The organism is Arthrobacter sorbitolis, assembly GCF_054510995.1.
The window spans coordinates 56,177-109,989 of record NZ_JBTNDM010000002.1; the positions used below are offsets into that span (position 1 = coordinate 56,177).

At 71.0% G+C, this 53,813-nt stretch carries 59 protein-coding genes and 1 tRNA gene (2 of these 60 running past the window's edge); 23 read left to right on the forward strand and 37 right to left on the reverse strand.

The window, feature by feature from the left end; translation table 11 throughout:
* On the reverse strand, positions 1-328 hold the 5' end (the start) of the coding sequence (locus ACX80K_RS04820) for a glycosyltransferase (protein ID WP_459270739.1). Its footprint begins 863 nt before the window's first position; 328 of the gene's 1,191 nt are visible here — the first part of the coding sequence; its start codon is at positions 326-328; the stop codon falls past the left edge of the window.
* A gap of 191 nt (positions 329-519) precedes the next feature.
* On the opposite strand from ACX80K_RS04820, the gene ACX80K_RS04825 reads away from it, so the two are divergent.
* On the forward strand, positions 520-1,206 hold the full coding sequence (locus tag ACX80K_RS04825; protein ID WP_459270740.1) for an LmeA family phospholipid-binding protein: 687 nt from the start codon (positions 520-522) through the stop codon (positions 1,204-1,206).
* Positions 1,207-1,260: 54 nt separating this feature from the next.
* Here the strand turns inward: ACX80K_RS04825 and ACX80K_RS04830 are convergent, their stop codons facing one another.
* Entirely contained in the window at positions 1,261-1,728 is a 468-nt protein-coding gene (locus tag ACX80K_RS04830) for a VOC family protein (RefSeq protein ID WP_459270741.1), read from the reverse strand.
* Between the two features lie 103 nt (positions 1,729-1,831).
* Between ACX80K_RS04830 and ACX80K_RS04835 the strand changes: the two genes are divergently transcribed.
* Complete coding sequence (locus tag ACX80K_RS04835; protein ID WP_459270742.1) at positions 1,832-2,773, forward strand: helix-turn-helix transcriptional regulator; 942 nt, start codon at positions 1,832-1,834, stop codon at positions 2,771-2,773.
* A gap of 71 nt (positions 2,774-2,844) precedes the next feature.
* Here ACX80K_RS04835 and ACX80K_RS04840 read toward each other — a convergent pair whose 3' ends face one another.
* The 4 genes from ACX80K_RS04840 to ACX80K_RS04855 form a co-directional block, all read right to left on the reverse strand.
* Positions 2,845-4,164 carry an alpha/beta hydrolase gene (locus tag ACX80K_RS04840; protein WP_459270743.1) on the reverse strand — a complete coding sequence of 440 codons (1,320 nt, stop codon included), beginning with the start codon at positions 4,162-4,164 and terminating at the stop codon, positions 2,845-2,847.
* 157 nt (positions 4,165-4,321) lie between these two features.
* Entirely contained in the window at positions 4,322-5,425 is a 1,104-nt protein-coding gene (locus tag ACX80K_RS04845; RefSeq protein ID WP_459270744.1) for an SDR family oxidoreductase, read from the reverse strand.
* Positions 5,426-5,579: 154 nt separating this feature from the next.
* On the reverse strand, positions 5,580-7,226 hold the full coding sequence (locus ACX80K_RS04850; protein WP_459270745.1) for a thiamine pyrophosphate-binding protein: 1,647 nt from the start codon (positions 7,224-7,226) through the stop codon (positions 5,580-5,582).
* A gap of 316 nt (positions 7,227-7,542) precedes the next feature.
* Positions 7,543-8,907 carry an MFS transporter gene (locus ACX80K_RS04855; RefSeq protein ID WP_459270746.1) on the reverse strand — a complete coding sequence of 455 codons (1,365 nt, stop codon included), beginning with the start codon at positions 8,905-8,907 and terminating at the stop codon, positions 7,543-7,545.
* Positions 8,908-9,127: 220 nt separating this feature from the next.
* On the opposite strand from ACX80K_RS04855, the gene ACX80K_RS04860 reads away from it, so the two are divergent.
* Positions 9,128-9,976: an HpcH/HpaI aldolase/citrate lyase family protein gene (locus ACX80K_RS04860; protein WP_459270747.1), complete on the forward strand. Its 849-nt coding sequence runs from the start codon at positions 9,128-9,130 to the stop codon at positions 9,974-9,976.
* Positions 9,977-9,991: 15 nt separating this feature from the next.
* Here the strand turns inward: ACX80K_RS04860 and ACX80K_RS04865 are convergent, their stop codons facing one another.
* A complete protein-coding gene (locus ACX80K_RS04865; protein WP_104181254.1) occupies positions 9,992-10,222 on the reverse strand; it encodes a zinc-ribbon domain-containing protein in 231 nt (76 codons plus the stop codon).
* 215 nt (positions 10,223-10,437) lie between these two features.
* Here ACX80K_RS04865 and ACX80K_RS04870 point away from each other — a divergent pair, with 215 nt between their 5' ends.
* The 4 genes from ACX80K_RS04870 to ACX80K_RS04885 all read left to right on the forward strand — a co-directional run bounded on the left by ACX80K_RS04870 (position 10,438) and on the right by ACX80K_RS04885 (position 13,607).
* Entirely contained in the window at positions 10,438-11,256 is an 819-nt protein-coding gene (locus ACX80K_RS04870; protein WP_459270748.1) for a DUF4397 domain-containing protein, read from the forward strand.
* 92 nt (positions 11,257-11,348) lie between these two features.
* A complete protein-coding gene (locus tag ACX80K_RS04875; RefSeq protein WP_459270749.1) occupies positions 11,349-12,065 on the forward strand; it encodes a class F sortase in 717 nt (238 codons plus the stop codon).
* Positions 12,066-12,199: 134 nt separating this feature from the next.
* A complete protein-coding gene (locus tag ACX80K_RS04880; RefSeq protein WP_459270750.1) occupies positions 12,200-12,769 on the forward strand; it encodes an RNA polymerase sigma factor in 570 nt (189 codons plus the stop codon).
* Positions 12,756-13,607 (forward strand): anti-sigma factor, encoded by an 852-nt coding sequence (locus ACX80K_RS04885; RefSeq protein ID WP_459270751.1) that lies wholly within the window; start codon positions 12,756-12,758, stop codon positions 13,605-13,607. The genes ACX80K_RS04880 and ACX80K_RS04885 overlap by 14 nt, the downstream gene beginning before the upstream one ends.
* Before the next feature lie 6 nt (positions 13,608-13,613).
* On the opposite strand, the gene ACX80K_RS04890 is transcribed toward ACX80K_RS04885, so the two are convergent.
* The 3 genes from ACX80K_RS04890 to ACX80K_RS04900 form a co-directional block, all read right to left on the reverse strand.
* Positions 13,614-14,696: a fatty acid desaturase family protein gene (locus ACX80K_RS04890; protein ID WP_459270752.1), complete on the reverse strand. Its 1,083-nt coding sequence runs from the start codon at positions 14,694-14,696 to the stop codon at positions 13,614-13,616.
* A 115-nt stretch (positions 14,697-14,811) separates the two neighbouring features.
* A complete protein-coding gene (locus ACX80K_RS04895) occupies positions 14,812-15,441 on the reverse strand; it encodes a flavin reductase family protein (RefSeq protein ID WP_459270753.1) in 630 nt (209 codons plus the stop codon).
* Entirely contained in the window at positions 15,434-16,306 is an 873-nt protein-coding gene (locus ACX80K_RS04900; RefSeq protein ID WP_459270754.1) for an SDR family oxidoreductase, read from the reverse strand. The genes ACX80K_RS04895 and ACX80K_RS04900 overlap by 8 nt, the downstream gene beginning before the upstream one ends.
* 99 nt (positions 16,307-16,405) lie before the next feature.
* Between ACX80K_RS04900 and ACX80K_RS04905 the strand changes: the two genes are divergently transcribed.
* Together ACX80K_RS04905 and ACX80K_RS04910 are read left to right on the forward strand one after the other, a co-directional pair.
* Entirely contained in the window at positions 16,406-17,209 is an 804-nt protein-coding gene (locus ACX80K_RS04905; RefSeq protein WP_459270755.1) for an SGNH/GDSL hydrolase family protein, read from the forward strand.
* 334 nt (positions 17,210-17,543) lie between these two features.
* Positions 17,544-18,461, forward strand: a complete 918-nt coding sequence (locus ACX80K_RS04910) for an SDR family oxidoreductase (RefSeq protein WP_459270756.1) — start codon at positions 17,544-17,546, stop codon at positions 18,459-18,461.
* Between the two features lie 87 nt (positions 18,462-18,548).
* On the opposite strand, the gene ACX80K_RS04915 is transcribed toward ACX80K_RS04910, so the two are convergent.
* Complete coding sequence (locus ACX80K_RS04915) at positions 18,549-19,235, reverse strand: hypothetical protein (RefSeq protein WP_459271368.1); 687 nt, start codon at positions 19,233-19,235, stop codon at positions 18,549-18,551.
* A 509-nt stretch (positions 19,236-19,744) separates the two neighbouring features.
* On the opposite strand from ACX80K_RS04915, the gene ACX80K_RS04920 reads away from it, so the two are divergent.
* Positions 19,745-20,245, forward strand: coding sequence for a DUF456 domain-containing protein (locus ACX80K_RS04920; protein WP_459270757.1), 501 nt, complete (start codon positions 19,745-19,747; stop codon positions 20,243-20,245).
* Positions 20,246-20,249: 4 nt separating this feature from the next.
* Here the strand turns inward: ACX80K_RS04920 and ACX80K_RS04925 are convergent, their stop codons facing one another.
* From ACX80K_RS04925 to ACX80K_RS04940, 4 genes are all read right to left on the reverse strand, one after another.
* Positions 20,250-22,025: a glycoside hydrolase family 15 protein gene (locus ACX80K_RS04925; protein WP_459270758.1), complete on the reverse strand. Its 1,776-nt coding sequence runs from the start codon at positions 22,023-22,025 to the stop codon at positions 20,250-20,252.
* A gap of 27 nt (positions 22,026-22,052) precedes the next feature.
* A complete protein-coding gene (locus ACX80K_RS04930; protein WP_459270759.1) occupies positions 22,053-22,175 on the reverse strand; it encodes a hypothetical protein in 123 nt (40 codons plus the stop codon).
* Between the two features lie 64 nt (positions 22,176-22,239).
* Positions 22,240-23,736, reverse strand: a complete 1,497-nt coding sequence (locus ACX80K_RS04935; RefSeq protein WP_459270760.1) for a S10 family peptidase — start codon at positions 23,734-23,736, stop codon at positions 22,240-22,242.
* A gap of 36 nt (positions 23,737-23,772) precedes the next feature.
* Complete coding sequence (locus tag ACX80K_RS04940; RefSeq protein ID WP_459270761.1) at positions 23,773-25,323, reverse strand: DHA2 family efflux MFS transporter permease subunit; 1,551 nt, start codon at positions 25,321-25,323, stop codon at positions 23,773-23,775.
* A gap of 112 nt (positions 25,324-25,435) precedes the next feature.
* Between ACX80K_RS04940 and ACX80K_RS04945 the strand changes: the two genes are divergently transcribed.
* Positions 25,436-25,508, forward strand: a tRNA-Ala gene (locus tag ACX80K_RS04945).
* 123 nt (positions 25,509-25,631) lie between these two features.
* On the opposite strand, the gene ACX80K_RS04950 is transcribed toward ACX80K_RS04945, so the two are convergent.
* From ACX80K_RS04950 to ACX80K_RS04975, 6 genes are all read right to left on the reverse strand, one after another.
* Positions 25,632-25,892, reverse strand: a complete 261-nt coding sequence (locus ACX80K_RS04950) for a hypothetical protein (RefSeq protein WP_459270762.1) — start codon at positions 25,890-25,892, stop codon at positions 25,632-25,634.
* Between the two features lie 86 nt (positions 25,893-25,978).
* A complete protein-coding gene (locus ACX80K_RS04955; RefSeq protein ID WP_459270763.1) occupies positions 25,979-27,310 on the reverse strand; it encodes an alpha-amylase family protein in 1,332 nt (443 codons plus the stop codon).
* A 73-nt stretch (positions 27,311-27,383) separates the two neighbouring features.
* Positions 27,384-27,818 (reverse strand): type 2 periplasmic-binding domain-containing protein, encoded by a 435-nt coding sequence (locus tag ACX80K_RS04960; RefSeq protein ID WP_459270764.1) that lies wholly within the window; start codon positions 27,816-27,818, stop codon positions 27,384-27,386.
* Positions 27,819-27,935: 117 nt separating this feature from the next.
* Positions 27,936-28,718 carry a hypothetical protein gene (locus ACX80K_RS04965; RefSeq protein ID WP_459270765.1) on the reverse strand — a complete coding sequence of 261 codons (783 nt, stop codon included), beginning with the start codon at positions 28,716-28,718 and terminating at the stop codon, positions 27,936-27,938.
* A gap of 45 nt (positions 28,719-28,763) precedes the next feature.
* The gene (locus ACX80K_RS04970; protein ID WP_459270766.1) at positions 28,764-29,606 is read right to left on the reverse strand and encodes a cytochrome c oxidase assembly protein; all 843 of its coding nucleotides are present in this window, start codon (positions 29,604-29,606) and stop codon (positions 28,764-28,766) included.
* 2 nt (positions 29,607-29,608) lie between these two features.
* Complete coding sequence (locus ACX80K_RS04975; RefSeq protein ID WP_459270767.1) at positions 29,609-30,067, reverse strand: DUF2243 domain-containing protein; 459 nt, start codon at positions 30,065-30,067, stop codon at positions 29,609-29,611.
* 312 nt (positions 30,068-30,379) lie between these two features.
* Between ACX80K_RS04975 and ACX80K_RS04980 the strand changes: the two genes are divergently transcribed.
* A complete protein-coding gene (locus tag ACX80K_RS04980; protein ID WP_459270768.1) occupies positions 30,380-30,682 on the forward strand; it encodes a DUF4193 domain-containing protein in 303 nt (100 codons plus the stop codon).
* A 73-nt stretch (positions 30,683-30,755) separates the two neighbouring features.
* Here the strand turns inward: ACX80K_RS04980 and ACX80K_RS04985 are convergent, their stop codons facing one another.
* Both ACX80K_RS04985 and ACX80K_RS04990 read right to left on the reverse strand, forming a co-directional pair.
* Positions 30,756-31,055 (reverse strand): hypothetical protein, encoded by a 300-nt coding sequence (locus ACX80K_RS04985; protein WP_459270769.1) that lies wholly within the window; start codon positions 31,053-31,055, stop codon positions 30,756-30,758.
* Positions 31,056-31,301: 246 nt separating this feature from the next.
* Positions 31,302-32,615, reverse strand: coding sequence for an alpha-hydroxy acid oxidase (locus tag ACX80K_RS04990; protein WP_459270770.1), 1,314 nt, complete (start codon positions 32,613-32,615; stop codon positions 31,302-31,304).
* Positions 32,616-32,886: 271 nt separating this feature from the next.
* On the opposite strand from ACX80K_RS04990, the gene ACX80K_RS04995 reads away from it, so the two are divergent.
* Entirely contained in the window at positions 32,887-33,522 is a 636-nt protein-coding gene (locus ACX80K_RS04995; protein WP_459270771.1) for a GNAT family N-acetyltransferase, read from the forward strand.
* A complete protein-coding gene (locus ACX80K_RS05000) occupies positions 33,519-34,025 on the forward strand; it encodes a mycothiol transferase (protein WP_459270772.1) in 507 nt (168 codons plus the stop codon). The genes ACX80K_RS04995 and ACX80K_RS05000 overlap by 4 nt, the downstream gene beginning before the upstream one ends.
* Here the strand turns inward: ACX80K_RS05000 and ACX80K_RS05005 are convergent.
* A complete protein-coding gene (locus tag ACX80K_RS05005; RefSeq protein WP_459270774.1) occupies positions 34,022-34,684 on the reverse strand; it encodes an alpha-ketoglutarate-dependent dioxygenase AlkB family protein in 663 nt (220 codons plus the stop codon). The genes ACX80K_RS05000 and ACX80K_RS05005 overlap by 4 nt on opposite strands.
* Before the next feature lie 39 nt (positions 34,685-34,723).
* On the reverse strand, positions 34,724-35,542 hold the full coding sequence (locus ACX80K_RS05010) for a DUF1684 domain-containing protein (RefSeq protein WP_459270775.1): 819 nt from the start codon (positions 35,540-35,542) through the stop codon (positions 34,724-34,726).
* Between the two features lie 353 nt (positions 35,543-35,895).
* Here ACX80K_RS05010 and ppk2 point away from each other — a divergent pair, with 353 nt between their 5' ends.
* Positions 35,896-36,909: a polyphosphate kinase 2 gene (gene ppk2, locus ACX80K_RS05015; protein WP_459270776.1), complete on the forward strand. Its 1,014-nt coding sequence runs from the start codon at positions 35,896-35,898 to the stop codon at positions 36,907-36,909.
* Between the two features lie 34 nt (positions 36,910-36,943).
* Here ppk2 and ACX80K_RS05020 read toward each other — a convergent pair whose 3' ends face one another.
* From ACX80K_RS05020 to ACX80K_RS05040, 5 genes are all read right to left on the reverse strand, one after another.
* Positions 36,944-37,417: a hypothetical protein gene (locus ACX80K_RS05020; RefSeq protein WP_459270777.1), complete on the reverse strand. Its 474-nt coding sequence runs from the start codon at positions 37,415-37,417 to the stop codon at positions 36,944-36,946.
* Between the two features lie 102 nt (positions 37,418-37,519).
* Entirely contained in the window at positions 37,520-39,001 is a 1,482-nt protein-coding gene (locus ACX80K_RS05025; protein ID WP_459270778.1) for an APC family permease, read from the reverse strand.
* Positions 39,002-39,159: 158 nt separating this feature from the next.
* Positions 39,160-40,620 carry an amino acid permease gene (locus ACX80K_RS05030; protein WP_459270779.1) on the reverse strand — a complete coding sequence of 487 codons (1,461 nt, stop codon included), beginning with the start codon at positions 40,618-40,620 and terminating at the stop codon, positions 39,160-39,162.
* A 105-nt stretch (positions 40,621-40,725) separates the two neighbouring features.
* Positions 40,726-41,334, reverse strand: coding sequence for a TetR/AcrR family transcriptional regulator (locus tag ACX80K_RS05035; protein ID WP_459270780.1), 609 nt, complete (start codon positions 41,332-41,334; stop codon positions 40,726-40,728).
* Complete coding sequence (locus ACX80K_RS05040) at positions 41,318-42,115, reverse strand: phosphatase PAP2 family protein (protein WP_459270781.1); 798 nt, start codon at positions 42,113-42,115, stop codon at positions 41,318-41,320. Before ACX80K_RS05040 ends, ACX80K_RS05035 begins: the two co-directional genes overlap by 17 nt.
* 109 nt (positions 42,116-42,224) lie before the next feature.
* Here ACX80K_RS05040 and ACX80K_RS05045 point away from each other — a divergent pair, with 109 nt between their 5' ends.
* A complete protein-coding gene (locus ACX80K_RS05045) occupies positions 42,225-42,887 on the forward strand; it encodes a pyridoxine/pyridoxamine 5'-phosphate oxidase (protein ID WP_459270782.1) in 663 nt (220 codons plus the stop codon).
* Positions 42,888-42,920: 33 nt separating this feature from the next.
* Here ACX80K_RS05045 and ACX80K_RS05050 read toward each other — a convergent pair whose 3' ends face one another.
* The 4 genes from ACX80K_RS05050 to ACX80K_RS05065 form a co-directional block, all read right to left on the reverse strand.
* Positions 42,921-43,940, reverse strand: a complete 1,020-nt coding sequence (locus ACX80K_RS05050; RefSeq protein ID WP_459270783.1) for a zinc-binding metallopeptidase family protein — start codon at positions 43,938-43,940, stop codon at positions 42,921-42,923.
* Between the two features lie 28 nt (positions 43,941-43,968).
* Entirely contained in the window at positions 43,969-44,745 is a 777-nt protein-coding gene (locus ACX80K_RS05055; protein ID WP_459270785.1) for a sulfite exporter TauE/SafE family protein, read from the reverse strand.
* Positions 44,746-44,863: 118 nt separating this feature from the next.
* Entirely contained in the window at positions 44,864-45,691 is an 828-nt protein-coding gene (locus tag ACX80K_RS05060; protein ID WP_459270786.1) for an aldo/keto reductase, read from the reverse strand.
* Between the two features lie 133 nt (positions 45,692-45,824).
* Positions 45,825-46,121 carry a hypothetical protein gene (locus ACX80K_RS05065; RefSeq protein ID WP_459270788.1) on the reverse strand — a complete coding sequence of 99 codons (297 nt, stop codon included), beginning with the start codon at positions 46,119-46,121 and terminating at the stop codon, positions 45,825-45,827.
* Between the two features lie 241 nt (positions 46,122-46,362).
* On the opposite strand from ACX80K_RS05065, the gene ACX80K_RS05070 reads away from it, so the two are divergent.
* Complete coding sequence (locus tag ACX80K_RS05070) at positions 46,363-46,995, forward strand: GNAT family N-acetyltransferase (protein WP_459270789.1); 633 nt, start codon at positions 46,363-46,365, stop codon at positions 46,993-46,995.
* Here ACX80K_RS05070 and ACX80K_RS05075 read toward each other — a convergent pair.
* Both ACX80K_RS05075 and ACX80K_RS05080 read right to left on the reverse strand, forming a co-directional pair.
* On the reverse strand, positions 46,992-47,447 hold the full coding sequence (locus ACX80K_RS05075) for an SRPBCC family protein (RefSeq protein ID WP_459270790.1): 456 nt from the start codon (positions 47,445-47,447) through the stop codon (positions 46,992-46,994). The two genes, ACX80K_RS05070 and ACX80K_RS05075, sit on opposite strands and share 4 nt — an antisense overlap.
* A 56-nt stretch (positions 47,448-47,503) precedes the next feature.
* A complete protein-coding gene (locus ACX80K_RS05080; RefSeq protein WP_459270791.1) occupies positions 47,504-48,505 on the reverse strand; it encodes an NADP-dependent oxidoreductase in 1,002 nt (333 codons plus the stop codon).
* Between the two features lie 126 nt (positions 48,506-48,631).
* Here ACX80K_RS05080 and ACX80K_RS05085 point away from each other — a divergent pair, with 126 nt between their 5' ends.
* Both ACX80K_RS05085 and ACX80K_RS05090 read left to right on the forward strand, forming a co-directional pair.
* Positions 48,632-49,174, forward strand: coding sequence for an acyl-CoA thioesterase (locus tag ACX80K_RS05085; protein ID WP_459270792.1), 543 nt, complete (start codon positions 48,632-48,634; stop codon positions 49,172-49,174).
* A gap of 52 nt (positions 49,175-49,226) precedes the next feature.
* Positions 49,227-49,442 carry an AsnC family protein gene (locus ACX80K_RS05090; RefSeq protein WP_459270793.1) on the forward strand — a complete coding sequence of 72 codons (216 nt, stop codon included), beginning with the start codon at positions 49,227-49,229 and terminating at the stop codon, positions 49,440-49,442.
* Between the two features lie 91 nt (positions 49,443-49,533).
* On the opposite strand, the gene ACX80K_RS05095 is transcribed toward ACX80K_RS05090, so the two are convergent.
* Entirely contained in the window at positions 49,534-50,862 is a 1,329-nt protein-coding gene (locus ACX80K_RS05095) for an APC family permease (protein WP_459270795.1), read from the reverse strand.
* Between the two features lie 179 nt (positions 50,863-51,041).
* Here ACX80K_RS05095 and ACX80K_RS05100 point away from each other — a divergent pair, with 179 nt between their 5' ends.
* The 4 genes from ACX80K_RS05100 to ACX80K_RS05115 form a co-directional block, all read left to right on the forward strand.
* Positions 51,042-52,430: an OFA family MFS transporter gene (locus ACX80K_RS05100; protein WP_459270796.1), complete on the forward strand. Its 1,389-nt coding sequence runs from the start codon at positions 51,042-51,044 to the stop codon at positions 52,428-52,430.
* 1 nt (position 52,431) lies between these two features.
* Complete coding sequence (locus tag ACX80K_RS05105) at positions 52,432-52,536, forward strand: MFS transporter small subunit (protein ID WP_456151280.1); 105 nt, start codon at positions 52,432-52,434, stop codon at positions 52,534-52,536.
* A 163-nt stretch (positions 52,537-52,699) separates the two neighbouring features.
* Positions 52,700-53,713: an MBL fold metallo-hydrolase gene (locus ACX80K_RS05110; RefSeq protein ID WP_459270797.1), complete on the forward strand. Its 1,014-nt coding sequence runs from the start codon at positions 52,700-52,702 to the stop codon at positions 53,711-53,713.
* A 69-nt stretch (positions 53,714-53,782) separates the two neighbouring features.
* On the forward strand, positions 53,783-53,813 hold the 5' end (the start) of the coding sequence (locus tag ACX80K_RS05115; protein WP_459270798.1) for a MarR family winged helix-turn-helix transcriptional regulator. The gene runs 443 nt beyond the window's last position; only the first 31 of its 474 coding nucleotides appear in the window; the start codon lies at positions 53,783-53,785; its stop codon lies beyond the right edge, outside the window.

Sequence of the window (53,813 nt, forward strand, 5' to 3'; positions counted from 1 at the left end):
GCGCCGACAGGATCTTCGGGTGGGCGACCAGCACGTCCGGGACGTACTCGAGCGCCGCCCTCGCAGACCGGACGAGGACCTCGCGCATCGCCGGACGCACGACCGAGCGGTAGGAGCGGAGGATCGCGGCCAGGGAGACGCCCTGCTGCCCGATGAACCTCGAGTAGTCGACCGCGAGACTGACCACGTCGAGATCGTCGACGTCGACGCCCGAGTTGTCCGGGAGGACCAGGCGCACCGAATGCCCCGCACCCTGCGCCCGCCGCGCGAGGACCGCGAACGGCTCGACGTCCCCCCGGGACCCCGCAGTCACCAGCAGTATCCTCATGGCGCTCCCTCACGAACGGCCGCACCCGCGGGCTGCGGCCCGGGACGAACGACGATAGCCGCTGCGGCGACCGGTGGCCAGAGCCGCCGGGTGCCTGCCGCGTCCGGTCCGGTAGGACCATCGGTCCTGCCCGGACGGTGGAACCGGTGTCGGAGCGTCCCCCCGGGGCGGCAAGCCATCAGACTGTCCTGATGAGGTGGACGCGCGCGAAGGACTGGCTGATCGGTGCACTCGGGATGGTCCTCCTCCTGGTGCTCACGGCGGGGATCCTCTGGTGGGTGGTCAGCGACCCGGCCGGTCAGGCGGCGCCATCGCCGTCGCCCACGGCGGGTGCCGGGCGGACGCCGGACGCCGAGGCTCCCGCCGGCCTGCGCGACGACGAGGTGTGGCTGGGCGACCTGGCGCTGGACGCCGGGACGGTGGTGTCCGCGGGGTCGACGCTCCGCGACGTCCGGGCCGTCGGACAGGACGTGGTCACGGGCCCGGACGGCACGGTCGCCGCCCGGCTCTCCGTGGACGCGACCGTGCCGTTCGACGTCGTGGCCGGTGAGCTCGGCGGCGGGACGGAGGTCCGGCCCGCCGACGACGGTCAGGCCACCGTGGTCCGTACCGTGGAGACGCTGGGCCGCGCAGTGCGCGTGACCGCGACGGGGACGGTCGAGGTCCAGGCGGGCCGGCTCGTGATGGAGCCGCAGTCGATCGACCTCGGCGGACCTGACTTCCTCTCCGGAGCCACCGCCGCCGTCGTGCGGAACCTCGTGACCATCGAGCACGAGGTCGAGGGGCTGCCCGAAGGCCTCGTGCTCGAGGACGTCACCGTGCAGGACGACGGCTTCCGCGTGAACCTCCGCGGCGAGGACGTCCGACTGGTGCCCTGACCGCGCCCCGACGTGCCGCCCCGCTGTTCCGGGTCCGCCGCTGCCCGGGAGGCCTCACGTGGCGTGGACGGGCTCCACGTCGAGGACCCACGTCACGCCGAAGCGGTCGGTGAGCATGCCGAACCCGGCGGTCCAGGCGGAGGCGGCGAGGGGCTCGACGATGGTGGCGCCGTCGGCGAGGCCGTTCCAGTAGCGGGTGATCTCCTCGAAACCCTCGGCACGCACGGACTGGAAGAAGGCGCTGTCCGTCATGGTGGTTCCGTTCTCGCGGCGGGTCGTGCCAGCGGTCGCCGCCGGACCGCCGTCGTCCTGCCCCGGCACGTCGTAGGCCATGACGCGGAAGCCGTCCTCGTTCTCGACCTGGCCGAAGACGATCCTGTCGTGCCCGGGGTCATCCTGGGGCATCCCGAAGTCCCCGTAGGTCGCCAGCGTGAGCCGGCCGCCGAAGACGCCCTGGTAGAAGTCGAGGGCCTGGCGTGCGGTGCCGCGGAAGTTCAGGTGCGTGGTGGTCCTGATGCTCATGGTGTCTGCTCTTTCCTAGTAATCGATCGGCAGGAGTGCCATCCACCACGATGGCGGGAGTAGCGGTCAGCGACGGTCCTCCACTTCGCGCATACTGACTGGCATGACGGGTTCCGCACGGCTGCTGGCGCTGCTCTCGATCCTGCAGGCGCAACGGGACTGGCCCGGGATCGTCCTGGCCGAGCGCCTGGGCGTGACGCCCCGGACGGTCCGCCGGGACGTCGACCGGCTCCGGGACCTCGGGTACCGGATCCGCGCGGCCAAGGGCCCGGACGGCGGGTACCGGATGGCAGCCGGCGCGGACCTGCCGCCCCTGCTGTTCGACGACGATCAGGCCGTCGCGATCGCCGTCGCCCTGCAGAACGCACCGTCCTCCGGCATCGACCTCGACGAGGCGGCGGAGCGCGCGCTCGCGACCGTCCGGCAGGTCCTGCCCTCCCGCCTCCGGCACCGCATCGACGGGATCCGCTCCACCGGAGCGGGGACCACGACCACCCGCGTCGATCCGGCCGTCCTCGCAGCGGTCAGCGCCGCCGTCCGGAACCGGACGACCCTGAGGTTCGACTACCTCCAGGACGGGCTCCCACGCCGGGCCCAGCCGCACGCGATCGTGGCACGGGACGGACGCTGGTACCTGATCGGCTGGGACCTCGACCGCGACGACTGGCGTATCTACCGCCTCGACCGGTTGTCCCCCCGGACCCCGGCAGGCTCGGTCTTCCCACCACGCCGGCTCCCGGCCCCCGATGCCCGCACCTACCTGTCCGCCCGGCTCAAGGGCTTGGACGCCGTCGACCGGTGGCCGTGCACGGGTGAGGTCGTCATCGACCTGCCGGTGGGGGAGATCGCCCCCTTCGTCGGGGACGGCGGCGTCGAGGAACTCACCGCGACCTCCTGCCGAGTGAGCATCGGCTCCTGGTCGTGGGCCGGGGTCCTCGCATCCGTCGCCCGGTTCGACGCTCCCTTCGCCATCCTGGGCCCGGAGCCGCTCCGCGCCGCGGCGAGGGATCACGCCCTCCGCCTGGAGGCGGCAGCCCGGGCGTAGCGTCTTGAGGGCGGGCTGCTCCCCGCGGCGTCACCGGAGCGCCGCCTTCCGGACTTCGCCCGCACCCTGCCCTACGGCGACAGCGGCTCCCCGGTCCGTACCGCCAAGACGGCGTCGAGGATCCCCCGGGCCGTCTCGGCCGCGTCCTGGTCGTCGCCGATCAGCGACCCGTGGGTCGCCCCGTCGACCACGCGGTGCAGCGTGTCGGTCGACAGGGTGGCGAGTGCGTCCTGCGACTCGGTCCAGCCGGGGCGGGTGCCGCTGCCGGCGGTCAGGACGACCAGGGGCTTGTCGGTGAAGGTCCTCAGCGCGGCGGCCTGCTGCACCGAGGATCCGGCGACGAGGTATTCGTCGGCCGCGCTCCTCAGGTGGTCGGCCGATCCGACCCCGAGGAGCGGGCCGATGCCGAGCCGCCCTGCGGCGCCGACCAGCGCGGACAGGCGGCTCGTCGTGTCGTCCGGAGGCGTGGGCTCCTCCAGGTGGGGCGCCGGCTCCGCCGCCGGGGCGGTCGAGTCCACCAGCACCAGCCCGGCCACCTCGCCGGGGTAGCGGGCCGCGAACGTGAGGGCGTACAGGCCTCCGAAGGAATGACCGGCCAGCACGTACGGTCCCGGCTCGTTCCCGCGCTGCAGCAGCGTGTGCAGATCGGTGGCGATCCGCGCGCCGTCCTGCGGTGTGTCCGCCGGATCGCTCCACCCGCGCCCCGCCCGGTCGTAGATGCACACCCGCGTGTCCCGGGCGACCCTCGGGGCGATCAGGGCGAGGTCCGACGACATCAGGCCGGCTCCCGGTTCGATGACCACTGTCGGGCTTCCCGAGCCGGTGCAGTCCAGGTACAGGCGGTGGCCGCCCACGTCGATCAGCCTCCCCTGCCCCGGGGGGCTCCCCGCCCTGACGGCTCCGCGCACGGTCTCGTATCCGCCCGCCAGGGAGGCGAGGACCAGCAGCGCGATCACGGGATAGAGCAGTATCCGCGCGCCCCGACCGGCAGCCGACCGGATCCTCGCGACCATCCACACCACCAGCAGCAGCAGGGCGGGGGGCCATACCCAGGCGAGGGCGTCCTGCATCGGGGAGCCGAACCCCAGCAGGAGCAGGCCCCCCAGGCCCAGGAACAGCGCGGGAGCCACGGCCCATCGCTGCGGCTGGTCCGTGAACCCCGACAGCACCGCCAGGAGGGCCCAGCCCAGGGCGAACCCCAGCAGGACGGCCCCGGTCACGCCGCTCTCCGTCGCCGGGGTGAAGGGTGCGGCCGCCAGCAGGAGCGCGGCGAGGGCCCCGGCCACCAGCGAGCCGGCCACCAGCAGGCCGACACGCCCGCTCCGCCCGGGGCCGGGAGCGCGGGAGGCGTCGAGGCCGTCGGGAGGAGGGCTCGCGGGAAGGGTGGTCACCGGGGCTCGCTTCCGTGGTCGGCAAGGGCAGTCCCAGCAGTGAACCATCCGGGACGCAGGTTGACCAGTGGGCTCGGCGCCTGTCCCGGCGACCGGGGGACCACGGCGCGCCCGTCCGTGCGCTCCCCGTCCTGACGTCGGCGGAGACACGGGCGGCTCAGTCCAGCGGCGGGATGATCCTCTCCGCTGCCAGCTGACCGAAGAGCTCCGTGAACCGCTCCTCGGTGTCCAGGCAGTCGGTGAAGCCGTGGCGCCGGGCCTTGATGGTGGAGGTGACGTTGTCGAAGCCCGAGCGGAAGAGGAAGTCGCCGAAGGACCAGCCCGCGAGGTCCTCGAAGGGAGTGGGCACGAGGTCGTACTTCGCCACCATGCCCTTCCAGAGCTCCTCGTGGTGAGGCATCGCCTCGGCCAGCGGGACCGGCTGGGGTTCGGCGTGGTCCATCCCGAAAAGGCGGGCGAAGACGGGCCACAGGTGGCGCCAGCGGATCTGGTCCCCGTTGGTGATGTTGTAGACCTCGCCGGCGGCCCGTGGTTCCGCGCCGGCCCAGACCGTGGCGCGGGCCAGGAGTGAGGCGTCGGTCACCTGGTACAGGGCGTCGTAGGCGGCATGGGTGCCGGGGAACCGCAGCGGCTGGCCGAGCTCCCGGCAGATGCTCGCGTAGACGGCGATGACCATGAGGATGTTCATGGGATTGCCGACGGCGTACCCGACGACGCCCTCGGGGCGCAGCATGGTGGCGTGGAAGCCACGCCCGGCCGCGGCGGCCCGGAGGATGTCCTCCTGGTCGTAGTAGAAGTTCGGCTGGATCAGCCGCGCGTCACTCTCCTTGGCCGGGGTGTTGAAGTAGCCGAGGTGCGCGCCGTACGCCTTCCCGCCCTGGTAGAGGGTGACGTGCCGCAGGGGCGCCCCTGCGGCCTCGAGGCCGTCCAGGGTGTTCGTCAGCAGGGCCGAGTTGACCCCGATCTGCTCCGCGGTGGTGTCCCGTTCGAGATAGGCGCCGAACACCAGGTGCGTGGTGTCCGCGGCGGCCTCCAGCCCGGCACGTGTTGCTTCCCGGTCGAGCAGGTCCACGGGCAGGTGGTCCCACCGGGCGCCGGTGACGGGACGCCGGCTGAGCCCCCGGACCCGCACGCCGCGGCGGGTGTACTCGTCCGCCGCGTGCCGGCCGATGACCCCTCCGGCCCCGGCGACCAGGACGGTCTTCGCCTCGACGTCGGCCGCTGCCTGTACGTCGGTCCTTCGGGTGTTCTCGGGGGTCACGGGGGCTCCTGGGTAGCGGTTCGTCGGCGCCGTCCGGCATCACTGTCGGCTTCTCGACCGGCCTCTTCCGACTATAACTTTCGGCACAGGTCGCCGGGCGGCCGGCGACCTGTGCCGAAGGAGCCGGGAGCCCTTGACGGACACGGCTCCCGCCTCAGCGTGTGCCGGTCGCCACCGCCACGATCTCCTGCATGTAGGGTGCCACGACCTGCTGCGAGATCCTGCAGTCGAGCAGCAGGACGCCGTCGTCGTCGGACGCCAGCCAGCCCTCCACGGGGGCGAGGTCCTCGAGCGAGCCGATCGTCGCGGACCGGGCGCCGAACGCGGCGGCGACGGCCGCGAAGTCCACCTCCTCGATCATCATGGGCCCCGGGTCGATGCCGCGGACGGCGTACTGGTGGATCTCGGCCCCGTAGGCGGCGTCGTTGAAGACCACGATGACGGCCCTGCGCGCGGTGCGGATGAACGTGACCAGGTCGGCGAGCGCCATGAGGGCGCCGCCGTCGCCCGTGCACAGGACGACGGTGGAGCCCGGCAGGGCGCGGGCGGCACCGACGGCGCTGGGGAAGCCGAGGCCGATGGTCTGGTACGCGGTCCCCACCATGATCAGGCGGTTGGGCGCCTGGACGTGGAGGTAGCCCGGCGCCCACCCGATGAAGTGGCCGCCGTCCTGCACGACGGTCCGGTCCGCGGGCAGCATCCGGTCCAGTGTCCGGCACAGGCTCCGCGGGTCGAGCCGGCCGTCGGGTGCCGCCACCTCGCCGTCGTCGCGTGCGTCATGGGCGCCGAGGGCGTCGTCGGCGGCGGTGGTGCTCCACCTCCGGGCCCCTTCCCGGGGTTCGACGGCGGCGAGGAGCGCCTCGGCGGCCAGCCGTGCGTCGGCGTGGAGGAAATCGGTGACGGCCGGCGAGGTGGGACCGGCCGTGATGTCGGCCTGGATGACGCGGGCGCCCGGGCCGAAGGAGTGCCCGAAGCGCATCGTGAACTGGTTGAGCCGTGCACCGAGCACGAGGACGACGTCGGCCTGCCCGACGAGGCGGGCCGTGCGTTCGGAGGCCCAGCCGCCCGCGATGCCGAGGGCGGCCGGGCTGTCCCCGAAGAGTCCCGCCCCGAGACCCGAGGTGGCGGTGAGGGCGCCGAGGCGGTCGGCGAGGCGTGCCGCTGCCTCGCCGGCGCCGCTCACCCAGGCGCCACGCCCGGCCAGGACGAGGGGCCGCTCGGCAGCGGAGAGCAGCGCCGCGGCGCGGTGGATGTCGCCCGCGGACGGCTCCTCGCGGGGCGCCCGAGCGGAGGGCGCGGCCGGTTCCTCGGGCGCGGCCTCGGCGGCGGCGAGGTCGTAGGGGATCGCGAGGACCACGGGTTCCCGGTAGCGGAGTGCGTGCTCGACCGCGGCCGTCGTCGTCGCCAGGGGGCGCGCCGCCGACACTGTGAACGTGGTGGCGCCGAGCCCCTTGGCCATCAGGACCTGATCGACGTCCCACGCGCGCATCCCGGTCGTCGGGGCGTCGCCGACCACGAGGACCAGGGGGATGTCCGCCTGCACGGCCTCGGCCAGGGGCGTCAGGGCGTTCGTGAACCCGGCGCCGTACGTGGTGGTGGCGACGGCGACGCGGCCGCAGGCGCGGTGGTAGGCGTCGGCGGCGGCGACCGCGCCCGCCTCGTGGCGGACGGCGGTGAAGTGCAGCGACGGTGCCGCCATGACGGCGTCGAGGAAGTGCGCGTTGCCGTTGCCCATGACCCCGAAGACCTCGGTGGTGACGGGCAGCAGGGCTGAGACGATGCGGGCGGAGACGGTGGCCATCGTGGAATCCTTCAGGGCGGAGTCCTCCGGTGGCGGTGGCGGTGGTGGCACACGGTCGACCCGGCGGACCTGGTGGGTGAGTTCCGTATGTGCCTCGGGCGGCGATGCCCTTATTGCCTCTTTTTCAGGCACGGCGCCCTGAGCGCCCGACGGATGTCACTATAGCGGCCGCCGTACCGCTGGGTGCCCTGCCGGCGCGACGACGTCGGCGGAACCGGTTCGACGTCCCTGCCGTCCTGCCCGCCCGCAGGGCCCACGGATGCCCACCGACTCGTCGGAGTCGGTGGGCATCCGGGAGCGCGCTGACGGCGATCCGCTAGGAGTGGCGCCCGACCCCGGCGTCCGCGCCATCCTTCTCCGCCTCCAGCGGTGCCCCCTTGGTCTCCTTGACCAGGGTGACACCGATGAAGGAGATGACGCAGAGGCCCATGATGTAGAGGCCGATGGACCCGGACCAGCCCGTGCCCCTCAGCAGGGCCTCGGCGATCAGCGGGGCGAACGCGCCACCGAGGATCGCTCCGAGGGCGTAGCCGATGCCGATGCCGGAGTAGCGGACGTTGGCGGGGAACATCTCGGCGTACATGGCGGACATGGGGCCGTAGGACAGCCCCAGTCCGATGGTGAGGATGAAGATGGCGATCCCGTAGGCCCAGATGCTGCGGGTGTCGATCAGCATGAACATCGGGATCATCCAGACGAAGATGAGGCCGTAGCCGATCTGGAACGTCCGGACGCGGCCGATCCGGTCGGACAGGATGCCGCCGTAGAGCGTGAAGATGAGCCAGCCGAAGGATGCCAGCAGCGTCGCCAGGAGCACGGGTGCGGCCGGCATCCCGAGGGTCCGCTGCGCATAGGAGGAGAGGAACGCGATGACGAGGTAGCCGGCGGCGTTGTTGCCGATGAAGATGACGGCGGCGAGGACGACCTGCTTCTTGTTGGTCTTCAGGAGGCTGCGCAGGGGAGTGGCGGTGTCCCGCTTCCGCTCGATCATGCGCTTGAAGACCGGGCTCTCGGCGACGGCGGCACGGATGAAGTAGCCCACGACGATGAGGACGACGGAGAGCAGGAACGGGATGCGCCAGCCCCAGGCGAGGAAGGCCTCCGGGGACATGGACGTGCGCAGGAGGAACAGCACGAGCGTCGCGAGGATCATGCCGACGGGCACGCCGATCTGCGGGTAGGCGCCCCAGAAACCGCGCTTGCCCACGGGGGCGTGCTCGACGGCCATGAGTGCGGCACCGCCCCACTCGCCACCGGCGGAGAACCCCTGCAGGATGCGCAGGAGCATGAGGAGGATGGGCGCCCAGATGCCGATCTGCGCGTACGTGGGCAGCAGGCCGATCAGGGCGGTGGCGGAGCCCATCATCACGAGGGTGAAGACGAGCATGGCCTTCCGGCCGATCCTGTCGCCGAGGCGTCCGGCGATGACCGCGCCGAGGGGCCGAAAGAAGAAGCTGATGCCGATCGTGGCCCAGGCGACGAGCTGGGCGAGGCCCGGGCTCTCACCCTCGAGCGGCCCGAAGTAGAGCGTCGCGAAGACGATGCCGGCGGCCTGGGCGAAGATGAAGAAGTCGTACCACTCGATCGTGGTGCCCACCATCGTGCCGGCGAGGACCTTCCGGTCCGCCGCGCTCATGCCGCTCCGGGACTGCGCGTCCGGACGCTCTGACGCTAGTGCCATGAAAAACTCCCTTGTTTTGTGCGTGGCTACTGGTATGCCCTGATCCGGACGGGGACGCCGTAGTCCCCATCGAGCAGAAATCGTATACGAATGCTAGGCCGCGTCCCGGTGGAGGGTCAAGGGTTCCGGAGGGGGCATCAGGCCCTTTTGGTCGTAGTGTTCACGCGATGCCTCCGGTGTCCGTTGGATAACCCGGAGCGATCCTCAGTACTGTTTGACCATGGCCTCCTTCCTGAGAAACAGCCGCGCCGCCGCGCTTCCCGCCAAGCTCTCACGATCCTGGCTGCTGGCCTCCGCTGCCACCGGCGACGCGTTCATCCCCGCCCTCACGTCGGAGGCCGATTCCGTGGTGTTCGACATGGAGGACGCCGTCCCCGCCCCGGGCAAGGCCGAGGCACGCGAGCGCGTCGTCGAGGCGCTGTCCACCGGCATGACGGCCTGGGTGCGCGTCAACGGCATCGAGACCGAGTACTGGGCCGACGACTTGGCCGCACTGTCCAGGGCACCCGGCCTGCGCGGCGTCATGCTCGCCATGACGGAGAAGCCCGAGCAGGTGACGCACACGGCGATGCGCCTGCAGGCCGGGACGCCCGTCCTCGCGCTGATCGAGTCGGCGCTCGGCATCGAAAACGCGACGGCGATCGCCAGCGCGCCGGGGACGTTCCGCCTGGCGTTCGGCGTGGGCGACTTCCGGCGCGACACGGGTGCCTCGGACGACCCGATGGCGCTCGCCTACGCGCGCTCGAAGCTCGTCGTCGCCTCGCGCGTCGGGCAGCTCCCCGGCCCGATCGACGGTCCGACCGTCGGTGCCCTCGGGGACGAACTGCTCGAGGCCTGCAAGGTCACGGCGTCCATGGGCATGACCGGCAAGCTGTGCCTGCTCACGGATGCCACGGACACCATCAACAGGGGCCTGTCCCCGAGCGACTCGGAGATCAACTGGGCCGCCGAACTGCTCCGCGAGCATGCGGCGGGCGCCGTGGTGGGCGACGGCTCCTACCTGCCGCGTCTCGCCCGCGCACAGAAGATCTCGTCGCTCGCGGACTCCTACGGCCTCTGGAACGCCTAGTCCCCGGCAGGAGGGCTAGTAGGCGAGGGCCCGCTGCTCGGAGCCGCTGATCGTCGACGTGCCGCCGCAGTTGGTGCACACCTGCAGGCGGGTCTTCTTGAGGGTGATGAGCGGGATGAAGAACACCGAGAGCTTCGTCTTGCGCTGGACGACCTGCTGCGGGGCGTGCATACCGCAGTAGCGGCAGCCGGCGGATCGGGTGAACTGCAGGTGCTCACGCGTGGTGAGGCCGAAGAGGAAGAACATCCATCCACCGTAGCCAGCCCTGCGCCGGCGCGGGCGTGCCGTTCTGCACACCCGGCGGGCTTGCATTACCGGGCCGTTGATGCCACGCCACCGGCCGACCGCCGGACGACGTCCAGGAAAAAGTCCGCTCCCCTGCATCCAACGGGTCCTCCTTCCCGGTAATACCAGGTGTCAGCAGAAGCGCCCCCCGGAGGGGACGACACGAAGGAGTTGTCATGCGAAGAAGCCTGTACACCGTTGGAACCGTGCTGGTGGTCGCGACGGCCGCGGCCGCGCCCGCAACGGCCGCCGAGTCACAACCCGCAGCATCGCTGTCCGTGCTGCACGGAGTCCCCGACCTCACGGTCGACGTCTACGTCAACGGTGCCCTCACCCTCGACGATTTCGCGCCCGGCACACTCGCCGGTCCGCTCTCGCTGCCCGCCGGCAGCTACCAGCTGGCCATCACGGCGGCCGACGCACCCGACGCGAGCGCGCCGGTCATCGGCCCCGTGGACGTCTCCCTCGCCGCCGGCGGGAACTACACCGCCACGGCCAACCTCGACGCGGCGGGCACGCCGACCGCCAACTTCTACACCAACGACGTCTCGGCGGTGGAGGCCGGCAAGTCACGCCTGACCGTGCGGCACGTCGCCGCGGCGCCCGCCGTCGACGTCCTCGCGGGAGGCGCGCCGATCGTGCCGAACCTCAGCAACCCGGGTGAGGCGACGCTGACCACGGACCCGGGGACGGTCTCCGCGGCGGTCGCGGCAGCGGGCACCACCCAGCCCGTGATCGGCCCGGCGGACCTCACCCTCGCCGAGGGCACGTCGACGATCGTCTACGCGTGGGGGAGCCTCGAGGCGGGCAACCTCGCGCTCGCCACACAGGTCATCGAGGGGCTGCACTCGTCGCCGGGCTCCGTCCCGGGCGGACAGTCGGGCCTGGCCGCCCAGGACGACGACGCCGGGGCGGCGGTGGGGATCGGCGCAGCCGCCCTCGCCCTCCTCGGCGGAGCGATCGCCGTGAGCCGGAGGCGTACGGCGCGGGTATGACGGGCCGGGCGCGCGGACGCCGTCGGGCTCCACGCGCCCTGTCCCTCCAGCCGATCCACGAGAACCAGGACGATCCAGTGCACCCTCCCCGTATGGCAACCGGCCTGGCGGCGCTGTCGATAGCGACCGCCGCCGTCCTCAGCGGATGCTCCATCTCGCCCGCGGACCCCGCCACGCCGGCGGCGCCCGCGGCACCCATCCTCGCCCCCACCCCGCCACCCGGGACGGAGACGCCGTCGGACACGACACCGGTCCCGGTGCCGGACGTCCCCGCGGAGTCCACCGCGGCGTCGCCGGCGGCTGCGGGTACGGGCCTCGCCGCCGGTATCCCGGTACGTCCGGCGGACGCGGCCGTCCAGCCGCCTCCTCCCGCTCCCGTCTCCCTGGACATCCCCGGCACGGACATCTCCGTCCGGGTCGTCGACGTGGGCATCGCCGGGAACGACGCCATGGAGATCCCGGACAGCTTCTGGGAAGCAGGGTGGTACCGCTTCGGACCGGCCCCCGGAGCCGATGCGGGACACGCCGTGATCGCCGCGCACGTGGACAGCCGGACGGAGGTCATGCCCTTCGCCCAGCTCGACGACGTCGATCCCGGCACCGTCCTCACCGTCGGCCTCGCGGACGGCGACACGGTGCAGTACCGCGTCGACGACGTCCGGAACGTCCCGAAGGCAACGCTCGACGGATCGGACGTCTTCCGGCGGGACGGCCCCCATCGACTCAAGATCATCACCTGCGGAGGCGAATGGCTGCTGGACAAGGGCGACTACGAGGATAATGTTGTCCTCACAGCCTCACCGCTCTGAACGCACGGCTCCCGCGGTCCGCCTGACTCGCACTGTCCGCCCTCCGACGCACCGCCGTCGGGACGGGACAGCGCAGGTGGGCCGGGTGCTCCCGGTGCGGTGCTGGGCCCGGCACCGCGCTGAAGGAGTAGGGCGTGACACCTCCAGGCACCGAGTGGACGCGGGAACTCGACGTGGAGTTCTCCGCCGGTGACGAGGAGGCGCTGGCCGCCGCGTACCGGCGTCTTGCGCCCCTCGTGTTCACGGTGGCATTACGGTCCATGAACGACCGGACGGCGGCTGCGGACATCACCCAGGACGTGTTCGTGCGGGCCTGGCGTTTCCGGGACAGCTTCGATCCGCAGTACGGGACGGTTCCCGGCTGGATCCTCGGCATCAGCAGGAACGTCATCCTGGACACCCTGGCGGCCAGGAGCAGGCAGAATCAGATGGTGGCCCGGTCCGGGGCGATCGCCGAACCGGAGAGCCCGAGGCAGCACGCGCGGGAGGTGGATGCCGTGACGGACCGTGTGGTCCTGGACGCGGAACTCGAACTGCTGGGCGAACCCCAACAGTCCATCCTGCGGCTCGCCTTCTACGAAGACCTCACACATCAGCAGATCGCACAACGGTTGGAGTTGCCCCTGGGAACCGTGAAGAGCCACATCCGGAGGAGCCTGACACATCTGCGCAGTCGACTGGAGGCGTGGAATGCGGCATCTTGATCCGGACAGCCTGGGGATCGCCGCGCTGGACGAACCGCTGGACCGGCCGTCGCGCACCCATCTCGACGCGTGCGCTGCCTGTGGCGAGGAGGTCGCCGCCCTGCGCGAGGTCGTCGTCCTGGCCCGATCGGGAGGGCACCCCGCCCGGCTCGAGGTGCCCGACCCCGCGGTGTGGGACGCCGTCGCCCGGGAACTCGGTCTCGCGGCCGACACCGCACCCGCCCTCCGGTCGGTCGGCACCCTCGAGCCCGTCGGCCCCCGTCCCGGCCCCGCGGAGCAGGGCACTCCGCAGCAGGGTGCCACGGAACCCGACTCCGGGGGATCGGGCCCCGCAAAGTCGGCTGCCGTGCGACCGGCCGTGATCCGGGGCCGTGCCGTGCCCGGTCCTGCCCGCACGTCCCGGACCGTCCCCGCGTGGTGGCTGGCCGCGGCCGCCGTCTCCGGGATCGCGGTCGGGGGAGGTGTGCTGTGGGCCGTCCAGGCCACGGAGGCGGGCGGTCGGACCGTGGCCCGCGCGGACCTGGCCCCCCTGCCCGACTTCGGCGGTTCGGGGGAGGCCACGCTCACCGAGTCCGAGGACGGCGTGCGACGCCTCGACGTGACGGTCTCCGGTGCGGCACCCGGCGGCTACCGGGAGGTCTGGCTCCTCGCACCCGACGCCAGCCGGATGTACAGCATCGGGATCCTGGACGGCGACCACGGCACGTTCGATGTCCCCGGCGCCATCGACCTCCGGCAGTTCCCCGTCGTCGACGTGTCGGACGAACCGCTGGACGGGGACCCGACCCACTCGGGAGTCAGCGTGGTGCGGGGCACCATCGACGCCGGGGAGGTCTAGCCGACCTCAGGGACGGCGGAAGCGGTTGACCATGGGGCAGTCGAACGGGTCGCGGGCGGCCAGTCCGACGCGGTTCAGGTAGGACACCACGGCACCGTACGACGCCGCCACCCCGACCTCGGTGTACGGCACGCGCAGGCGCTCGCAGTGCTCACGGACGATCACGGCGGCGCGGCGCAGGTGCGGGCGCGGCATGTCCGGGAAGAGGTGGTGCTCGATCTGGAAGTTCAGCCCGCCGAAGGCGTTGTTGACGAACGAGCCGCCGCGGATGTTGCGCGAGGTGAGGACCTGCTTCTGGAAGAAGTCGAGCTTGCTGTCCTTCGGGACGACCGGCATGCCCTTGTGGTTGGGCGCGAAGCTCGCTCCCATGTAGACGCCGAACACGGCGAGCTGCACGCCCAAAAAGGCGAAGGCCATGCCGACGGGCAGGAACCAGAACAGGACGCCGAGGTACGCGCCGAACCGGACGCCGAGGAGCGCGAGCTCGACCCAGCGGCCCTTGATGGTGCGGCGCGCGAAGAGGGTGCTGATGGAGCGGGCGTGCAGGTTGATGCCCTCCATGGTCAGGAGGGGGAAGAAGAGGTAGCCCTGGCGGCGCGTGATCCAGGCCTGGAGGCCCTTGGCCTTCGCGGCGTCCTCCTCGAGGAACGAGATGGTGTCCACCTCGATGTCCGGATCCTTGCCCCTGGTGTTCGGGTCGTTGTGGTGGCGGGTGTGCTTGTCCATCCACCACGCGTAACTGATACCCACGACGCCGGCGGCGAGGATGCGCCCGGACCAGTCGTTCGCGCCGCGGCTCGCGAAGATCTGCCGGTGCGACGCCTCGTGGGCGAGGAACGCGACCTGGGTCAGGACGACGCCGAGGACGGCGGCCACGAGGAGCTGGAACCAGGTGTCGCCGAGGAGGGCGAAACCGGTCCAGGCGGCGCCCATGGCGAGCAGGAGGGCCGCGAACACGGTGATGTAGAAGCGGCGCCGGCGGTCGAGCAGGCCTTCCTTGCGGACCTGCTTCAGCAGCACCGAGTAGGAGGCGACGACGTCGTTCGGACGGGAGATACGGACAGTACGCGGGGCGGCGTTGACGCTCATGGGAGTCCCTGGGTAGCGGAGGGCTTCCCAGCCCGAAGAGGGTGTGCTAGAACCCTGGATATTTCGACTGTACGGGAGAAGCCCGGGTGCTGCCTGTGGGGCAGAAGTACCCACGTCACGTCGTTGTGTGCATACCCCCGTAGTGGCCGGGCCAGTCCTGCAGCGGGATGCGGGTGATGCCGCGGATCGTCCCGGCCGTGCCCCACTCGTTCCTGCCGAGCCGCGAGAGCGGCCTGAGCGCGTCGATCGCGGGCAGATCGCCGTCGAGCACCTCCTCCGACACCACAGCGTGCAGCACCTCTCCGAAGACGAGCGTGCAGTCGCCCATGTCCTGGATCAGGTGGAGCCGGCACTCGAGGGCCACGGGTGATTCGAGGACGCGGGGCGGCCGTACCGTCCTGCTCGGCTCCCGGGTGAGGCCGACGGCGTCGAACTCGCTGACCTCGGGCGGGAAGGCCGTCCCGGTCGCGTTGACGGCCTCGAAGAGACGCTCCGGCGTGAAGCCGACCACGAACTCGCCCGTGGCCTCGATGTTGCGCACGGAGTCCTTGCGCCCCACCGAGGTGAACTGCACGATCGGCGGATCGACCGACGCGATCGTGAAGAACGAGTGCGGTGCGAGGTTGTCCACGCCGTCCGCCGAGGTCGACGAGATCCAGGCGATGGGACGGGGCACGACGACGGAGGTCAGGAACCGATAGAACGCGCGGCTGTCCGCGGGGTCCGGGACGACGTCCCTACGCACGGGTACCGCCCCCGTGCCGCGCCGAGAGGAGGTCGCGGAGGCGGACGGGCCGCCGCCCGGTCAGGCGCTCCACGTCGGGCGACACCTCGGCCATCTCGCCGCGCGCGATGGCCGCGTAGGTGCTGACCCACGCCTCCACCAGCCACCGGGGCGCACCGTGGTGGGCCCGTGACGCCATCGCCTCCTCATGGCTCTGGTCCTCGAAGCGCACCGTCGCGGGGGTCATCTCGCTGATGGTCGCCGCCGCCTCGGCCAGGGTGAAGGCCTCCGGTCCGGTGAGGTGGTACGTGGCGCCCGCGTGCTCGTCGGGTGCGCGCAGCACGGCGGCGGCGGAGCGGGCGACGTCGGCCTGCGCGACCGCGGAGAGCCGGCCGTCTCCTGCGGGACCACGGATGACGCCGTCCTCCGCGAGCGCGGGCACGACGTCGAGGTACAGGTTGTCGCGGAGGAACGTCCACGTCAGGCCCGACCGGCGGATGTGCTCCTCGGTGTACCAGTGGTCGCGTCCGAGGAGGAAGGACGCGTCGGGGGCGGCGCCGAGGAACGAGGTGTAGACGATGTGCCGGACGCCTGCTGCCTGTGCGGCGTCGATGAACGCGCGGTGGCTCGCGAGGCGGTCCTGCGCCTCGGCCGCCGAAACCATGAAGAGGACGTCCACCCCGGCGAGGGCCTCGCGCGAGGCCTCGCCGTCCCCGTAGGACGACCGGCGTACGACGGACTCGGGCAGGTGCTGCGCGCGGTCGGGGGACCGGACCGGCAGGACGAGCGGCACCCCCTCGGCGGCGAGGATCCTGGCCACGCTGCCCCCGACGACGCCCGTTGACCCTGTGACTGCGATGCGGTGCTCCATGTCCGTCTCAGCCACGCCGGCGCTCGGATTATTTCCGCCCCTCCGCCACAGGGTTCACCGGGCGTTGGTCCCGCCGTCGCCCGCGGGTCGCCCGGCGGGGCTAGGCTCGCTCGAATGGCTGGACGGTTCGTGGCGATCGGGGATTCCTTCACCGAGGGGGTCGGCGACTGGAACGCGCAGTTCCCGAACGGCGTGCGGGGCTGGGCGGACCGCGTCGCCAAGCAGCTCGGACGGCAGGACCCGGCCTGGGAGTACGCCAACCTGGCCATCCGCAGCAAACGCCTGCACCACGTCCGCGACGAGCAGGTGGAACGGGCGCTGGCCCTGCGTCCCACGCTCGTCAGCCTCTACGCCGGCGGCAACGACATCCTCGAGCTGCGCACCGACATGGGCGCCCTCATGCGCGAGTACGAGGCCATGGTGGCGCGCATCGCCGGCAGCGGGGCGCGCCCGCTCCTCTTCACGGGGTTCGACATCCCGCTGAGTCCCGTGTTCGAGCCGATGAAGCGCCGCAACTGGCTGTTCAACGACCACGTGCGGCGCATCGCCCGCACGTACGACGCCGTCCTCGTGGACTACTGGTGCTTCGAGGAGTACTCGGACCCGGGGCTGTGGGACGCGGACCGCCTGCACATGTCGCCGGCCGGGCACCGGAACCTCGCCGCCCACGTCCTGAGGATCCTCGGCGTCGACCATTCCCTGACACCCCGCCTGCCGGAGCGGGAGGGCTATGCCGGGCTGGTGGCGGGACTCCGCCGGGAGACGGCGTGGCTGGGCGAGTGGGTGGTCCCGATGTTCGGCCGGCGCCTGCGCAACATCACGCTCGGCGACGACCTGCGGCCCCGGTGGCCCGAGCCGGTGCGCCCGGCGGACGGCCTGAAGCGCCTCGCGCGTGCACGGCAGGCTGCTTCGGCGTGATCCCGTCCGGCGGCTAGACTGGGCCGACTATGGACTCCATGCGCAAACTCCGCACCCCGATCGTCTGGCTCCTGGTCGCAGCGATGGTCATCAGCGTCGGCGCCGGCTTCTTCTCCGTCGTCTTCTGACCGTCGTCCTCCTGCGGGCGGCCCGCGCGTAGCCGCCTTCGCCGCGTCGCGCCACCGCCTCCCGGTTCGCGAGGGCGAGCCTGGAATGTTTCCCCGGACCCAGGGTGATAAGTAGGCTTAGCTTTACCGGCCCACTTCGCCCGCATGTCCGCCGGGGCCGCGACCAGCGCGGCACAGGACACGCTTTCCGTACAGGGAGAACACGCATGACCTCCGAGAGCGCAGCAGGATCGACCGACCAGTACACCTTCCAGAACCCCGTGACGCGGTTCGAGAGCATCTCGCCGCCCACCGACCAGATCGAGGAGCCCGGGCTCGAATCGGACATGGAGGTCCAGGCCGACCGCGGCGAGACCTCCTACCGCGGGACGGGCCGGCTCACGGGCCGCAAGGCCCTCGTCACCGGCGCCGACTCCGGCATCGGCGCGGCCGTCGCCATCGCCTTCGCGCGGGAGGGCGCCGACGTCGCCATCGCCTACCTCCCCGAGGAGGAGGAGGACGCCCAGGTGATCAAGGACCTCATCGAGGCAGAGGGCCGGACCGCAGCCTGCCTCCCGGGTGACCTCCGGGACCCCGCGTACTGCATCTCGCTCGTGCAGCAGACCGTGGACGCCCTGGGCGGCCTGGACATCCTCGTCAACAATGCCGGCAAGCAGCAGGCCGTCGAATCGCTCGAGGACCTGACCGACGAGCAGCTCGACGACACCTACAAGACGAACATCTACTCGTTCTTCCGCGTGACGAAGGAGGCGCTCAAGCACCTCCAGCCCGGATCGGCCATCATCAACACCACGTCCATCCAGGCGTACGAGCCGTCACCCACCCTCGTGGACTACGCGAGCACGAAGGCTGCGATCAACAACTTCACCAAGGGCCTGGCGCAGCAGCTCGCGCCCAAGGGGATCCGCGTCAACGCCGTGGCGCCCGGGCCCATCTGGACACCGCTGCAACCGTCGGGCGGCCAGCCGGCCGAGGCCCTGCCGGAGTTCGGCAAGGACACCCCGCTGGGCCGCGCCGGTCAGCCGACCGAACTGGCGCCGGCGTACGTCTTCCTGGCGTCGTCCGAGGCGAGTTACGTGCTCGGCGAGACCCTCAACGTCAACGGCGGGATGCCCTCGCCCTGAGACGCCCGCGGACACGCGACAGCCCCGGACGCCAGGAGTCCGGGGCTGTCGTGATCGTCGGGACCGATGCCGAGGGGTACCGGGGTCCTAGCCGGCTTCGTCGAGGGCGTCGAAGTCCGTGCGGTCGATCTTCCGGTGGTACCGCATGCCCGTGAGGCCGCCCAGGATGGCGCCGAGCAGTGCGACGGCGGCCACCAGGAGCAGCCCGATGAGGCCGGGGCCCGTGAGGTCCTGGGCCGACGGGACGCCGAGGCCCTGGAACCGGTCCGTGACGTTGGCCTGGTTGCCGACGATGACGCCGATGATGGTGAGCACGACGGCGACGATGATCGCCCAGAGCCAGACCGCGACACCCTGCTTGATGCCGCTGAAGCGTGCCATCCGCCCCGCGACGTACCCACCGGCGAAGTAGGAGACCAGCAGGATCACGCCGAGGATGACGGCGGCCGTGATGCCCGTGGTCTGCGCCTCCCCCGAGCCGCTCGTCAGGTCGGCGGCGGACAGGTTCGCGCCGGCGCCGAAGAGCGCGGCCACGGCGCCGACGAGCGCCGAGAGCAGGACGAACATCCCGGTGGCGGTGAGCCAGCCGAAGAACGCCGAACCGAACTTCATGCCGCCGAAGTGTTCCTTCTCGCGCTGGTGGAGGAGCTTCCGGTCCTCAAGGCTCGGTACGCCCGAGGCCGCGGCGGCCGTCCGCGGGAGGTGGCGGTCCCGGCCCTTGCCCCGGCCCTGTTCGCGGTCGTCCGACTCGGAGTTCGCCTTCCCCGCGGTCACGGGGACCACCTGCGTGTGCGCCTGCGTCCTCGGTTCGTGGTCCCGCGTCGCGGACGCGTCCCTCGATGCCGAGATCGGCGCCGGGGCCTGGGTCTGCTCGCGCGTGGGCGCGGCCTCCGAGCTGTACATCCCGGGCACGTAGTCGCCGCTGGAGTCGTCGTCGGAGGAGTAGCCTCCGGGCACGTAGTCGCCGTGCCCGTCGTCCGCGCCCGCCCGGGTGGCACCTGAGGCACTGCCGGCACCCGTGCCGTCGTCGGCTCGTCCCACGCTGCTCGCGCCGGAGCCGGACCGGCCGGTGTCCATCAGTTCCGTCGGGGTGTCGGTGCCGTCGGCTCGACGCGATCCGTCGCCGTCCGCGTTGCCTGTTCCTGGTGTGCTCATCGGTCCTCCTGCTCTTCGGGCCCGCAGGCTCCCTAAGGTGGCTTACTATTGCCCCCAAGTATTCCATGCCGTGGCGCGCCGGGCGTGCGTCGGGACACGCGTCGCGCGGGGAGTGCAAGACTGGGGCCATGGATCTACAGGTCTTCATGACGGTCGTGTGTGGCGCGCTCATCGCCGTCGGTATCGCAGGAGTGGTGGTCCCGGTGCTGCCCGGGAGCATCCTGATCATCGTGTCGCTGCTCGCCTGGGCGCTCACGGTGTCCAGCACCGAGGGGTGGGTGGTCTTCGCACTCGGCGCCACCCTGGCCAGTGCCGGCCTCGCGGCGGGGCTGGTCCTCACGGGGCGGACGCTGAAGCAGCGGAAGATCCCGGGCAGGTCGGTGACCATCGGTGTGCTCACCGGGATCGTCGGCATGTTCGTGATCCCCGTCGTCGGCCTGTTCGTCGGCTTCGCGCTCGGGCTGTTCGCGAGCGAGTACGCACGGCAGCGCGAGGCCCGCGCGGCGCTGACCTCGAGCCTGCACGCGCTGAAGGCCACGGGCCTCGGCATCCTCGCCGAGCTGGCCCTCGCCTGCCTCGCGGGGACCACCTGGGTCATCGGCGTGTGGGTCTACTTCGCCACGGCCTGAGCCCTCAGGACTTGCCCGCGATCGACAGGGCCGCGACGATCAGCGCCAGGTGGCTCAGCCCCTGCGGGATGTTGCCCATGAACGAGTTGTCCGACGGTTCGATCATCTCCGACATGATGCCGACGTCGTTGGCGAGGGGCAGCAGCTCCTCCATCAGGTCCACGGCCTCGTCGCGGCGGCCCACCGAGACCAGCGCCGAGACCATCCAGTAGGCGCAGGCGAGGAAGGTGGCCTCCTCCTGCTGCATCCCGCTGTACCGGTAGAGCAGGGGGCCGGCGCCGAGCTCCTCCCGCAGGGCGTCGATGGTGGAGGACATGCGGGGGCCGGTGTCGAAACCGCTCACCGCGTGGAGGAGGATCGAGGCATCCAGCTCGGTGGACCCCGGGTACCAGATGTAGCTCTGCCGCTCCTCCGACCAGCCGTGCTCGTGGACCCAGTCACGGATGCGGTCGCGTTCGGCGGCCCACCGCTCCACCGGCCCCTGCAGCTGTCCGCGCTCGGCGAGCAGCAGTGCGCAGCGGAGCGCGTTCCAGCAGCCCAGCTTCGAGGTGATGTAGTGGCGCTCCTCCGGCAGTTCCCACATGCCGGCGTCGCGGCGCTGCCAGATGTCGCAGGTCAGGTCCGCCAGGTCGGCGAGCTGCCGCATGGTCGCCGGATCGAGCACGTGGCCTGCCTGCACGTACTGCCACACGATGTCGAACACGTCGCCGAAGACGCCCAGCTGCAGCTGGCCGGCCGCGGGATTGCCGTCCACCACGGGCCCGGTGTTGCGCCAGCCGGTCAGATCGGGACGCTGCGTGCCCTCCGGGATGCTGCCGTTCAGCCGGGTGAACACCTGCAGGTCCGCGCCCTGCGACCGGAGGTTCTTCAGCATCCACGACACCGCGGCGTGGACCTCCTCCCGGAGCCCCGCGCGCGTCAGCGCGTGCAGCGTGTAGGCGGTGTCCCGGACCCACGCGTAGCGGTAGTCCCAGTTCTTCCCGCCGGCAGCGCTCTCCGGGAGGGAGGTGGTGGCCGCGGCGGCGATCGAGCCGGTGGGGCTGTGGAGGAGGAGCTTCAGCGCCAGGGCGCTGCGGAGCACCGCGTGCCGGTAGTCCCCGTCGTACGCGAAGTCGTCGGACCAGGCCTGCCAGTTGAGGATGGTGCGGTCCACGCCGTCGTCGATGGACTGCGGGTCCTGCAGCGGCAGCGGTTCCCCGTGCGTGGAGATGACCGCCACGAGGTGCCGGCTGCCCGCCGTCGTGGTGAACGCGCCCTCGACGGACTGGCCCTCGGGGGTCTTCAGGCCGTGGTCGATACCGCGGATGCCGAGTCCCACCGCGTCGATGCGGAGGACCGGATCGTCAGGGCCGTTGTCGAGCCAGGGCGAGGCCGACCCGAAGCAGGTGCCCGGCGCGATCGACCATGCCATGGCGACGGAGCCCGAGACACCGTCCACGCGCCGGGCGAGCTCGCCCCAGGGCAGCCTGCCGGCGACGCCCGTGTTCAGGGAGTCGGTGACGCGGACGGTCCCCGCGGCCGTGGTGTAGGTCGTCTCGAGGACGTTCGTCCCGTCCACGTACCGCCGTTCCACGGAGAAGTCGTCCACCGGGGCGAGGGCCATGAAGCCCTCGTCCGCGTCGAGCAGCCGGGCGAAGGCCGGCGTGGAGTCGAGGTCCGGCGTCGGGTACCAGTCGATCGAGCCGTCCAGCGCCACGAGGGCGACGGTCCGCCCGTCGCCGATCGCGGCGTAGGAGCGGATGTCGGCGAAGCCGTCCTCGTCACGGAGCCCGGAGGTCATGGGGCCCCGGTCCCGACGCCGGGGTTCCTACCTGCCGTACTTGCTGTTGTAGCGGGTCTTGTTGGCGCGGGGCGGCTGCCCGGAACGGCGGTTGTTCATGAGGCGGGAGGCGATGACGGGGACCAGTGCCCAGAGGAGCTTCTTCAGCATGATGCGTCCTTACGGTCGGGCCGGCGGCGACGGTCACCGCCGGGCATATTCATCATCCTACTTACTATTCCTGGACGTCTCCGCCTCCGCCCACGAAGGCCTTGAGCGCGCGCAGCTGCGTCCGGCGTGCTACCGGGTTGAGGTACATCATGTGGCCGGCCTCGTGATAGTGGTGCGTGAAGCGGGCACGCGCGGCCTCGTCGAGGTTCAGGTGGGCCCACACGTACTCGGCCGCGAAGTGGGGGGTGGCGCCGTCGTGGTAGCCGTAATCGACGTGCACGCGGAGGCTGGGGTTGTGGACGAGGAGCCGCTCGAGGACACCCGAGACGTCCACGGGTGCGCCCTCGAACGTGCGGTAGCTCCAGGGCTGCACCCGGGCGGTGAGGATCTCGTAGGGCAGGTCGTTCTCGTAGCCGAGTTCGGCGCGGACGTAGTGGTTCATCGCCGCGGAGTACGGCCCCGTGATGGCCCTGATACTCGGATCCTCGGTGGAGTCCGAGGACTGCAGGTTGTCCGGCCGCGCGGTGAAGCGTCCGTCGATCCGCCCGACGGCGAGCCCCTCGGACCGCAGGAGCTCCGCGGCGAACTCATGGTACGCCCACCGGAAATCGGTGCGGCGGATGAAGCCTTCGTCGAGCGTCGTGATGGCGTGCAGTCTCGCGACGACGGCCTCGTGCTCCTCGGGGGTCAGCCGGGTGCCCTGCGTGAGGGCGTAGCCGAAGTCCCGTGCCGAGTACTCCTCCGCCTCGCGGACCACCTCGGCGAGCTCCCGGTCGCCGTGGCGGCCGTGGTAGTGGGCGATCGCCGCGTAGGTCGGCAGGTGGAGGGCGTAGGGGAGGTCGCTGCCGGGGAAGAAGCGGAGGGTGGACATGTTGAGCACCGTGGAGATGAGCCCCAGGCCGTTGACCGCCATGCCGTACGCGTCGAAGAGGCGCCCGGCCACGGCGACGGCGCGGAGGGTCCCGTACGACTCCCCGACGAGGTACTTCGGGGAGAGCCAGCGGTTGTTGCGGGTGGTCCACAGGCGGATGACCTCGGCGACGAGGTCCCTGTCCTGCACGAAGGCGTGGAACTCGTCGGTCTTCTCGCCCTCGACCACGCGGGAGTACCCCGTGCTGACGGGGTCGATCATCACCAGGTCGCTGGATCCGAGCAGGGACTCGGGGTTGTCGACGAGCCCGAACGGGGCGGCGGTCATCGCTCCGACGTCCCCCGAGTCGACGAGGCGGGGGCCGAGGAGCCCCAGGTGCAGCCATACCGAGGCCGAGCCCGGGCCGCCGTTGAAGGCGAAGGTCACGGGTCGTCCCGGGTCGGCGTCCTGCTTGGTGTAGGCGACGATGAAGATCTCGGCCTTCGGCTTGAAGCCGTCCGCCTTGCCGTCCTTGGTCTCCTCGCGCCGGAGCACGAGGCGCCCGGTCGTCGTGGTGTACCGGAGGCCGTCGGGGGAGGTGTGGTCCCGGACGGTGAAGTCGTCCGAGGCGTCCTTCGCGCCGGCCACCCCGGCGTCCTGTCCCGCATCCTGCCCGGCGTCCTCGGGTGTGTCCTTCGTCTCATCAGCCATGGCACGAGACTACCGGTCGTTCACCGAGGCAACGGCCTACGTGTCGGCGGGTGTCGCTTCCCGGCGGTTCGTCGGCGCCGCGCCGACTGCGCCGGCATCCCCGTCCCACACGCGGTTCTGCTGGGGCTTCGCGAAGAACAGGGCCGCGGCGAAGCCGATGATGATCACGACGGCGGGGAGGTAGAGCGACTGGCCCATCGACAGGGCGTACCCCGCCTTCGCCTCGTCCGGCAGGGCTGCCGAGGGGGTGGCGCCCATCCCGCCGCCGCCGAGGTTGGCCATCAGGCGTGACTGCATCACGGCGGCGATGGCGGCGCTCCCGAGCACCGCGCCCATCTGCCGGGTGGTGTTGTAGACGCCGGAGCCGGCGCCCGCGAGGGACGGTGCGAGGTTGCGGGTGGCCGTGAGGGACACCGGCGCCCAGATCCCGGCGCTGGACAGGCCGAGCAGTGAGACCGGCAGCAGCAGGTGCCAGATCGGGACGTCCGGCGTGAGGATCGAGCCCATCCAGAACAGGGAGGCCGACATGCCGGCGAATCCGGCGATGGCGATGTACTTCGGGTTGCTGCGCTGCACGTACTTGCCGACGAAGGGGGCGAGGACGCCCGAGATGACGGCCATGGGGGTCAGCAGGAGCGCGGCCTGCGTGGGCGAGAGTCCGCGGACGGTCTGCGCGTAGAGCATCAGCGGCAGCGTCATGGTGGTGATCGAGAAGCCCATGGCCGTGATCGAGGTGTTGGCCAGGGAGAAGTTGCGGTCGCGGAAGAGCCGGAGCGGGACGAGAGGCTCCCCGCGGTTGACCTTCTGCCACACGACGAAGGCCACGAGCAGCACGATGCCGGTGATGATCAGCGACCAGACGGACAGGGGCCCGGAGATGGTGCCCCAGTCGTAGCTCTCGCCCTCCTGGATGCCGAACACCAGGCAGAAGAGGCCGGCCGCGCTGAGGAACACGCCGAGCATGTCGAAACGGTGCGACGTCGTCGGCAGCGCGGGCACGAGGCGGGCAGCGAGGACGAACCCGACGACGCCGACCGGGACGTTGATGAAGAAGATCCATTCCCATCCGGCGGAGTCGACGAGCACGCCGCCGAGGACCGGGCCGACGAGGGTGGCGATGCCGGCGACCGATCCCCACAGGCCCATCGCGGCGCCGCGGCGCTCGGGCGGGAAGATCCGGGTGATGACGGACATCGTCTGCGGTGTCATGAGCGCGGCGCCCAGGCCCTGCATGACGCGGGCGATGATGAGCGCCTCGACGGTGCCGGAGAGCCCGCACCACGCACTCGAGAGGGTGAAGACCACGAGGCCCGCCAGGTAGACGCGCTTCGGGCCGAATCGGTCGCCGAGCCGTCCCGTCACGAGCAGCGGTACGGCATAGGCCAGCAGGTACGCGCTGGTCACCCAGATGACGCTGTCGATACCGGCGCCGAGGCCCTCCATGATGGCGGGGGTGGCGACCGAGACGATCGTGGAATCGACGAGGATCATGAAGAAGCCGATGACGAGCGACCACAGGGCCGGCCAGGGCCTCACGGCGTCGTTCTGGGGCAGGGCAGGCGCTGCCCCGGAGGGATTGCTGGACATGGGAGAAGACTACGCCCGGCCCCCGACACTCCCCGGCCCGATGCGCGCCGGACGCCGCTTTGGGCTAAGCCGGTCCTGTTCGGTACAGTGTTGGTGTTCGGAAGTGGTATCCGGGGCTTTAGCTCAGTTGGTAGAGCGTTTCGTTCGCAATGAAAAGGTCGGGGGTTCGATTCCCCCAAGCTCCACGGTGGTGAAAAGCGAGGCTCCTGTTCCCGGAAGCCTCGCTTTTCCCGTTCCGGACGCGGCAGGAGGGGTCAGGACCGGTACTGGCCGGGCTGGTGGGCGCCGACCGGGCCGTGCCTCCGGGTCTACTCCTCGGGGGCCTTCCGCACCCAGGGCCGTGCCGCGAGGATGCGCGCGAGCGGGCTGAGCCAGGACATCACCACGAGGAGGGTGAACGTGCTGCTCAGGGAGGAGCCGAGGCTCGTCGCGGGGAACAGCTGATGGACGCCCACGAGGATCGCGGCGACGAGCAGCAGCTTCTTGAGGCCTCCGAGGACATGGGACGGGACGGGCCGTGGCCAGGGCGTGAAGTCGATCGTGCCGGTGTCCTGGTCCTCCGCGCTCATGCCGTCCTCCTCCGCAGTCCGTCGTCCCATTATCCCCTTGGTGCCGCGACTGCGCCCCTGCATCGGGGAGTCCGGACGGGAGACGTTCAGCCGAGGACGGCCCAGCCGCGCGCGGGCAGCCGGATGCGGCCCGCGTCGGCGTCGACGGAGCCCTCGCCCGCGAGGACCGATCCGACGCCCGTGATCCCCGGGACGCCTGCCGTCCCGGCGTCCCCGGAGAGGTTGAGCGCCACGACGAGGGCGTCCGTACCGTCCGTCACACGGTAGGCGAGCACCTCGTTGGACAGGTGCAGCACCTCGGTGGTGGCGCGGTGCAGCCAGGGGTAGCGCCGTCGGACGCCGATGAGCTGCTGGTGCACCTCGTAGACCGGCCGTCCGACGCCGGAGAGCTCCCCGGGCCCGGCCGGGAAGAGCGGCCGCACGTCGTCGTCGCCGCCGGCCCGGTCCTCCTTGAGGCCGCGGTAGCCCTGCTCGTCCCCGTAGTAGACGGACGGGGTGCCTCCGGTGGTGAACAGGACGACGACGGCGTGCGCCAGGAGGCCGGGGTCGGCCAGCCGGCTCGCGATCCGCGTGACGTCGTGGTTCCCGACGAAGGTGAGCGGCGCGAACGATCCGAGCAGTGCGTTGTGCCGTTCGAGAGCGGCCGCGAGTTCGAAGAAGTTGGCGTCGTTGAGCGAGCTCCAGACCGCCTTCCACAGCTCGTACTGCGTGGCGGAATCGAGCCCGCCGGCCTGCACCTCCGCGGCGTAGTCGCCGTGGATGTATTCGCCCACGAAGTAGGCGTCGGGATGCGAGGAGCGCACCCGCGCCGTCACGGCGGCCCAGAACGACGACGGGACGGCGTAGGCGGCATCCAGCCGCCACCCGTCGGCGCCCCGGCCGAGCCAGTACTCCATCACGTCGACGACGAAGTCGGCGACGGCGGGCTCGTCGTGGTCGAGCGCGACGAGGTGGGCATGGCCTTCGAAGTCGCGATATGCGGGTTCGGTGCCGGCACCGGCACCCTCGGGCCAGTCGAGGGAGAACCAGGAGGCCTTCGCTGCGCCCGGGCCGTGCGCCAGGACGTCCTGGAACGGGGCGAACGAGCGCCCGGCATGGTTGAAGACGCCGTCGAGCAGCACCCGCAACCCACGCCGGTGCGCCTCGGCGACGAGCGTGTCGAAATCCTCGAGCGTCCCGAGGCGGGGGTCTATCCGGAAATAGTCGGTGGTGTCGTAGCCGTGGGTCTCCGACGCGAACACGGGCCCGAGAGCCAGCCCCGACGCTCCGAGGTCCACCGCGTAATCGAGCCACGGCACCAGCCCCAGCAGCCGGTGGGCGGCCGCGGGGTCCGGGGTGGCGGCCTTCTCCGCGCCGGTGAAGCCCAGGGGATACACCTGCCACCAGATGGCGTGTTCCACCCAGCCGGGTTCGTCCATGGTGCTGCCCTTTTCCTCGATGGACCCTTCGCGGCCCGCATCCCGGCCCGACCCGGGAGGGGCGGCGCGGCTCCTAGCCTACGTCGACGAGCAGGTGGCCGCCGGACGCGAGCTGCTGCACGTCGGCCGGTTCGAGCTGGGCCGCTTCGGCGATGTCGGTGATCGCCGCCCCGGCGTCGGCGGCCCGCAGGACCGCGGACTCGAGCTCGCCCGTCAGCCGATCGAGCTGCCACTGGACGGACTCGAGGTCCGCGGCGGCCGCGGCGACCCTGTGCAGGGCGGGGGCGAGGGGGAGAGCGAGTTCCTTCGGCTCCGCAGGGGAGAGCTGGAAGCCGCACGAGCAGGCCCAGACGAGTTCGACGTCGGATCCGGCAGGTGGCTGGGCCACCAGGCCGTAGGACGACCCCCGGTAGGAGGTCTCGCGCAGGATCATGGGTTCGCCGCAGTGGAGGGGTGCTCCGAGGGCCACGTCTCCGGCGCCGACAACAACACTCGTGGTCTGTGTCATGGCTCTCTCACCTTCCGATCAGGAACAGGTACCTCATGCAACTAGTTCGATGAATTAGTTATATGTGGAGTGAGCTACCTCTGTCCACTTCCGCGGGGGTGGCGGAGGCGGGCCGGATCAGCCCTTCGTCGCAGCGGCGAGCGTGCTGTCGACGAGCTGCTGGAGCTCCTCCTGCGTGCCCTCCGGCAGCGCGTCGCGAGCCGTTCGGACGGCCGTCACGGCCAGGTCGCCGCGGGTCCCGACGACGGTCATGGTCTCCTGTTCGGCGCCGTCCGACGACGTCTGCGTGGTCACGGTGCCGAACGTGGTCTCGGCCTCCGTCGCGGCCTCCACCGCCTGCACGGTCTGGTCGATCGCGACCCCCTGGGCGTCGAGGCTGAACGACGCGCAGGGTCCGAGGGCTGCCGAGGCGGCGTCCGTGCGGGTCCGGGCGTCGGAGGCCTCCGCCGAGGAGGACGCCGAGACGATCGTCTGGACGGCGTCGCCGTCGACGCTGGAGACCGCGGTCGAGTAGCTTGCCCCCTCGGGTGCCTCCAGGCTGTCGGAGACGAAGATCCTGCATTCCTCGGGCGTGATGGTGACGTTCTCGAGGAACTGTCGTGCCTGGGCCATGCTCCGGTCGATCTGGTCCGCCGGGAGGACCTGCAGGGGTGCGCCCCCGGCCTCGGTCAGGGTGCCGAGGATCGCCGCGAGCTCCGCGGAGGAGTAGACGCCGCCGTCCGCGGGTGCAGGACCGGAGGTGCCGTCGCCCGACGCGGGTCCGGAGGCCGGCGCCGTCGTCCCGCCGGTGTCGGGCGAGGCCCCCGAGGGCTCGGGGGCGGGCGCCGAACATGCGGCCAGGCCGAGCCCGGCGAGCAGTGCGGCGAGCGCGAGTCCGGCAGAGGTCGTGGTGCGTGGCATGGTGTTCCTTCGATGGGCGCCGGGCCCGCGCCCGCTCCCGCAAGGCTACACAGGGCGGCCCTCTCCGGAGGACGGGGCCGGCCGCCGCAGGCGCCGCCCGCCCTCCCGGTAGGCCTGGGCGCAGAACGCCCAGAGCAGCAGCACGTGGACGGCGTCCCCGCCGTAGTACATCAGCTGGGCCGCCTGTTCCGTGTCGGCGGGCCAGGGGCCCCGGTCCGCGACGGCGTACAGGTGTTTCGCCACCACCGCGTGCACGGCGATCGCCCCTGCGATCACGGCACCCCTCAGCCGGATCCCCGCCCTGTGCGGATTCGGGTCGACCCCGACGACGGCATAGGCGAAGAGCGTTCCGGCCGCGACGAAATGGACGTGCAGCAGGGGACCGGCCACGGGGGAATGGAGCAGGGCGAGGGTCGCAGGATCCCAGTAGAGGATGGACGTCGGGACGGTGACGACCAGGGCGGCGACCACCGGGTGGGCGGCCAGGCGGAAGGGCGCGGACCTCGCGAGGCCCGTGTAGCCGCGTCCGACCGGCGCCGGTACGGCCCGGAGGAGGGCTGTCGCGGGAGCGCCGAGGACGAGCAGCAGCGGCACCAGCATCCCGAGGACGAGGTGGACCGCCATGTGCGCGGTGAGGCCGGCGGCCGCCACCCCGGCGGCGGGGCCTCCGGTGGCCACGAGTCCCAGTCCGCACCCCGCCAGCCAGGCTGCGGTCCGCCGGGGCGGCCAGCCGGTCCGTCCGCGCAGGGCGGCCGCGCGACCGGCGAGCAGGTAGGCGGCGGCGAGTCCGAGCCAGACGAGCACGACGGCGGTGTCCGCTGCGAACGCGCCGAGGCTCTCAGCACCGACGCCACCCGGCCCACCCGGATGATGCGGGTCCTCGGCCATCGTCAGCCGTCCGGGGCGCCGGCACCCCGCCGTCCGGCGCGCCGGACGGCGAGGAGCAGGAGCAGCCCCGCCACGAGGAACGCCAGGGCGGCGCCGTTCCAGGCCAGGTCGTAGGGCACGAGATCGACGCCGTAGCGGATCTCGTGCAGGTCGAGGAGCTTGTGCTGCACGAGGCCGTCGAACAACTGGAAGGCGCCGATACCCATCAGGATCCCCGCCAGCCACCGCCGCGTCGACAAGGCACCGCGCCGCCGCAGGTCCGCGAAGAGGAAGAGCGAGGCGACGGTGGCGAACCAGCTGAACGCATGGAAGACGCCGTCCGACACGAGCCCCGCGGCCTGCGTGGAGCGGTCGTAGAAGTGGTGCCAGTGCAGGAGCTGGTGGAAGACGGCCTCGTCGACGAAGGCGATGATGCCGCACCCGAAGAGGGCGCCCACCAGCACGTTGCGCCGCCGGAGCACGGCACCGCCGTCCTGCCCGGCAGGGCTCGGTGGTCTGGTGGAGGAAGTGATGGGGTGCCCCGTCGTCGGAGGTCGGATGCCCCCAGCCTGACAGCGCAGCGCCCCGAGCGTCCACCCCTTTCTCCCCGGGCGGGCGTGCCCGGACGGCCGCGGGAACCGCACGCCGCCGGGCGGGACCGCACCACCCGGGGGTATGACGAGCATCACGGCAGGGAGGCCGGTAACCGGCGATCGCGCCGGATTCTCCCACTAGACTCGGATGCTGCACGAGCCCCAGCGGCACCTAAAACCCCCACGAAGAACGGCATCGGCATGGCAACGGACTACGACGCACCGCGCAACAACGACGAGGACAAAGAGGCGGAGTCCCTCAAGGCGCTCCAGGCGAACCGTGGCAGCAAGGCCCAGTCGGCGTCGGTCGACATCGAGGACGGCGACACCGCGGAGGGCATCGACCTGCCGGGCGCCGATCTCTCGGGCGAGGAGCTCCTCATCCAGGTGATCCCGCCGCAGGAGGACGAGTTCACCTGCGCCTCCTGCTTCCTCGTCCGGCACCGCAGCCAGATCGCGCTCGAGAAGGACGGCCGGCAATACTGCACGGACTGCGAGGGCTGACGGCACCCCGGCCCAGGGTGCAGGAACGGCGCTCCCCAGGGGCGCCGTCCGTGTCTGCTGCCGATCTCGGGCGTCAGGAGGCCTTCTCGCCGTACCACCAGTGGGCGGGCTCGAGCGGTTGCTGGGCGTTCAGGGGCACGACGACGGCGTGGCGGCGCGGGTGGGTCAGGACCATGCGGACCGCCGCGAGCAGCGCCGCGGGGATCGATACCAGGACGACGACGGCGAGCGCGTACATCGCGAGGACGGCGTGCACCGGTGAATGGTGCAGGGCGGCGATCGACGCGGCGCTCCCGAGCCATAACCACAGCCAGAACAGCGCGATCACGTAGAGCAGTGATCGCGCACGCCGATAACGCAACGGATAGTGCATCCGCTCACGCTCCATATTCGTCTCCCCAGACTCATTCGGGCCCGCCCCCAGGCGGCACCACTGGATGAATGATAGCGCTCTGACGAGGCATTTCGTAGGTCCGGGGCAGGAAGCGGGGCCGGTGTCCGCCGCGAGCCGACACGCCGGGCGGATCGTGCCCGGGGATCGGCGCGCCGGAACGTCGGGAACGGTCGGTCCGACAGGGGTCCTGCGGTCGCCCCCGGTACGCCGGGTCGGACCGCTGCCTCAGCGGCTCGGCGCTCCCGCAGGGAGGCCGGTGCCTGCCGTCGCGACGGAGCTCCGGGTGCCGGTCGCACCGCCGAGGAGGCGGACGTGGTCGGGGGTGAGGTCGCTGATCCGGTTCACGCCGAGGAGTTGCAGGGTGCGTGCGGTCTGGGTGCCGAGGATCTCGATGCCGCGGTCCACTCCCCGGCGGCCGCCGGCCATGAGCCCGTACAGGTAGGCGCGGCCGATCAGGGTGAAGTCGGCGCCGAGCGCCAGGGCCGCGACGACGTCGCCGCCGCTCATGATGCCCGTGTCGAGGATGATGTCCGCCTTGCCCTTGAGTTCCGCGGCGACGCGCGGCAGGAGGTGCAGGGGGATGGGGGCCCGGTCGAGTTGCCGACCGCCGTGGTTGGACAGGACGATGCCGTCGGCTCCGTGGTCCACGGCCTTCTTCGCGTCGTCGAGCGTCTGGATGCCCTTGACCACGAGGTTGCCCTTCCAGGCGCCCCGCAGCCAGTCGAGGTCGTCGAAGGTGAGGGTCGGGTCGAACATCGAGTCGACGAGGTCCGCGACGGTGCCGGAGTAGCGCGAGAGGGAGGCGAACGAGAGCGGCTCGTGCGTGAGGAAGTTGAACCACCAGGCGGGCCGGTACGAGGCGTCGACGACGGTCCTGAGGGTCAGGGCGGGAGGGATGGTCATGCCGTTGCGGACGTCCCGGAGGCGGGCCCCGGCGACGGCGGTGTCCACGGTGACCATGAGGGTGTCGTTCCCGGCGGCGGCTGCCCGGCTGATGAGCTCCATGGAGCGGTCCCGGTCCGTCCAGAGGTACAGCTGGAACCAGTTGCGGCCGTCCGGCGCCGCCTGCGCCACGTCCTCGATGGACGCGGTGCCCATCGTGGAGAGGGTGTACGGGATGCCCGCAGCCGCGGCTGCCTGCGAGCCGGCGTACTCGCCCTCGGACTGCATCATGCGGGTGAAACCGGTCGGCGCGATCCCGAACGGCAGGGCCGACTCCTTGCCGAGGATCCGCGTCGCGGTGCTGACGGTCCGGACGTCGCGCAGGATCCCGGGCCGGAACTCGAGGTCGAGGAAGGCGTCCCGTGCGCGGCCGAGCGAGATCTCCGCCTCGGCGGCGCCGTCCGTGTAGTCGAAGGGTGCCCGGGGCGTCCGCCGTTTCGCCAGGTCGCGGAGGTCCCAGATGGTGTTGGCCCGGTGGAGCCGTGCGGCGGCGCCGAACTCCGGCTTCCTGAACTGCATGAGCGGGGCGAGGTCCGCGGCCTTCGGGATCCGGCGGCGGAGCGCCGGGGGGAGAGGGGCGCTGGAGGGTTCCTGCATGGTGTGCCTTCGCTCGTCGTCGGCCGGGTGGGCGGGGAAGCTCTCGGACGCCCGGGGTCTGACTCCAGATCCTACGACCTGCCGGGCCGGGATGCGCGGCCACGGAAGGGCGGGGATGCGCCGCCGCAGGGGCGGCTCCTACCGCGGTTCTGGGTCCCTGCCAACGGGTGCGGAGCTCGGCGAGCCGTACTGTCGGACGGGGCCCGGGTCCCCTACACTGCAGGGACTGGTCGAGCAGGAGGCCATGGACCCACCCGACGTGGAGCAAGCCATGGACACCTTCCCCCCGACACTCGACGATCCTCCCCTCCGGCACGCAACCCTCTCCCGGGCGGCGAAGCGGGCCCGCCTCGCCCCGGTGCTGCTCGGGGCGGAGCCGGAGATCCCTGCCGATCTCGGGCCCGTCTCCACCCGGCGGCTGCGCCACCTCTGCGACCGCACGTACCAGCTCCTCGACCAGGCCCGGCCCTTCCCCGAGGCGCGCGAGCGGTACGACGCCCTCGTCGAGGAGCTCGAACGGCGCGAGCGCGAGGCCGCGCTGCGAGCCGGCGAGGAGGACACCCTCGGGAAGTTCCGCGACAACGCACTGTTCTCACGCTTCGAGCTCTACCACGACGGGATCCTGGCCGGGTACGTGCAGTACGAGCTGCGCGGCGGGCAGGTCCTGCTGCTGCACGCCGTCGTCGATCCGAGGTTCCGGGGCACGGGCCTGGAGCCCGCCCTGATGCGGGCCGTGCTCCTCGACGCGCACCGCCGGCGCCTCGCCGTGACGCCCTGCTGCCCCGAGGCCCAGGACTTCCTGGCCGACCATCCGCAGTTCCTCCCGCTCATCCCCGCGCGGCAGCGACGCCGGTTCAGGCTGCTCAGGGCCTCGCGGGCCGCGGGCGTGGAGCAGGACCTGCGGTGACGCCGGCCGATGTGCTCTCCGAGGCGTACAGCCGGCTGCCCGACCTGGTGCGCGACGCCGTCGACGGCCTCGACGCCGACCAGCTGGCCCTCCGTCCCGGAGGATCCGGGAACCCGATCGCCTGGCTGGTCTGGCACCTCACACGCGTGGAGGACAGCCATTTCGCCGAGGCGTTCGGCCACGACCAGCTCTGGCTGACGCGCGGCTACGCGGACCGCTGGGAGCTCCCGCTCGACCGGGACGACACCGGGTACGGCCATTCCTCCGACGAGGTCGACGCCGTCAGGGTCGGTTCCGTCCAGCAGCTGCTCGACTACTTCGACGCCGTCCACGGCCTCGCCCAGGACCTGGTGGCCGGGCTCGACGACGAGGACCTCGCCCGCGTGGTCGACGAACGCTGGGACCCGCCCGTGACACTGCTCGTCCGGCTCGTGAGCGTGATCGACGACGCCGTGCAGCACGCCGGGCAGGCCGCCTACGCGCGCGGGCTCATCCTCGGCTAGGACAGGCCGGTCTGCCGCAGCGTGATGTTGAGCCGGCCGTCGAAACCGATCCCTGCGGGTGCCGTGCCGGGCAGGATCCTCGGCACCCCGTGGTAGGCGAACCGCGACGGGCCGCCGAAGACGAAGAGGTCGCCCGAGGCGAGTTCCACGTCCTGCCATGGGCGGTTCCGGTTCTCCGTGTTGCCGAACCGGAAGACGCACGAGGAGCCGAGGCTGAGGGACACCACGGGCGCGTCGACCCGCTCCTCCCGGTCCTGGTGCATGCCCATCCGGGCGTCGTCGTCGTAGTAGTTGACCAGCGCCGCGTCCGGCTCGTAGGACGCGGCGTCCGCCGGCCCGCAGGCCGCCGCGACGGCGTCCCGTCCCAGGGAGCGGAGCACCTCGGGGAACGGGGCGACGGCGGCGCCCCCGACGTCGTCGGCCGTCCGGCTGTACCGGTAGGGGAGCCAGTGCCAGCCGAGGCTCATGCTCCTCACCGACATCACGCCGCCGGTCGGCATCGTCACGGCCCGCATGGGCACCGGCCCGCTCGCCCAGGTGCGGCAGAGTGCCACGAGCTCGCGCTGCCGCTCGGGACCGAGCCAACCCGGAAGGTGCACGGCGCCCGGCGCCAGCTCCCGGCGCGGACGGGGGATCAGGGCGTCGATCGGTTCGCTCACCTCCCTATTGTGCGCCGCGCGGGCGGCCCGGGCGGAGCGTCAGGACTCCGGCCGCTTCTCCCCGGCCTCGACGGGGGCGTCCACGACATTGGCGTCCACCGGGAGGGGGCACGTGCCGAAGGGCGTGAAGGCGCTCGGGTAGTTGATGGTCCTGTTGAAATCCAGGATCACGGAGCCGTCCGGGCGCGGCCGGCGTACCGCCACCTTGCGCCACGGCGCCGTGGAGGTGCCGTTGGTGGTGTCGTGGAAACTGACGGTGAGCGCACCCGCCTCGTCCTGCGAGGCGCGGAGCCGATGCTCGCCGGGCGTACCGGGAAGGGCGAAGACGACGTCCCCCACCGAGGTGTGCGTCCCGGGCACGTCGGGATGCGCCGTGGGGATCCGCTCGTGCAGCGGCTCCGCATACGGTTCGAACCGCCCTTCGACCACGAGGTCTGGCCGGTAGTCGAAGACGGGAGTCCCGGTGAAGCGTGCCAGGGTCGTCGATGCCGCATCCCGGGTCCGCAGGGCGTACCGGTCGGCACGGCGGGCGAGTTCCACCACGACGCGCTGTCCGTCCGCGCCGCCGTAGGCCACCCACATCAGGGAGTCCTCGTCGTCGAGCACCGCGGTGAGCATCCCGTCGACGGGGCGGCCGCTCGCCAGGTCGGTCAGGCCGTCGGCGGGCTGGGCGGTCACGCTCGCCATGCCCCCGGCCGCCGACCAGAGTCCGGGCAGGCCCCCGACCTCGGCGGGCCCGTCCTCGAGCCAGTGGAAGGACGTCAGGGACAGCCAGCCGTGCGCCTCCGCGAGCGCGGCGTTCCGTGCTGCACGGAAGCGCGACCAGCGATCCTCGGCGGTCTGGGACGTGGGGCTCATGGATTCTCCTGGCTCGTGGGTACCTGCATGGGCTGGAACCGTGGGAGCGCGTGCAGCATTCCCGGGCCGGGCGGGCCGGGCGGGCATGACGGGCAGGTAGGCCGGATGACCGGATTCCCGTGGATCCTGCGGCAGGGCCGGCGTCGGGCGGTCCCGTCCGGGTACCAAGCCCCTGCCGTTCCGTCCAGCCGGCGCGGGCGCTGGGGGTGCAGGTGTCCGTGCCGCGGTCTTCTGGAACGATGAAGGACCGGCGGAGATGCGGCGTCCGTCCCCGCCCCGGGCCGTCACGTCGCCCACGAAGCGCGCCCGGAGCGCCGTGGCCGGCTGCGCTGCTGCACGAGGAGGAGACCGACATGACCGACACGACCGACACGACCGACACGACCGACGAACCCACGGACGCGCTGACCGACGAGCCGACGGACGCGCCCGCGGACCGTACGGGTCCGGCCGGGGCCGACGGCGCCGACGCCCCGCCCCCGTCCATCCCGGTCCCGACGCCGCACGCGGAGGGCGAGGACCACGTGCTGCTGCCGCACCCGGACCAGCCGACGTGGCGCGAGGACTACCCCTACGACACGCGGATGACGGAGCGTGAGTACCAAAAGGCCAAGAGGGCGTTGCAGATCGAACTGCTCAAGATGCAGGGGTGGGTCAAGGCGAACCAGGCCAAGGTGGCGGTGCTGTTCGAGGGGCGTGACGCCGCGGGGAAGGGCGGGACCATCAAGCGGTTCACCGAGAACCTCAATCCCCGCGGCGCGAGGATCATCGCCCTCGACAAGCCGAGCGAGAAGGAGCACACGCAGTGGTACTTCCAGCGCTACGTCTCGGTGCTCCCCTCGGGTGGGGAGATCGTGCTGTTCGATCGGTCCTGGTACAACCGGGCGGGCGTGGAACGGGTCATGGGGTTCTGCACGCCCACCGAGTACCTCGAGTTCATGCGGCAGGCCCCGGACCTCGAGCGCATGCTCGTCCGCAGCGACACGCACCTCATCAAGTTCTGGTTCTCGGTGTCCAGGGAGGAACAGCGCCGTCGCTTCGCGCAACGCCATTCGGACCCGGTACGGCGGTGGAAGCTCAGCCCCATGGACCTGCAGTCCCTCGACAAGTGGGACGCCTACACCGAGGCCAAGGAGGCGATGTTCTTCTACACGAACACGGCGGACGCCCCGTGGACCGTCATCAAGAGCAACGACAAGAAGCGCGCCCGGATCGAGGCGCTGCGCTACGTCCTGTCCGTCCTCGACTACGACGAGAAGGACCACGACGTCGTCGGCACGCCCGACCCGCTGATCGTCGGGACGGGCCCGCACTCCCGCGTGTTCGAGGCGGACGAGCAGTCCACCCGCCTCTTCCCCACGCTGTGAGGGGAGTGGCCGCGCCCGCGCGGACGATGGGGGCTCAGCCGCTGTAGGTGGCGGTCGCTCCCAGCCCCACGACGAGGATCACGAAGAAGACGATCATGGCGAGGACCGCCAGCGCGTAGAGGATGGTCACGATCCAGCCGAGGATCTTCCCCGCCGTCGCCGGCACGCCGAGGCGTTCGGCCTTCCGCGCCTGCCAGATCGCGAGCGGGCCGAGGACGAAGCCCGCCACGAAGAGTCCCACCAGTCCGAGGATGAGGGAGAGCTGCGCGGCCTTCTCGCCCTCCAGCGCGTCGTAGGAGGGCGGGTAGGACTGGTAGGGGCCCACCGGGTAGCCGCCGCCCGGGTAGGGCCCCGGCTGGTAGTCGGCAGGCGGGTAACCGCCCGGCTGGTAGGACTGCTGGTACGGCTGGGTGGGCTGGTAGGGCCGGCTGCCGTAGGCACCGCCGTCGGACGGGTTGTCGGAGCCCCCGGGGGAGGGGCGCTCACCGGGATACGGATCCTGGGACATCGTGGTTCTCCTGGTTCAGCTGGGCGGGCGCCCGAAGCAGCCGCCCCGGGGCACCATCATCTCGCGTCCTCGACGCCGGCGCACACCGCGCGGCGCTCCGCCCTACACCGTCACGCGCTGTTCCGCGCGGAGGCGGGAGTGCCGGTAACCGTACGCGAAGTAGATGGCGATACCGATTCCGAGCCAGACGGCGAAGAACAGCCAGGTGATCGTGGCGAGGTTGAACATCAGGTAGAGGCACAGCGCGGCCGACGCGAGGGGGATGACCTTCCCGAAGGGCACGCGGAACGCGGGCTTCAGATCGGGGCGCTTGCTGCGCAGCACGATGATCCCGAGGCTCACCGTGATGAACGCGGTCAGCGTGCCGATGTTGATCATCTCGGCGAGCACCTCGACCTGCGTGAACCCGGCGAGGAGCGCGACGACGACCCCGCACAGGACCTGGGTGCGTGCCGGCGTGCCGTGCTTGTCCGAGGTGCGGCTCAAGGCGCGGGGCAGGAGCCCGTCGCGGCTGAGGGCGAAGATCACCCGGGCCAGCCCCATGAGCAGCACCATGATGACCGTCGTCAGGCCGATCAGGCTGCCGAGCGAGATGATGCCGGCGGCCCAGTCGGCGCCGACGAGCTCGAAGGCGGTCGCGAGCGACGGCGCGCCCGACGCCCCGAGGTCGGTGTAGGGCACCATGCCGGTGACCACGAGGGTCACCAGGATGTAGAGGACGCTGACCACGGCGAGTCCGGCGAAGATGCCGCGCGGGAGGGTGCGGCTGGGATCCTTCACCTCCTCGGCGGAGGTGGCGACGACGTCGAACCCGATGAACGCGAAGAACACGAGTGCGGCTCCCGAGATGATCCCGGTGAAGCCGAAGGCGGCCGGCGAGGCGCCGCTGAGGAAGGAGAGGAAGGGCTGGTCCGCCCACCCGGCACCGGTGTCCGCGGCGGGCTGGGACGCGGGGACGAACGGCGTGTAGTTCGCGGGGTCGACGTAGAAGAAGCCGACCACGATGACGAACAGCACGATGCCGATCTTGATGACCGTGAAGACGCTGTTGACCCGGGCCGAGAGCTTCGTGCCGTAGATGAGCACGGCCGTGAACACCGCGACGATCAGCAGCGGGCCCCAGGTCAGGTCCAGGCCCAGGAGGCTGACCTCCGAGGGGACGTCGAGGTCCAGGGCGCTGAAGAGGTCGCTGAGGTAGACGCCCCAGAACTTCGCGATCACGGCGGCCGCCATCAGCAGTTCGAGGATCAGGTTCCAGCCGATGATCCATGCGAGCAGCTCGCCCATCGTGGCGTAGGTGAACACGTAGGCGCTGCCGGCCACCGGGATGGCCGTCGCGAACTCCGCGTAGCACATGATGGCGAGGGCGCACGTGACGGCCGCCAGCACGAAGGAGATGGTCACGGCCGGGCCGGCGTTGAAGGCGGCGGCCTGCGCGCCCACGGAGAAGATCCCGGCCCCGACGGCGACGGCGACGCCCATGATCATGAGGTCCCAGGTCGTGAGGGACCGCTTCAGGCCGTGTCCCTTCTCGTCGGAGTCCTGGATCGACTGTTCGACGGACTTGGTCCGGAAGAGGTCCATGGCGGTGCTGGTCCTTCGTTTGGGGAGCGTGGTCGGGGCGGGCCGGGTGCTGCCGGCCCCTGACGAGGATAGGAGCAGCAGGGAGCCCGCCGCACATCGTGACGTGCGGCGGGCTCCCTGTGGGTGGTGCCGGGTGATGCTGTGGTCGGATCCGGGGGCTACGCGCCGCTCTTCAGCAGGGCGTGCCGCGGACTGTCGGGGTTCATCAGCGAGTGCTTCCGCCCGTAGAAGAAGTACACGGCGAGGCCGATCACGAGCCAGATGCCGAACCGCACCCAGGTCTCCCAGTGCAGCTGCAGCATCAGGAACAGCGACGCGAGGACACCGAAGGCGGGGACGATCGGCATCAGCGGCAGCCTGAAGGTGCGGGGGACCTCGGGCCGCGTGCGGCGCAGCACGATCACCGCGATGCAGACGACGACGAACGCCGCGAGGATGCCGATGTTGGTGAGGTCCGCGACGGCGCGGATGGGGAAGACCCCGGCGAGCAGGGCTGAGGCGATACCGGCGATCCAGGTGACGCGCTGCGGCGTGCCGTTCTTGTCCGTCGTGGAGAACCAGGCCGGCAGGAGGCCGTCGCGGCTCATCGAGAACCAGACGCGCGTCACGCCGAGGAGGAAGGTCAGCATGACGGTGAGGATGGAGATCACCGCGAACGCCGAGATGATCGTCGCGACGACCGGGAGGCCGACGGACTGGAACGCCGAGGCGAAGCCGGCCGTGGGGCTGATGTCCTGGTAGTTCTGCATGCCCGTGAGGACGAGGGTCGCGAGGACGTACAGCACCATCGCGATCAGGAGGGACAGGAGGATGGCCTTCGGCATGTGCTTCTTGCCGTCCGTCGCCTCCTCCGCCGCGGTGCTCATGGCGTCGTAGCCGAAGACCGCGAAGAACACGGTCGCCGCACCGGTGAACACGGCGCCGAAGCCCGACGGCAGGAACGGCGAGTAGTTGTCGGCGTTGACGTAGAAGAACCCGAGGCCGACGATCCCGAGGATGAGCAGGATCTTGAGGCCCACGGCGATGAGCTCGAACCGGCCGAAGGTCTTGGTGCCGCGGCTGAGGATGAACGTGATGATCAGGCACACCACGATCGCGGGGACGTTGATCAGGCCACCCTCGATGGTGTCCGGGGTTCCCTGCATCCAGGTGGGCACGGTGACCCCGATGCCGGACATGAACTCGGTGAAGTACCCCGAAATGCCGATGGCGACGACCGCCACGATGGCGATGTACTCGAGCAGGAGGTCCCACCCGATGAACCATCCGATGATCTCCCCGAGCGCCACGTAGCCGTACGTGTAGGCCGAACCGGCGCGGGGGATCATCCCGGCGAACTCCGCGTAGGACAGCGCCGCCGCGGCGCTCGCGAGCCCGGCCACGAGGAAGGAGAGCAGGACGGCCGGGCCGACGGGCGTGCCGTCCGGCCCGCCGTTCGCCACGAGTCCGGCGAGCGTGAAGATCCCCACGCCGATGATGCCGCCGACGCCGATGGCCGTCAGCTGCCAGAGGCCGAGGCTCTTGAACAGGCCCGAGCGGCCCGTCTCGTCCTCGACGTTGTCGATGGGCTTGCGCCGCAGAACCGATTGCGATCCCGGCGCCCCTGAGCTGTCCGACATCATCATCCTTTCCTAGGAGGGGTGTGCACTGTGCATCCAGCAAGTATGGAGCCGGCTGTCGGTCCGCGGAAGCAGGCGTTCCTGAAGGGAAAGCGTCGGTTCTCCTTAACCTTCGCCGGACGGGGCGCCGCGCAGCGCGTCCAGCAGGAAGCCGAGATACCGTTCGAAGCCGGCGGCGCGGTCGGCAGGTTCGGACGGGAGGGAACCGAGCATGCGGATGAGGGCCAGCAGGTCCTGCGCCGTCAGGTCCGTGCGGGCGGCGCCGTCGTCCCTCAGCCGGACCGCCAGTTCCTCGGCGGCCGGCGTGATGCGCTCGCGCAGGAGGGCGAGTCCGGCCGATACGAAGCGGGGATCGTGCAGCAGTTCGCGGAGCCCCCGGTCCTCCAGCTGCATGCGTGCGGCGGCGCCGACGAAGAGTCTCGCGGCCGCCCACGGGTCGGCGGTCCGGAGAGCGGACGCCGCGACGGCGTCGACGTCCGCGACGCGCTGCTCGAGGATCGCCTCGATGAGCGTCCGGCGGTCCGGGAACCTGCGGTACACGGTCCCGACCCCGACGCCGGCCTCACGGGCGATGTCCTCGAAGCTGCAGTCCGCCCCCCGCACGGCGAACATGCGCCGCGCCGCCGCGAGGACCACCTTCCGGTTGCGCCGGGCGTCCCGCCGGAGCGGGCGCTCGGCGGGACCCGCTCCGGGAGCCTCAGGGGGGCGGGGCATGCACGGCCGCCCGGTGCAGCCGGAAGGTCAGGAAGAGCCGGTGGGCGGTGATGACGACGGCGAGCCAGGCGATCCCGAGGGTCCAGGCCACCAGGACGTCGGTGAGCCAGTGGTGGCCGAGGTAGACGCGGCTGAGCCCCATGCTCACCGCGAACAGGACGGCGAGCGTGATCGTGAGGGTCCGGGTGCGCTTGCGGTGCTGTCGCACCACGAGCAGGTAGGCGACGATGCCCGCGATCACGAGCGCGTTCAGCGAATGGCCGCTGGGGAACGACGGCGACGACTCGTAGGGCGGGACGGCGAGTTCGACCGGCGGGCGGAGCCGGCCGATGGCGTCCTTGCCGGCGACGGTCATCAGCAGGGACCCGAAGGCCGCCGCGGGCAGCAGGATCACGGGGGTCCACGACCTGCGGCGGACGGCGAGCAGCAGCATCACGGACACGGCGAGGATGGGCATGCCGATCGGCCCGCCGATATTGGTGTAGCCGGTGATGAAGGCGTCGAGCCAGTCCTGCCGCAGTGAGACGGCGAGGTCCAGGGCGGGGCGGTCGAGGGCGGCGACGCCGTCGGACTCGACGACCGATTCGTACACCTCGGCCGACACGGCCGTCAGGGCCGCCGCGACACCCCCGCCGACCGCGATCAGGAGCAGCAGCGCACCGTGCGGTCCGGCCCAGCGGGCGAGCGGACGGACACACCGCACGAGGAAGCGGCCGACCGGCGACTTCCAGCGGGTGAGGTCCCGTGGTCCTACGTACTGGTCCTCCTGGTGGGCTGGCATCCAACGACTCTATGCCGCCGGTGCGCGTGGCGGCATCCGGACGGGCCGGGCGGAGGGCGGTTTGCGCCCGCGGCGGCCGCGTGGGCCCCGGGCCGACTAGGCTGGCCGCATGAACGAGCCAGGCCTGATCCGCGACCTCGTCCGCGGCGTCCTCGTCTTCCCCGACGACATGCCGCCCTTCGACCCGCAGGCCGCGCCCGGCTCACCGGTCGACCTGTTCGTGGAGTGGCTGACGCGCGCCGTGGAGGACGGCGTCGCGGCACCGCACGCGGTCACGCTCGCGACCGTGGGCGACGACGGCATGCCGGACGCGCGCGTGGTGATCCTCAAGGACGTCACCCCGGCCGGGTGGCAGGTGGCCTCCAGCCTGGACAGCCCCAAGGGGCGGCAGCTCACCGCGAACCCCTCAGCGGCCCTCACCTTCTTCTGGCCCGCGGCGGGCCGGCAGGTGAGGATCCGGGGATCGGTCTCCACCGCCACCACCGAGGAGAACGACGCCGACTTCCAGCGCCGGCATCCCGTGGCGCGGGCACTCGTGCTGGCCGGATCCCAGAGCTCCGTCCTGCGCAGCAGGGAGGAGCTCGACGCCGCGGTCGGGGAGCAGGTGGAGCGTCTCGAGGCGGCGGACGGCCTCGCCTCGACCACGTGGACGGTCTTCACCGTCGCGCCGGACGCCGTCGAGTTCTGGCAGGCGGACCAGGAGCGCCGCCACCTCCGCCTCCTGTATTCGAGGTCCGGCGAGGGGTGGCGCCGGGAGCTGCTCTGGCCGTAGGCCCGTCAGGTCGCAGGGCCCACGTGCGCTCCGTCAGGCGCCTGGCCCTGCCACCGGTTCCCCGACGCGCACCCGCAGCTTGTGCACGAAGTCGAGCTTGGCGACGACGGCGGGCGGCAGGACGAACGGGTAGAGGTCGTTGGCGCCCATGCTGCGGTTGACCTGGTTGAGGGCCACGGAGAGCGGGATCCACGTCTCGCGGACCACGTCGCCGAAATCCTCCGAGCTGTTCGGCCCCGGGCCCTCGGCGAGCCCGTACTGCAGGGCGGTGTCCACGGTGTCGCAGATGTGGAGGTAGTGCGCGAAGGTCTCGGCGAAGTCCTCGTAGGGGTGCATCGTGGCGTACGTGGAGATGTGCTCCCGCCTCCAGTCCTCGGGGGCGCCCTCGGCGTAGTGCCGCTGGAGTGCGTCCTGGTAGCTGGAGCGGTCGTCGCCGAAGATGCCGCGTGCCCGGTCCGTCAGCGCCGGATCGGAGAAGACGAGCGTCCCCTCGAAGTAGTGGCCCGTCTCGTGCCGGAAGTGCCCCAGCATGGTGCGGTAGGGCTCCTCGAGCTTCGCCCGCATCTTCTCGCGGTGGGAGTCCACAGTCTCCGCCAGGTCGATGGTGATCAGGCCGTTCCGGTGCCCGATCACCACCTTCTCCTCAACACTGGACAGCAGGTCGAACGCGAGGCCCCGCTCCGGGTTCCGGACGCGGTCCTCGATCGGCAGGCCGAGGACGTCGAGTTCGTGGACGAGGTGCCGCTTGGACCGCTCGGCGTCGAGGAACTGGGCGAGACCGGTGGTGTCGTGGTCCTCCGGACGGGTGCGGGTGAGGTTGCAGCTGAAGCACTCGTCGCCCTCCTCCCCGACCAGCCAGGTGCAGCCGGAGAGCGTCAGGTTGACGCAGCGGCGCAGGGACCGGCCCTCGAGGTCGCGGTACACGCCGTCGTCGTCCAGAGGTGTGATGGCGCGCTCGCCGCGGTGGAATCCGAGGTGCGTGCCGCAGGCGAGGCAGCGGGAGTTCTCGAAGAACAGGGGCGCCGAGCAGACGGCGCAGGTGAAGCGTTGCATGGGGATCCTGGTTCCGGGTGGGTGGCGGTCAGCTGAAGAAGACGATGCGGATCAGTGCGGCCGTGCCGATGACGAGGATGGTGGCGCGCAGCGCGAGGGGGGAGAGCCTGCGGCCCACGCGGGCACCGAGGAACCCGCCGAGGGTGGCGCCGACGGCGATGATGAGCACCAGCGCCCAGTTGATGGAGCTCCAGGCGAACACCATGAACGTGACGGCTGCGACGCCGTTGACCGCAGTCGTCAGGACGTTCTTGATGGCGTTGATCCGCTGGAGGCTCTCGATGGTGACCATGCTCATCAGGCCGACGATGAGGATGCCCTGGGCGGCCCCGAAGTAGCCGCCGTAGACCCCGAGGACGCCGATACCGGCAAGCAGGAGCAACGAACGACGCCGGGACGGTGCGGCGTCGGGGGCGGCGTCGCCCGCCTTCGCGGCGGCGGCCCGCTGCACGCGCGGAGCCAGCGCCACCATGACGAGTCCGATGATGATGAGGGCGGGCACGATCGCCTGGAACGCTTCCGCGGGCAGCACGAGCAGCAGGAGCGCGCCGACCAGGCCGCCGAGCACCGACAGCGGCAGCAGCCTCAGGAGGAGCCGCTTGTTCGCCACGATCTCGCGGCGGTATCCCCACGAGCCGGACAGCCCACCGCCCACGAGGCCGATGTTGTTCGAGATGTTCGCGACGATCGGCGGGTAGCCGAACAGGAGGAGGGTCGGGAAGGTCACCAGGGTCCCGGACCCCACGACGACATTGATCATGCCTGCCCAGAAACCGGCGGCGAGGATCACGGCGATCTCGAGCAAGCGGGGGACGTCCTCTCAGGTCCGGGAAGGGCGCTCCCGTCGGTGCCGGGATCAGCAGGACGGCCGGCGGGAAGGTGCCCTCGGCAAGGATATGCCCGCCGCCCGGCCCGACCGGGTGTCAGTGGCCGAACTCGTCCGAGTCCACGATCTCCGCGTCGCCGGTGTCGAGGGTGTAGAGGCGAGCCAGCTCCTCCCCCGAGAGTTCGAAGTCGAAGATGTCGAGGTTCTCCGCCAGGCGCTTCGGGTCGGACGACTTCGGGATGGCGACCATGCCCTGCTGTACGTGCCAGCGCAGGACCACCTGTGCGGGCGTGCGCCCGTGCGCCCGGGCGATCGCCACGAGGCCCGGATCCTCCAGCAGCCCGCTGCCCTGGCCCAGCGGACTCCAGGATTCCGTCACGATCCCGTGGTCGTTGTGGAAGGCGCGCTCCTCGATGCGGGGCCGCTGCGGATCGAGCTGGATCTGGTTGACGTCGGGCACGATCCCGGCGTCCAGGACCTGCTGCAGGTGCGCGGGCTTGTAGTTGGACGTGCCCACGGCGCGGACGAGGCCCTCCTCCAGGAGGCCGGCGATGCCCTGCACGGCCTCCACCTGGCGGCCCTGGCCGGGGTTGGGCCAGTGGACGAGCAGCAGGTCGATGTAGTCGAGGCCCAGCAGGCCGGCGCTGGTCCCGAAGGCCCGCCGGACGCCGTCCATGCTGTGGTGTTCGCTGTTGAACTTCGTGGTGATGAACAGCTCCTCGCGGGGGACGCCCGAGCGGCGGATTCCCTCACCCACGCCTTTCTCGTTGCGGTAGTTCTCCGCGGTGTCGATCAGCCGGTACCCGGTCTCGATCGCGAGGCTCACGGTGTCCGCGGCCGCCGCGTCGTCCAGCGGCCAGGTGCCGAGTCCGAGGAGGGGGAGATGGGCGCCGCTGCGCAGCTGGACGGTGGGGGCCGGTGCCATGGTGGGACTCCTGGTCGGGGGACGGTGTCCGCACCAGCCTTCCCCGCCGGCACTCGACCCGTCAACCGGGCACGGACCCGACAGTCCCATGGCGGGGAGCGCGCTGGCATTCCTCCCCCCGGACGACCTGCGGCTAGCCGACCAACCGGGGGGAGGAGTGCCGGATGACGTCGAGCGCCGCGGGCGTGCCGCCGTAGGTGGCGCGCGGCGGACGTCCCGGGGTGCCGCCTGCCAGCAGATCGTCGATCAGCTCGTTGACGGCGCCCGCGATGCAGTCGCGTTCCTCGCCGGTCAGGGGGATGAGCCCGTGGAGATAGGCGTCCAGCTCCAGCTCGTCGAAGAAACCACCGGAGTTGAGGTAATGCAGGTGCACCTCGCCGAGCGTCAGGGACGACGCGCTCATGGCTCTCCGGGCGGTCTGGAACTGCACTGGGGGCTCCTCGGGGGATCACCCGGGCGCCGACCGCAGGGGTGTTGCCATCACGGTAGTCCCGCCGCCGTCAAGCCCTGCCGGGCACAGCATCAAGATTTGTTCAAGCCGCACGCCGCCCCCAGAACAGGGCCACCGGGGATATAGTAAGGGTACGTAATTTCCCATCGGGAAAGAATGCGCCTATAGTTTCGGGCAGGGCCTAGCAGCGGGCCATCGAACCACCATCGTGGAGCTGACCATGGAAACAACCTCTTTCGTCGATTACCGTCCACAGCCGGCACAGCCCGCTGACACGGACCAGGTAGGGTGGGGCACCGTTCCCCGCATCTCGCCCAGCCCTCTCCCTCGCACCGAGGACACGGAATTCCCCGAGGACCTCAGCGTCGTGTCGACGCGCCAGCTCCGTGTCCTGTGCAACCAGACCTACCGCCTGCTCGACCGGGACTTCCCGCCGATGGAGGCCGTGCACCACTACGAACTGCTGGTCGAGGAGATCGAGCGGCGCGAGGTCCAGGCAGAGGTGCGCTCCGCCCCCGTGAGGACCCGCAGCGGCTTCCGCGACAACTCCCTCTTCGCCCGCTTCGAACTCTTCAGCGACGGCACCATGGTCGGCCACGTGAAGTACGAGATGAAGGGCGCCCACGCGGTCCTGATCCAGGCCGTCGTCGACCCGCGGTTCGACGCCGTCGACGTGGAGCCGGCCCTCATCCGCCAGGTGCTCCTCAACGCCCACCGGCGCCGTATCGCCGTCGTCCCCTACTGCCCGCGGGTGCGTGAGTTCCTGGTGGAGTTCCCGCAGTACCGCGCGCTCCTGCCGGTCGACCAGCGGAAGCGGCTCGAGGCCACGATCCACGCAGCAGGCGAGGACTAGCCGCTCGGCGGCGCGGCCACGAGGAAGCGGTTGCGGACGCCGATGAGGTGACGCAGGTACGGCCGGAGGAGTAGGCGCTCCGCCACCAGGCCCGCCGCCCCGAAGGGTGCAGAGAACTCGATCCTGTCGATCATCGTCGTGACGCCGTCCGACGCCGAGAACTCGTGCACGTGCCGGAAGGCGCGGAACGGGCCGCTGAGTTGCTCGTCGACGAAGCGGTGCGGAGCGTCGAACTCGGAGATGACGCTCGTCATCCGGATCGGGAGGCCGAAATGCCAGGCCCGCCACGTGACCTGCTCGCCGTCGCCGATCAGCCCGCTCGTCACCCCTCCGATCGCGCGTTCCCGTGAGAAGCGCATCGATCCGACGTGGGCGTCGATGCTGCGTGCACGGTCGAACAGTTCGGACGGGCCGACGGGCGTCGTCGTCGTGCAGGTGAAGGCGACGGTCATGCCGCCAGTATCGCAGCCCGGCGTCGGTCGGCCGCGTCGACGGCGGGATCCGCCGTTCAGGGGCGGACGAGCATCTTGCCCGTGTTCGCGCCGTCCATCATGTCCAGGAAGGCGCGGACCGCGTTCCCGATGCCGTCCACGACGGTCTCGTCGAAGACCACGCTGCCGTCGGCCAGCCAGCCCGTCATCTTCCCCGCGAACTCGGCCTGCAGATCCTGGTGCTGCCCGACGATGAAGCCCTCCAGCTTGAGGGAGTTCTTGACGAGATTGGCCATGTTGTCGGGGCCCGGCGTGCGCGCGGTGTTGTTGTACTGCGAGATGGCGCCGCACAGGGCGGCGCGGCCACCGCGGTTCAGGCGGTCCAGGGCCGCCTCCAGGTGATCCCCGCCGACATTGTCGAAGTAGACGTCGATGCCGTCGGGGGTGGCCTCGCGCAACTGCTCCCGCACGGGTGCGTCCTTGTAGTTGAACGCCTCGTCGTACCCGTACTTCTCCTTCAGGAGCGCCACTTTCGCGGCCGAACCCGCGGAACCGATCACCCGCGATGCGCCCAGCTTGCGTGCCACCTGTCCTGCGATGGATCCGACGGCGCCCGCCGCCCCGGAGATGAAGACGACGTCGCCCTCCTCGAGGCTCGCCACGCGCTTCAGGCCGGCATAGGCGGTGAGGCCGGTCATGCCGGCGGCTCCGAGGAAGACGGACAGGGGCAGTTCCGTCTCCGGCAGGGGGGAGAAGTGGCGGGCAGGACCCTGCGCGAGATCGCGCCACCCGTCCCCGTGGAGGACCGCGCTGCCCACGGGCAGGGAGTCCGAGGTGGACTCCACGACCCTGCCCACGGCGCCGCCCGTCATGGTCTCGCCCAGCCCGAACGGCGGGATGTAGGACTTCGCCCCACTCATGCGGCCGCGCATGTACGGATCGACGGACACGAACTCGTTGCGGACGCGGACCTCGTCGTGACCGAGTGCGGGCAGTTCGACCTCCACCGTGGCGAAGTCCTCCGGGGTCGGTGTGCCGACGGGGCGTGAGACGAGCTGGATCTGGGTGCTGGTGGTCATGGTTGCTCCTCGTGCTGGATTGTTTCCTGCTGGCGGAAACCACTGAACCGGAGAGATTATTCCGTTTCTGTGCCGTGGCCGCGGACACGATCGACGGTGATGTTACTGGTGAGTAATATAGCGGGCATGCACCTGATCTTCCGCACGATGCTGCAACTGTTCACCTCCGGCAGGCGCTCGACGCTCGGTATCTGGGATGCCGGCAGTATCGGCCTGCGGGTCCTCCTGACCGACATCGACATCGCGATGCACATGAACAACGGCATGTACTTCTCGGTGTTCGATCTCGGGCGCTTCGACCTCCTGGTGCGCAGCGGTGTCTGGCGCACGATGCGTGCCCGCGGGTGGAGTCCGGTCGCTGCAGGGGAGACGATCAGCTTCCGCAAGTCGCTCCAGCTCGGCCAGCGGTACTCGGTCGAGACCCGCATCCTCGGCCTCGACGAGCGCGCCATCTACTTCGAGCAGCGCGCCGTGGCCGACGGCGAGATCTACGCGCGTGCCGTGATCGCCACGCGCCTCGTCTCCGGCGCGGGCCCGGTGAGCAACGAGGAGATCATCGCGGCCTTCGGTGCGCCACCCGAGGATCTCGTGCTGCCCGGGTGGGTCCACGAGTGGCGCCTGAACAACACGCTCCCGAGTACCCGCAGGCCGGCCCCGCACTCCTGGTGACCGTCCGGAGCAACCCTTGCCCGCACCCTGCGACGTCAACTAATGTTGACGCATGGAGGTGGAGCGTATGAAGACTCTCGTCGGGTCGATGGATGGGAAGGGACCAGCGGAATCCCTGCAGATGATCGCCGAACTGCACCGGGAGGTGGGGCAGGCGGAAGCCGGCCTCGTGCGCAGTGCCCGGCAGGCAGGACTGTCCTGGGAGGCCATCGCGCAGTCCCTGGGCGTGAGCAAGCAGGCCGTGCACCGCAAGTACGGCAAGCGGTAAGGGCTCCGAGGTCCGGCACGGAAGGGGGAGGCGGCCCGTCGGCGGACCGCCTCCCTGCCCCTTCCCGGCGCGGACTTCGGAGCGGGCGGGGTTACCGGTCGGCAGCCTTCGCCGTCCTGCCGCGTACCACGTGCTGCACGCCGTACAGGGCGAGCCCCAGTGCGAGGAGGATCCCGGCGCGGAGCCAGATCTCGCCCGTCTGCTGCGTGAGCAGCAGGACGCAGGAAGCGATCGCGAGGTACGGGAACACCACCGGGATGCGGAAGTGCTCGTGGTCCACCTCGTCCTTCCGCAGCACGATCACGGCGATGTTGGTGCTGAGGAACACGAACAGCAGGAGCAGGACCACGGTCTGCGACAGCGACTCGAGCCCTCCGGTGAGCGTCAGCGCCATGGCCACGAGGGTGGTCGCGACGATCGAGACCCAGGGGGTGCGTCGGTGGGGGAGGACGCGGTCGAAGACGGACGGGAAGAGCCCCTGCTCGGCCATGCCGTAGGTGAGGCGGCTCGACATGATCATGGTCAGCAGGGCGCCGTTGGCGACGGCGATGAGGGCCACCAGGCTGAAGAGCCAGGTCGGGATGCCCGCGCCGGTGGCCGCGACGACGTCGAGCAGGGGTGAACTGGAGCCGGCGAGCTGGTCGGGGGCGAGGGCCGCGGAGGACGCCAGTCCGATGAGGAGGTAGACGACGCCGGCCGTCAGGAGGGCGCCGAAGATGGCGCGGGGGTAGACGCGGCTGACGTCCTGGACCTCCTCGGCGACGTTCGCCGACACCTCGAACCCGACGAAGGAGTAGTAGGCGATGAGGGAGGCGGACAGGACGGCGGATGCTGCGCTCACGCCTGGAGGGAACTCGCTGACGCGCGAGATGTCCCCGTTGCCGCCCGCCACGAAGATGCCGACGACGACGATGACCAGGACCAGACCCGAGACCTCGACGACGGTCATGACGACGTTGCTGCGGACCGATTCCTTGATGCCGCGCATGTTGAGCAGGGCCAGGAGGACGAGGAACACCAGGGCGGCGGGCACGGCCGGCACGTCGATGAACGTCGTGAGGTACCCGCCGGCGAAGGCCTGGGCGAGGCCGGCGGCGCTGGTCACGCCTGCGGCGAGCATGCAGAAGCCGACGAGGAACGAGATGAACGGCTTCTTGAACGCGCGGTCGGCGAAGACCGCGGCACCGCCGGCCTTCGGGTACTTCGTCACGAGCTCGGCGTAGGACCCGGCGGTCAGCAGGGCCAGGGCCAGGGCCACCATGAGGGGGACCCAGATGGCGCCGCCCACCTCGGCCGAGATAACGCCCACGAGCGCGTAGACGCCCGCGCCGAGGACGTCTCCGAGGATGAAGAGGTACAGCAGCGGGCCCGAGATGCCGCGCTTCAATCTGGTGTCGGGAACCTGCTCTGTGATGGCCATGGGGGTCAGTCTAGGTGAGAATACTAAGCTGGCTGGCTATTCCCTGCTCCGGTATACCACTCGGCGCGCCAGGATGACCACCCGTCGCGGAATGGCGACGGCCGCGTGTGACGCACCGCATAATTGCCTGTACCAACGATGGCCGGGGTCGGCCACTCATGCTGACGGAGAGGTTATCGATGAGCTGGTTAGACCGCGAGCACACTATCGCGCCACCTGGATACAACCGCTGGCTCATCCCGCCGGCCGCACTGGCCGTCCACCTGTGCATCGGGCAGGCATACGCGACCAGCGTGTACAAGACCGCGCTGACGGCCCACTTCGACGCCACCCTCACGCAGATCGGCATCATCTTCTCGATCGCCATCGTGATGCTCGGGCTGTCCGCCGCCGTGCTCGGCACCTGGGTGGACCGCAACGGGCCCCGCAAGGCGATGGCGACGTCGGCCGTGTTCTGGACCTCGGGCTTCCTGGTGGGAGCCCTCGGCATCTTCACCGACCAGCTGTGGCTCGTCTACCTCGGGTACGGCTTCATCGGCGGTATCGGCCTCGGCATCGGTTACATCTCGCCGGTGTCCACGCTGATCAAGTGGTTCCCCGACCGTCCGGGCCTCGCCACCGGCATGGCCATCATGGGCTTCGGCGGCGGCGCCCTCATCGCGAGCCCGCTGTCCACGCAGCTGCTGCGCATGTACGACCCGAACTCCGGGGCGGAGGGCTGGGTGGCCAGCGGCGACGCCGTCGGCAAGCTGTTCCTGACCCTCGCCGTCGTGTACTTCGTCTACATGATGTTCGGCGCGTTCACCATCAAGGTGCCGGCCGACGGCTGGAAGCCTGAGGGCTTCGACCCCTCGCAGCTGAAGTCCAAGCCGCTCGTCACCACCGACAACGTGTCCGCCGCGAACGCGATCAAGACCCGCCAGTTCTGGCTCGTATGGATCGTCCTGTTCTGCAACGTCACGGCGGGCATCGGCATCCTCGAGCAGGCGTCCCCCATGATCCAGGACTTCTTCCGCGGTGCGGACGGCACGACGGCGGTCTCCGTCGCCGTGGCCGGCGGCTTCGTGGGCCTGCTGTCCATCGGCAACATGGGCGGTCGCTTCGTCTGGTCGACGACGTCCGACATCATCGGCCGCAAGCGCATCTACATGGTCTACCTCGGGGTGGGAGCCGTGCTCTACGCAGTGCTCGCCCTCGCCGGCTCGTCCACCACGCTGCTGTTCGTCGTCCTGGCCTTCGTCATCATCTCGTTCTACGGCGGCGGTTTCGCCACCGTCCCGGCGTACCTCCGGGACCTCTTCGGGACGTACCAGGTCGGCGCGATCCACGGCCGACTGCTCACTGCTTGGTCGGCCGCAGGCATTGCCGGACCGCTGATCGTCAACGCGTTCCTCGATGCGCAGGGCACCCCGGGAGAGCTGACGGCCGGTGCCTACCAGCCCGCGCTGCTCACCATGGTGGCCCTCCTGATCGTGGGGTTCATCGCCAACCTGCTGGTCAAGCCGGTCGATCCCCGCTTCCACGAACCCGTCGCGGAAGCACCCCGAGAATTCGCGAAGGAGGCCTGACATGACCGGAGCACGCATCGCCGCCGTCTGGGCGCTCGTAGGAGTGCCCCTCGCCTACGGCGTCTTCCAGACACTGACACGTGTAGCAGCCCTGTTCGGGGGCTGACCCGGGCGTCGGCGGTGCATGCCGCCTACGGGCAGTCCCGCTCAATCTTCCCGTGCCGCCGCGCCGGGTGCTCAGACCCGGTGTAACGCCCCCGCGGACCTGGCCTGCCGCGCCGGGTGTACGGCCGGGTCTACGGTTGGAGCAGGCTACCCGGGGAGGATGAATGCAGAGCACGAGCAGGCAGCAGACGGACGCCCTCGAGCGGGGCGACCTCCCTCCGCTCGACCGGGTACGGGACGACGTCTGGGCTCTCGCGCAACCCATGCCCGGCGGCCACCTCGCCTACTCCTTCACCTACCTGCTGCGGGGCGCGGACGGCGGTGTCCACGTCATCGATCCCGGATGGGACTCGGACACGAACTGGGACCGTCTGCTCGCGGCGCTCGCCGCGATCGTCCCCGGTGCGGCGGGCGCCGACGCCGTCACCGGCATCACCGGCACGCACCTGCACCCGGACCACGTGGGTATGGCCGCCCGCCTGCGCGGAGCATCCGGCGCACCGCTGGCGATGCACGCAGTGGAGCGCCGCGCGCTCGAGCTGCACCGGGTCCGCCGGTTCGACCCCGACGAGGCCCTCGGCCGCCTGGCGGCATGGGGTGTCCCGGAGGGGCGCCGCAGTGAACTGGCCCAGGACGTGGACCGGTCTCCCGAAGCACTGGTGCTGGCCGTCGACCGGGAGCTCGGCGACGGGGACCTCCTGTCCGTCGCCGGCTTCCGCGTCTCGGTGATGTCCACGCCGGGCCACACCGCAGGCCACCTCTGCCTGCGCGACGACGACCGCGGCCTCCTCTACACGGGGGACCACGTGCTGCCGACGGTGTTCCCCGGTCTCGGCCTCGGCGGAGAGACGCCGTCGAACCCGCTGGCCGACTACCTGGCGTCCGTGGAGCGCATCCTCCCCTACGGCGGGTACGAGGCCGCCCCCGGCCACGGCTACCGGTTCACCGGACTCGGCGAGCGCGCTGCCGCGTGCGCCGACCACCAGCTCGAACGGGCACGGGAAGTGGCGTCCGCGCTGGCCGGAAGCGCGAGCCCGTCCGGGCCGACCGTCTGGGAGATCGCTTCGCACCTCACCTGGACGGCGGGATGGGACGGGCTGCACGGATTCCAGCTGCTCTCCGCGTTGACCCAGACGCGGATGCACCAGGACTTCGTCAGCACGCACGGCCTGCCCTGACCGCCGAAATACTGAAACTTTTCCGGCGAATACGGCCATGGGTGCCCCCGGCATCTATACGCTTCCTCCATGGACGCAGCAGCAGATACCGACGGGGTGG

What these genes read in the sequence shown, in the direction of transcription:
- ACX80K_RS04950 (WP_459270762.1), bottom strand. Translation starts at nt 25,892, where the DNA reads ATGAGCGCGGAGGACCAGGACACCGGCACGATCGACTTCACGCCCTGG.
- ACX80K_RS04985 (WP_459270769.1), bottom strand. Translation starts at nt 31,055, where the DNA reads ATGCACTATCCGTTGCGTTATCGGCGTGCGCGATCACTGCTCTACGTG.
- ACX80K_RS04910 (WP_459270756.1), top strand. Translation starts at nt 17,544, where the DNA reads ATGACCTCCGAGAGCGCAGCAGGATCGACCGACCAGTACACCTTCCAG.
- ACX80K_RS04970 (WP_459270766.1), bottom strand. Translation starts at nt 29,606, where the DNA reads ATGGCCGAGGACCCGCATCATCCGGGTGGGCCGGGTGGCGTCGGTGCT.
- ACX80K_RS04920 (WP_459270757.1), top strand. Translation starts at nt 19,745, where the DNA reads ATGGATCTACAGGTCTTCATGACGGTCGTGTGTGGCGCGCTCATCGCC.
- ACX80K_RS04955 (WP_459270763.1), bottom strand. Translation starts at nt 27,310, where the DNA reads ATGGACGAACCCGGCTGGGTGGAACACGCCATCTGGTGGCAGGTGTAT.
- ACX80K_RS04830 (WP_459270741.1), bottom strand. Translation starts at nt 1,728, where the DNA reads ATGAGCATCAGGACCACCACGCACCTGAACTTCCGCGGCACCGCACGC.
- ACX80K_RS05085 (WP_459270792.1), top strand. Translation starts at nt 48,632, where the DNA reads ATGCACCTGATCTTCCGCACGATGCTGCAACTGTTCACCTCCGGCAGG.
- ACX80K_RS05025 (WP_459270778.1), bottom strand. Translation starts at nt 39,001, where the DNA reads ATGGACCTCTTCCGGACCAAGTCCGTCGAACAGTCGATCCAGGACTCC.
- ACX80K_RS04885 (WP_459270751.1), top strand. Translation starts at nt 12,756, where the DNA reads ATGCGGCATCTTGATCCGGACAGCCTGGGGATCGCCGCGCTGGACGAA.
- ACX80K_RS05070 (WP_459270789.1), top strand. Translation starts at nt 46,363, where the DNA reads ATGGAAACAACCTCTTTCGTCGATTACCGTCCACAGCCGGCACAGCCC.
- ACX80K_RS05045 (WP_459270782.1), top strand. Translation starts at nt 42,225, where the DNA reads ATGAACGAGCCAGGCCTGATCCGCGACCTCGTCCGCGGCGTCCTCGTC.
- ACX80K_RS05105 (WP_456151280.1), top strand. Translation starts at nt 52,432, where the DNA reads ATGACCGGAGCACGCATCGCCGCCGTCTGGGCGCTCGTAGGAGTGCCC.
- ACX80K_RS04930 (WP_459270759.1), bottom strand. Translation starts at nt 22,175, where the DNA reads ATGCTGAAGAAGCTCCTCTGGGCACTGGTCCCCGTCATCGCCTCCCGC.
- ACX80K_RS04960 (WP_459270764.1), bottom strand. Translation starts at nt 27,818, where the DNA reads ATGACACAGACCACGAGTGTTGTTGTCGGCGCCGGAGACGTGGCCCTC.
- ACX80K_RS05050 (WP_459270783.1), bottom strand. Translation starts at nt 43,940, where the DNA reads ATGCAACGCTTCACCTGCGCCGTCTGCTCGGCGCCCCTGTTCTTCGAG.
- ACX80K_RS04870 (WP_459270748.1), top strand. Translation starts at nt 10,438, where the DNA reads ATGCGAAGAAGCCTGTACACCGTTGGAACCGTGCTGGTGGTCGCGACG.
- ACX80K_RS04835 (WP_459270742.1), top strand. Translation starts at nt 1,832, where the DNA reads ATGACGGGTTCCGCACGGCTGCTGGCGCTGCTCTCGATCCTGCAGGCG.
- ACX80K_RS04825 (WP_459270740.1), top strand. Translation starts at nt 520, where the DNA reads ATGAGGTGGACGCGCGCGAAGGACTGGCTGATCGGTGCACTCGGGATG.
- ACX80K_RS05010 (WP_459270775.1), bottom strand. Translation starts at nt 35,542, where the DNA reads ATGAGCCCCACGTCCCAGACCGCCGAGGATCGCTGGTCGCGCTTCCGT.
- ACX80K_RS04855 (WP_459270746.1), bottom strand. Translation starts at nt 8,907, where the DNA reads ATGGCACTAGCGTCAGAGCGTCCGGACGCGCAGTCCCGGAGCGGCATG.
- ACX80K_RS05060 (WP_459270786.1), bottom strand. Translation starts at nt 45,691, where the DNA reads ATGGCACCGGCCCCCACCGTCCAGCTGCGCAGCGGCGCCCATCTCCCC.
- ACX80K_RS05030 (WP_459270779.1), bottom strand. Translation starts at nt 40,620, where the DNA reads ATGTCGGACAGCTCAGGGGCGCCGGGATCGCAATCGGTTCTGCGGCGC.
- ACX80K_RS04865 (WP_104181254.1), bottom strand. Translation starts at nt 10,222, where the DNA reads ATGTTCTTCCTCTTCGGCCTCACCACGCGTGAGCACCTGCAGTTCACC.
- ACX80K_RS04935 (WP_459270760.1), bottom strand. Translation starts at nt 23,736, where the DNA reads ATGGCTGATGAGACGAAGGACACACCCGAGGACGCCGGGCAGGATGCG.
- ACX80K_RS04890 (WP_459270752.1), bottom strand. Translation starts at nt 14,696, where the DNA reads ATGAGCGTCAACGCCGCCCCGCGTACTGTCCGTATCTCCCGTCCGAAC.
- ACX80K_RS05110 (WP_459270797.1), top strand. Translation starts at nt 52,700, where the DNA reads ATGCAGAGCACGAGCAGGCAGCAGACGGACGCCCTCGAGCGGGGCGAC.
- ACX80K_RS05090 (WP_459270793.1), top strand. Translation starts at nt 49,227, where the DNA reads ATGGAGGTGGAGCGTATGAAGACTCTCGTCGGGTCGATGGATGGGAAG.
- ACX80K_RS04905 (WP_459270755.1), top strand. Translation starts at nt 16,406, where the DNA reads ATGGCTGGACGGTTCGTGGCGATCGGGGATTCCTTCACCGAGGGGGTC.
- ACX80K_RS04860 (WP_459270747.1), top strand. Translation starts at nt 9,128, where the DNA reads ATGGCCTCCTTCCTGAGAAACAGCCGCGCCGCCGCGCTTCCCGCCAAG.
- ACX80K_RS04965 (WP_459270765.1), bottom strand. Translation starts at nt 28,718, where the DNA reads ATGCCACGCACCACGACCTCTGCCGGACTCGCGCTCGCCGCACTGCTC.
- ACX80K_RS05075 (WP_459270790.1), bottom strand. Translation starts at nt 47,447, where the DNA reads ATGACCGTCGCCTTCACCTGCACGACGACGACGCCCGTCGGCCCGTCC.
- ACX80K_RS05035 (WP_459270780.1), bottom strand. Translation starts at nt 41,334, where the DNA reads ATGCCCCGCCCCCCTGAGGCTCCCGGAGCGGGTCCCGCCGAGCGCCCG.
- ACX80K_RS04875 (WP_459270749.1), top strand. Translation starts at nt 11,349, where the DNA reads ATGGCAACCGGCCTGGCGGCGCTGTCGATAGCGACCGCCGCCGTCCTC.
- ACX80K_RS05080 (WP_459270791.1), bottom strand. Translation starts at nt 48,505, where the DNA reads ATGACCACCAGCACCCAGATCCAGCTCGTCTCACGCCCCGTCGGCACA.
- ACX80K_RS04940 (WP_459270761.1), bottom strand. Translation starts at nt 25,323, where the DNA reads ATGTCCAGCAATCCCTCCGGGGCAGCGCCTGCCCTGCCCCAGAACGAC.
- ACX80K_RS05100 (WP_459270796.1), top strand. Translation starts at nt 51,042, where the DNA reads ATGAGCTGGTTAGACCGCGAGCACACTATCGCGCCACCTGGATACAAC.
- ACX80K_RS05020 (WP_459270777.1), bottom strand. Translation starts at nt 37,417, where the DNA reads ATGTCCCAGGATCCGTATCCCGGTGAGCGCCCCTCCCCCGGGGGCTCC.
- ACX80K_RS04980 (WP_459270768.1), top strand. Translation starts at nt 30,380, where the DNA reads ATGGCAACGGACTACGACGCACCGCGCAACAACGACGAGGACAAAGAG.
- ACX80K_RS05095 (WP_459270795.1), bottom strand. Translation starts at nt 50,862, where the DNA reads ATGGCCATCACAGAGCAGGTTCCCGACACCAGATTGAAGCGCGGCATC.
- ppk2 (WP_459270776.1), top strand. Translation starts at nt 35,896, where the DNA reads ATGACCGACACGACCGACACGACCGACACGACCGACGAACCCACGGAC.
- ACX80K_RS04995 (WP_459270771.1), top strand. Translation starts at nt 32,887, where the DNA reads ATGGACACCTTCCCCCCGACACTCGACGATCCTCCCCTCCGGCACGCA.
- ACX80K_RS05040 (WP_459270781.1), bottom strand. Translation starts at nt 42,115, where the DNA reads ATGCCAGCCCACCAGGAGGACCAGTACGTAGGACCACGGGACCTCACC.
- ACX80K_RS04850 (WP_459270745.1), bottom strand. Translation starts at nt 7,226, where the DNA reads ATGGCCACCGTCTCCGCCCGCATCGTCTCAGCCCTGCTGCCCGTCACC.
- ACX80K_RS04925 (WP_459270758.1), bottom strand. Translation starts at nt 22,025, where the DNA reads ATGACCTCCGGGCTCCGTGACGAGGACGGCTTCGCCGACATCCGCTCC.
- ACX80K_RS04990 (WP_459270770.1), bottom strand. Translation starts at nt 32,615, where the DNA reads ATGCAGGAACCCTCCAGCGCCCCTCTCCCCCCGGCGCTCCGCCGCCGG.